Source organism: Polaribacter sargassicola (assembly GCF_021991835.1).
Taxonomy (GTDB): Bacteria; Bacteroidota; Bacteroidia; order Flavobacteriales; family Flavobacteriaceae; genus Polaribacter; species Polaribacter sargassicola.
The window spans coordinates 173014-230684 of the sequence record NZ_JAHDAU010000006.1; the positions used below are offsets into that span (position 1 = coordinate 173014).

General features: G+C 28.2%; 51 protein-coding genes (2 of these 51 only partly in view). 26 read left to right on the forward strand and 25 right to left on the reverse strand.

All coding sequences use genetic code 11. The features are described 5' to 3' along the window. A protein-coding gene (locus KI686_RS11290; protein WP_237589398.1) for a hypothetical protein crosses the window boundary here: on the reverse strand, positions 1-241 show its start. Its footprint begins 323 nt before the window's first position; 241 of the gene's 564 nt are visible here — the first part of the coding sequence; its start codon is at positions 239-241; its stop codon lies beyond the left edge, outside the window. Between the two features lie 244 nt (positions 242-485). Here KI686_RS11290 and KI686_RS11295 point away from each other — a divergent pair, with 244 nt between their 5' ends. The 3 genes from KI686_RS11295 to KI686_RS11305 all read left to right on the forward strand — a co-directional run bounded on the left by KI686_RS11295 (position 486) and on the right by KI686_RS11305 (position 4377). Continuing rightward, entirely contained in the window at positions 486-1298 is an 813-nt protein-coding gene (locus tag KI686_RS11295) for a helix-turn-helix domain-containing protein (protein WP_237589400.1), read from the forward strand. 223 nt (positions 1299-1521) lie between these two features. Further along, positions 1522-2322: a pentapeptide repeat-containing protein gene (locus KI686_RS11300; protein WP_237589402.1), complete on the forward strand. Its 801-nt coding sequence runs from the start codon at positions 1522-1524 to the stop codon at positions 2320-2322. A gap of 279 nt (positions 2323-2601) precedes the next feature. Then, a complete protein-coding gene (locus KI686_RS11305; RefSeq protein WP_237589403.1) occupies positions 2602-4377 on the forward strand; it encodes an AMP-dependent synthetase/ligase in 1776 nt (591 codons plus the stop codon). A gap of 137 nt (positions 4378-4514) precedes the next feature. On the opposite strand, the gene KI686_RS11310 is transcribed toward KI686_RS11305, so the two are convergent. Continuing rightward, a complete protein-coding gene (locus KI686_RS11310; protein ID WP_237589404.1) occupies positions 4515-7259 on the reverse strand; it encodes a T9SS type A sorting domain-containing protein in 2745 nt (914 codons plus the stop codon). A 176-nt stretch (positions 7260-7435) separates the two neighbouring features. Beyond that, positions 7436-7888 (reverse strand): thioredoxin-dependent thiol peroxidase, encoded by a 453-nt coding sequence (bcp, locus tag KI686_RS11315; RefSeq protein WP_237589405.1) that lies wholly within the window; start codon positions 7886-7888, stop codon positions 7436-7438. 125 nt (positions 7889-8013) lie between these two features. Between bcp and KI686_RS11320 the strand changes: the two genes are divergently transcribed. After that, positions 8014-8673: an endonuclease III domain-containing protein gene (locus tag KI686_RS11320; RefSeq protein WP_237589406.1), complete on the forward strand. Its 660-nt coding sequence runs from the start codon at positions 8014-8016 to the stop codon at positions 8671-8673. A gap of 66 nt (positions 8674-8739) precedes the next feature. Here the strand turns inward: KI686_RS11320 and KI686_RS11325 are convergent, their stop codons facing one another. The 3 genes from KI686_RS11325 to KI686_RS11335 all read right to left on the reverse strand — a co-directional run bounded on the left by KI686_RS11325 (position 8740) and on the right by KI686_RS11335 (position 13244). Further along, positions 8740-10965, reverse strand: a complete 2226-nt coding sequence (locus KI686_RS11325; protein WP_237589407.1) for an NADP-dependent isocitrate dehydrogenase — start codon at positions 10963-10965, stop codon at positions 8740-8742. A 346-nt stretch (positions 10966-11311) separates the two neighbouring features. Continuing rightward, positions 11312-13003 carry an energy-dependent translational throttle protein EttA gene (ettA, locus tag KI686_RS11330; RefSeq protein ID WP_237589408.1) on the reverse strand — a complete coding sequence of 564 codons (1692 nt, stop codon included), beginning with the start codon at positions 13001-13003 and terminating at the stop codon, positions 11312-11314. A 58-nt stretch (positions 13004-13061) separates the two neighbouring features. Continuing rightward, complete coding sequence (locus tag KI686_RS11335; protein WP_237589409.1) at positions 13062-13244, reverse strand: CAL67264 family membrane protein; 183 nt, start codon at positions 13242-13244, stop codon at positions 13062-13064. Between the two features lie 201 nt (positions 13245-13445). On the opposite strand from KI686_RS11335, the gene KI686_RS11340 reads away from it, so the two are divergent. Next, positions 13446-13748, forward strand: a complete 303-nt coding sequence (locus KI686_RS11340) for a hypothetical protein (RefSeq protein WP_237589410.1) — start codon at positions 13446-13448, stop codon at positions 13746-13748. On the opposite strand, the gene KI686_RS11345 is transcribed toward KI686_RS11340, so the two are convergent. The 13 genes from KI686_RS11345 to KI686_RS11405 form a co-directional block, all read right to left on the reverse strand. After that, entirely contained in the window at positions 13739-13894 is a 156-nt protein-coding gene (locus KI686_RS11345; RefSeq protein ID WP_237589411.1) for a hypothetical protein, read from the reverse strand. The genes KI686_RS11340 and KI686_RS11345 overlap by 10 nt on opposite strands. 30 nt (positions 13895-13924) lie before the next feature. Further along, positions 13925-14917, reverse strand: coding sequence for a UDP-3-O-(3-hydroxymyristoyl)glucosamine N-acyltransferase (gene lpxD / locus KI686_RS11350; protein ID WP_237589412.1), 993 nt, complete (start codon positions 14915-14917; stop codon positions 13925-13927). Positions 14918-14971: 54 nt separating this feature from the next. After that, positions 14972-15541 (reverse strand): hypothetical protein, encoded by a 570-nt coding sequence (locus KI686_RS11355; RefSeq protein WP_237589419.1) that lies wholly within the window; start codon positions 15539-15541, stop codon positions 14972-14974. Positions 15542-15614: 73 nt separating this feature from the next. Continuing rightward, positions 15615-17639: an NADPH-dependent 2,4-dienoyl-CoA reductase gene (locus tag KI686_RS11360; RefSeq protein WP_237589424.1), complete on the reverse strand. Its 2025-nt coding sequence runs from the start codon at positions 17637-17639 to the stop codon at positions 15615-15617. Between the two features lie 115 nt (positions 17640-17754). Beyond that, positions 17755-18462: a pirin family protein gene (locus KI686_RS11365; RefSeq protein WP_237589427.1), complete on the reverse strand. Its 708-nt coding sequence runs from the start codon at positions 18460-18462 to the stop codon at positions 17755-17757. 74 nt (positions 18463-18536) lie between these two features. Next, positions 18537-19406, reverse strand: a complete 870-nt coding sequence (locus KI686_RS11370; protein ID WP_237589431.1) for a pirin family protein — start codon at positions 19404-19406, stop codon at positions 18537-18539. Positions 19407-19447: 41 nt separating this feature from the next. Then, a complete protein-coding gene (locus KI686_RS11375) occupies positions 19448-19885 on the reverse strand; it encodes a MarR family winged helix-turn-helix transcriptional regulator (protein WP_237589432.1) in 438 nt (145 codons plus the stop codon). A gap of 2 nt (positions 19886-19887) precedes the next feature. Beyond that, positions 19888-20136 (reverse strand): glutaredoxin family protein, encoded by a 249-nt coding sequence (locus KI686_RS11380; protein ID WP_237589433.1) that lies wholly within the window; start codon positions 20134-20136, stop codon positions 19888-19890. Between the two features lie 3 nt (positions 20137-20139). Continuing rightward, a complete protein-coding gene (locus KI686_RS11385; protein WP_237589434.1) occupies positions 20140-20673 on the reverse strand; it encodes an NADPH-dependent FMN reductase in 534 nt (177 codons plus the stop codon). Between the two features lie 112 nt (positions 20674-20785). Then, positions 20786-21193 (reverse strand): OsmC family protein, encoded by a 408-nt coding sequence (locus KI686_RS11390; protein WP_237589435.1) that lies wholly within the window; start codon positions 21191-21193, stop codon positions 20786-20788. Next, entirely contained in the window at positions 21180-21545 is a 366-nt protein-coding gene (locus tag KI686_RS11395; protein ID WP_237589436.1) for a DoxX family protein, read from the reverse strand. Before KI686_RS11395 ends, KI686_RS11390 begins: the two co-directional genes overlap by 14 nt. Before the next feature lie 267 nt (positions 21546-21812). Next, positions 21813-23504, reverse strand: a complete 1692-nt coding sequence (locus KI686_RS11400; RefSeq protein WP_237589437.1) for a hypothetical protein — start codon at positions 23502-23504, stop codon at positions 21813-21815. A gap of 58 nt (positions 23505-23562) precedes the next feature. Further along, positions 23563-24153, reverse strand: coding sequence for an NUDIX domain-containing protein (locus KI686_RS11405; RefSeq protein ID WP_237589438.1), 591 nt, complete (start codon positions 24151-24153; stop codon positions 23563-23565). Positions 24154-24384: 231 nt separating this feature from the next. Between KI686_RS11405 and KI686_RS11410 the strand changes: the two genes are divergently transcribed. From KI686_RS11410 to KI686_RS11430, 5 genes are all read left to right on the forward strand, one after another. Continuing rightward, complete coding sequence (locus tag KI686_RS11410; RefSeq protein ID WP_237589439.1) at positions 24385-28992, forward strand: T9SS type B sorting domain-containing protein; 4608 nt, start codon at positions 24385-24387, stop codon at positions 28990-28992. A gap of 607 nt (positions 28993-29599) precedes the next feature. Continuing rightward, positions 29600-32314: an FIDD domain-containing protein gene (locus tag KI686_RS11415; RefSeq protein WP_237589440.1), complete on the forward strand. Its 2715-nt coding sequence runs from the start codon at positions 29600-29602 to the stop codon at positions 32312-32314. 29 nt (positions 32315-32343) lie between these two features. Continuing rightward, positions 32344-34332 carry an excinuclease ABC subunit UvrB gene (gene uvrB, locus KI686_RS11420; RefSeq protein ID WP_237589441.1) on the forward strand — a complete coding sequence of 663 codons (1989 nt, stop codon included), beginning with the start codon at positions 32344-32346 and terminating at the stop codon, positions 34330-34332. Between the two features lie 12 nt (positions 34333-34344). Then, the gene (locus KI686_RS11425; RefSeq protein WP_237589442.1) at positions 34345-35709 is read left to right on the forward strand and encodes a PQQ-binding-like beta-propeller repeat protein; all 1365 of its coding nucleotides are present in this window, start codon (positions 34345-34347) and stop codon (positions 35707-35709) included. Positions 35710-35725: 16 nt separating this feature from the next. Then, the gene (locus KI686_RS11430; protein ID WP_237589443.1) at positions 35726-36946 is read left to right on the forward strand and encodes an SGBP N-terminal domain-containing protein; all 1221 of its coding nucleotides are present in this window, start codon (positions 35726-35728) and stop codon (positions 36944-36946) included. A 62-nt stretch (positions 36947-37008) separates the two neighbouring features. On the opposite strand, the gene KI686_RS11435 is transcribed toward KI686_RS11430, so the two are convergent. Continuing rightward, positions 37009-38379, reverse strand: a complete 1371-nt coding sequence (locus KI686_RS11435) for a tetratricopeptide repeat protein (RefSeq protein WP_237589444.1) — start codon at positions 38377-38379, stop codon at positions 37009-37011. Between the two features lie 192 nt (positions 38380-38571). Here KI686_RS11435 and pyrR point away from each other — a divergent pair, with 192 nt between their 5' ends. From pyrR to KI686_RS11465, 6 genes are read left to right on the forward strand one after another with little or no spacing between them, the layout of a single operon-like run. Further along, a complete protein-coding gene (pyrR, locus tag KI686_RS11440) occupies positions 38572-39111 on the forward strand; it encodes a bifunctional pyr operon transcriptional regulator/uracil phosphoribosyltransferase PyrR (RefSeq protein WP_237589445.1) in 540 nt (179 codons plus the stop codon). 2 nt (positions 39112-39113) lie between these two features. Further along, positions 39114-40043 carry an aspartate carbamoyltransferase catalytic subunit gene (locus KI686_RS11445; protein ID WP_237589446.1) on the forward strand — a complete coding sequence of 310 codons (930 nt, stop codon included), beginning with the start codon at positions 39114-39116 and terminating at the stop codon, positions 40041-40043. A 4-nt stretch (positions 40044-40047) separates the two neighbouring features. Further along, complete coding sequence (locus KI686_RS11450) at positions 40048-40380, forward strand: hypothetical protein (protein WP_237589447.1); 333 nt, start codon at positions 40048-40050, stop codon at positions 40378-40380. 13 nt (positions 40381-40393) lie between these two features. Further along, positions 40394-40714 carry a T9SS type A sorting domain-containing protein gene (locus KI686_RS11455; RefSeq protein ID WP_237589448.1) on the forward strand — a complete coding sequence of 107 codons (321 nt, stop codon included), beginning with the start codon at positions 40394-40396 and terminating at the stop codon, positions 40712-40714. A gap of 2 nt (positions 40715-40716) precedes the next feature. Next, the gene (locus KI686_RS11460; RefSeq protein WP_237589449.1) at positions 40717-41631 is read left to right on the forward strand and encodes a ribonuclease Z; all 915 of its coding nucleotides are present in this window, start codon (positions 40717-40719) and stop codon (positions 41629-41631) included. 15 nt (positions 41632-41646) lie between these two features. Further along, on the forward strand, positions 41647-42417 hold the full coding sequence (locus KI686_RS11465; RefSeq protein WP_237589450.1) for a LuxR C-terminal-related transcriptional regulator: 771 nt from the start codon (positions 41647-41649) through the stop codon (positions 42415-42417). A gap of 173 nt (positions 42418-42590) precedes the next feature. Here KI686_RS11465 and KI686_RS11470 read toward each other — a convergent pair whose 3' ends face one another. The 3 genes from KI686_RS11470 to KI686_RS11480 all read right to left on the reverse strand — a co-directional run bounded on the left by KI686_RS11470 (position 42591) and on the right by KI686_RS11480 (position 45664). Next, positions 42591-42953, reverse strand: coding sequence for a CoA-binding protein (locus KI686_RS11470; RefSeq protein ID WP_237589451.1), 363 nt, complete (start codon positions 42951-42953; stop codon positions 42591-42593). A 142-nt stretch (positions 42954-43095) separates the two neighbouring features. After that, on the reverse strand, positions 43096-44103 hold the full coding sequence (locus KI686_RS11475) for a 3-oxoacyl-ACP synthase III family protein (RefSeq protein ID WP_237589452.1): 1008 nt from the start codon (positions 44101-44103) through the stop codon (positions 43096-43098). 136 nt (positions 44104-44239) lie between these two features. Next, positions 44240-45664 (reverse strand): aldehyde dehydrogenase family protein, encoded by a 1425-nt coding sequence (locus KI686_RS11480; protein WP_237589453.1) that lies wholly within the window; start codon positions 45662-45664, stop codon positions 44240-44242. Positions 45665-45835: 171 nt separating this feature from the next. Between KI686_RS11480 and htpG the strand changes: the two genes are divergently transcribed. The 5 genes from htpG (at position 45836) to ypfJ (ending at position 50659) form a co-directional block, all read left to right on the forward strand. After that, on the forward strand, positions 45836-47740 hold the full coding sequence (gene htpG / locus KI686_RS11485) for a molecular chaperone HtpG (RefSeq protein WP_237589454.1): 1905 nt from the start codon (positions 45836-45838) through the stop codon (positions 47738-47740). A gap of 113 nt (positions 47741-47853) precedes the next feature. Continuing rightward, positions 47854-48669, forward strand: coding sequence for a DUF6602 domain-containing protein (locus KI686_RS11490; RefSeq protein ID WP_237589455.1), 816 nt, complete (start codon positions 47854-47856; stop codon positions 48667-48669). A gap of 87 nt (positions 48670-48756) precedes the next feature. Continuing rightward, positions 48757-49098: a cupin domain-containing protein gene (locus KI686_RS11495; RefSeq protein ID WP_237589456.1), complete on the forward strand. Its 342-nt coding sequence runs from the start codon at positions 48757-48759 to the stop codon at positions 49096-49098. Positions 49099-49196: 98 nt separating this feature from the next. Continuing rightward, positions 49197-49706, forward strand: coding sequence for a DUF3124 domain-containing protein (locus tag KI686_RS11500; protein ID WP_237589457.1), 510 nt, complete (start codon positions 49197-49199; stop codon positions 49704-49706). Between the two features lie 59 nt (positions 49707-49765). Beyond that, positions 49766-50659, forward strand: a complete 894-nt coding sequence (ypfJ, locus tag KI686_RS11505) for a KPN_02809 family neutral zinc metallopeptidase (protein ID WP_237589458.1) — start codon at positions 49766-49768, stop codon at positions 50657-50659. A gap of 66 nt (positions 50660-50725) precedes the next feature. On the opposite strand, the gene KI686_RS11510 is transcribed toward ypfJ, so the two are convergent. Next, positions 50726-51133 (reverse strand): DUF2721 domain-containing protein, encoded by a 408-nt coding sequence (locus KI686_RS11510; RefSeq protein ID WP_237589459.1) that lies wholly within the window; start codon positions 51131-51133, stop codon positions 50726-50728. Between the two features lie 51 nt (positions 51134-51184). On the opposite strand from KI686_RS11510, the gene KI686_RS11515 reads away from it, so the two are divergent. The 5 genes from KI686_RS11515 to KI686_RS11535 all read left to right on the forward strand — a co-directional run bounded on the left by KI686_RS11515 (position 51185) and on the right by KI686_RS11535 (position 56301). Beyond that, positions 51185-51853: a M15 family metallopeptidase gene (locus KI686_RS11515; protein ID WP_237589460.1), complete on the forward strand. Its 669-nt coding sequence runs from the start codon at positions 51185-51187 to the stop codon at positions 51851-51853. A gap of 82 nt (positions 51854-51935) precedes the next feature. Then, complete coding sequence (locus KI686_RS11520) at positions 51936-52610, forward strand: hypothetical protein (RefSeq protein WP_237589461.1); 675 nt, start codon at positions 51936-51938, stop codon at positions 52608-52610. Positions 52611-52743: 133 nt separating this feature from the next. Continuing rightward, positions 52744-53733, forward strand: coding sequence for a pyruvate dehydrogenase (acetyl-transferring) E1 component subunit alpha (pdhA, locus tag KI686_RS11525; protein ID WP_237589462.1), 990 nt, complete (start codon positions 52744-52746; stop codon positions 53731-53733). A 3-nt stretch (positions 53734-53736) separates the two neighbouring features. Beyond that, positions 53737-55365: a dihydrolipoyl dehydrogenase family protein gene (locus KI686_RS11530; protein WP_237589463.1), complete on the forward strand. Its 1629-nt coding sequence runs from the start codon at positions 53737-53739 to the stop codon at positions 55363-55365. Between the two features lie 87 nt (positions 55366-55452). Further along, positions 55453-56301, forward strand: coding sequence for a GIN domain-containing protein (locus tag KI686_RS11535; protein WP_237589464.1), 849 nt, complete (start codon positions 55453-55455; stop codon positions 56299-56301). Between the two features lie 117 nt (positions 56302-56418). On the opposite strand, the gene guaB is transcribed toward KI686_RS11535, so the two are convergent. Further along, on the reverse strand, positions 56419-57671 hold the 3' portion of the coding sequence (gene guaB, locus KI686_RS11540) for an IMP dehydrogenase (protein ID WP_237589465.1). It continues 223 nt past the right edge of the window; 1253 of the gene's 1476 nt are visible here — the last part of the coding sequence; its start codon lies off the right edge, out of view — the gene reads right to left on this strand; the stop codon is at positions 56419-56421.

The following is a 57671-nucleotide window of genomic DNA, read 5'->3' on the forward strand; positions in this document are numbered from 1 at the left end:
AAACATAGGTTATAATTGCCCCAAAAAAAACAAAAGCAACCGTTAATACATGCTCTAAATCGTGATTTTCTGCCTTTAAAGATGTTTTTTTGTAAGTTACAATTAATAAAACAATTGCAATTAGAACAAAAATTGAAACAAAAAAATTATTCTGTTTTTCGAATAAAATAGCTGCTAAAAAACCAAGATGACTTAATATAATTAGAAAAAAAGAAAGTCGTTTTATATGCTTTTTTATCATAATATGTATTTAAATACCTAACAAAAGTACTATTTAGAGATACTCTTTAAAAGTATTTTCACCAAAATTTAAAATTAAGTTATACATGAATAATAAAAAAAACAATTTATTTGAAATAAGAAATGTATTAATATATGATAGATAAAAAAAACACATCTATTTTATTGATATTGTAAAAATAAATTCCAACTTCAAATATTACTTTTTTTGATGTAAATTTGAGCTGCTATTGAAAATTGTGAAAATGACTTTTAATTACCTTAATTCAAAAGATCATAGAAATCTTTTAAAAGATTTATTCTACTTAACGTCTTCTAAAGAAGATGTTCCTTTTGAATCTATAATTTTACCTTTGGGTTTACCTTCTTTAGTTTTTATAGGTAGCAATCAACAAAAAATTTTAATTAAAGATAAAAAAGAACCTGTAAAAAAAGGATTAACACTTTTTGGTCAATTTTATAGATCTTATAAATATTTTATTAATGATGATACTAAAAACTTTGGAGTTCATTTAAACCCTACATCATTATATAAAATTTTAGAAAAAGACATCTCTCAATTTACAAACAAACAAATTCCTTTTCAAGAAATTGACAAAAAACTGTCTCAAGAAATAGAAGAAATTATTACAAAAAACAGACAAGATGTATTTGAGTGCGAAAAGAAGATTATCAACTTAATAAACAATATTAAGTTAACTGATAACAAAGATGTTGTTCTTATAGAAAAAGCTATTGAATATATCTATAAAAAAGAAGGATTGGTTAAAGTTAATGAGCTGTTAGATATTTTACCATATTGTCAAAAATCTTTACAAACAAAATTTAAAAAGATTGTTGGCATAACACCTATTAAGTTTATTAAAATCATCCGTTTTAATCATATGCTTTTAAAGTATCAAATACAAAAAGAAGATATAAAAAAGCTTTTGTGTGAATATAATTACTATGATGTTTCTCATTTTAATAAAGATTTTAAATTAATGATGAATGAGAGCCCAAAATTATTTTTTGAACAGAAAAATCACTTTTTATTAGATCAATATTTAAATAAATAATTAAATTTTACGATTTTTTACTTAAATCTAAGTTTATAATAGCTTATTTTTGGGTTCGTATTAAAATATTTTGGGGGAAATGATTTTAATACAATTACAAAAATTTATTTTTGTTCCTAAAACCTTATTTAATTATAAGGTTTTTTTTATTTCTTTTATTTTTCTGTCACAAATTAAGATTTGATTTGTCATTAGTATGTAAAACAACTTAAAAAATAAATAAATGAAAAATAAAGTAACATTATTAACTTTCTACCTATTATTAGTAACAGCTTTTTCTTTTTCTCAACAAAAAATAGAAGCGTCAAAAATTATAAAAGATATTAAAGATGGTAAATCTATTGCCATAAAAAATGCTACAATTATTGGTGTTTTAGATTTTACATTTATGGACGAAGCCCTTAAAAACAATGTTAAAACAAAAAAAAGTAGTAGTTGGTTTAATTGGGGTAGCAATAACAACTCTTCTAATGAAGTTAAAAAATATATAGAAAATGAAATTTCATTTATTAATTGTACTTTTAAAAATGATGTTTTAGCTTACATCCCAGATGAAGACTCTGGTTACACATTTACAGCTAGCTTTAAAAATAATGCCATATTTAAAAACTGTACTTTTAATCAAAAAGCAATGTTTAAATATTCTAGATTCGAGAAAGATGCAGATTTTTCTGGTTCTTCATTTAATGATGATAGTACATTTAAATATGCAAAATTTGATAAAGACATCAGTTTTAACAACACTACTTTTGATGAAATTGCAACCTTTAAATACACAAAATTTAATAACAGTGTAAGTTTTTCTGATGCTGTTTTTCATGATACAGCGATCTTTAAATACACAAATTTTTCAAATGGTGTTTCTTTTAGAAATACTAATTTTAAAGAAGATTTAAATATAAAATATATGAAAGTTACTGGTAATTTTGATGTATCTAACATGAAAGTTGCTTATAATGTTGACTCTAAATACACTAAAATTAACGGAAATAGCTTTAGCAAGTATTTAATTAAAAACGACTAATTTATATTTTATACAATACACTTTATTCTATTTTTAAAAAAAGTAGATAAACAAAAATACCTTATAAAATTTTATAAGGTATTTTTGTTTATCTAATAAAATTGCAAAAGAATTCTATGTTTAAATAGACTATATAATTTTTTAACAAAATCTTAAGAAATTTAACAATAAAAAAATAATAATATTCAAAAATTATATTATCCTTAATTTAAAACTCTTTAAATAAGTATTTGCTAAATCAACGTAAAATTGTTAATTTGCATTTTGAAATAAAAATTTATGGCAATAACAGTTAAAAGGTTGTTCGATTTTCCTTACTACCAATTAGAAAATTACAACTTAGAAAAAGCTTTTTTATCAAAAAACAATGGAAATTGGGAAGCTACCAGCACTCAAGAATATATAGATAAAGCTAATAAAATAAGTAGAGCTTTAATAAAACTAGGTGTAAAACCAAATGATAAAATAGCTGTTATATCTTCTACTAATAGAACAGAGTGGAATATTTGTGATATTGGTGTTTTACAAACCGGAGCACAAAATGTACCTATCTACCCAACAATATCTAAAGATGATTATGCTTTTATTTTAAATCATTCAGAATCTATTTATTGTTTTGTATCCGATAAAGAAGTTTTAAAAAAAGTAAACAAAATTAAAGATAAGACCAACTTAAAGGCTGTTTTTACTTTTGATGAAATTGAAGGAGAACAAAATTGGAAAGAATTGTTAACATTAGGTGAAAGTATTGATAACCAAAACATTTTAGAAGATAGAAAAAACAATATTACAGAAAATGATTTAGCTACCTTAATTTATACATCTGGTACTACTGGTAGACCTAAAGGAGTAATGCTTTCTCATAAAAATATTGTTTCTAATGTTTTAAGTTCAGAAAAAAGAGTTCCGTTTGTTAAAGGGAAATCTAAAGGGTTAAGTTTCTTACCTATTTGTCATATTTTTGAACGCATGATATTATATTTATATCAATATTGTGGTGTTTCTATCTATTTTGCCGAATCTATAGAAAAACTTTCTGAAAATGCACAAGAAATTAAACCACAGGTAATGACCGCTGTACCTAGGTTATATGAAAAAATTTACGATAAAATTATTTTAAAAGGAGAAGCTTTAAAGGGTATAAAAAAAGTACTTTTCTTTTGGGCTGTTAACTTAGGTATTAAATATCAACCAAACGGAAAAAATGGTTGGTGGTACGAAACTCAACTAAAAATAGCCAGAAAATTAATTTTTTCTAAATGGCAAGCTGCATTAGGAGGCGAATTAAAAATAATGGTTTCTGGTAGTGCAGCACTACAACCAAGATTAACAAAAGTATTTGCTGCCGCAGGAATGCCAATTATGGAAGGATATGGTTTAACTGAAACATCACCAGTTATTGCTGTTAATGACGAAAGAAATAATGGTTTTAAAGTTGGTACAGTTGGTAAAATTATTGATAATGTAGAAGTTAAAATTGCAGAAAATGGTGAAATTTTAGTTAAAGGTCCAAATGTAATGTTAGGTTATTATAAAGAACCAGAAAGAACAGATAATGTAATTAAAGATGGTTATTTTTATTCTGGTGATAAAGGAGAAATTGATGATGAAGGATTCTTAAAAATAACTGGTAGAACAAAAGAAATGTTTAAAACTTCTGGTGGTAAATATGTGGTTCCACCATTATTAGAAGGACAATTAAAACAATCTTTATTTATAGAACAGGTGATGGTTATTGGAGAAGGAGAAAAAATGCCTGCTGCTCTAATACAACCTAATTTTGAATTTGTTGCAGATTGGATTCGTCATAAAAAACTAAATATTGGTACAACTCCTAAAGAAATAGCTAATTCTGATATTGTAATAGCTAGAATTCAAAAAGAAGTTAATAAGTATAATAAAAAGTTTGGGCAATGGGAACAAATAAAACGTTTTGAGTTAACCCCTGAAGTTTGGTCTTTAGAAAAAGGGCATTTAACCCCAACTATGAAAATGAAAAGAGATATTATTAAAGATATTTACAAAGATTTGTATAATAAAATCTACGATTTATAAACCAGATTCTAAAACCTTTCAGAAATGAAAGGGTTTTATTTAGTAATAAAAATTGTTTTTAAATAAAAAATATCGAGGATAATCATCCTCGATATTTTTTTGTCATTCTATTAAATAATATTAATACTTACTTTTTATTATTCTTTTATTATCTTTCTTGTTAATAATCCTTTATCTGTAGTTACTTTTATTAAGTAAACTCCTTTAGATAGCTTTTCTAATTTAATTAAATTATCATCAGAAATTAAAACCTTTTTACCTATTAGGTTGTAAATTTCTATATTTTTTAAAGCTACCCCATCTACCAAAGAAACTTCTATAAATGATGTTGCTGGGTTTGGATAAATTACAATATTATCTTTTAGATAATCATCTATAGCTAAAGTTCCGCTACAATCTGTACTATAATTAGCACTTGTATCTTTTAACCATTCTGTTTTAGAATTTGCAGCATCAACATCATCAACCTGTATACAAGTTAAATTTGGATTGGAAGTTACATCTAACTTATCTAAAACAGTATTATTACCGTTTTTTAAATTAAGACTTACAAGTTTATTATTAGATAAATATAATTCTGTGATATTTGTAATGCTAGAAATATCGACTGATTCCAATAAATTGTTAGAAACATTTAAAATTTTTACATTACTACTTGCTCTTTCTGCTGTTCTTTTTTCATTTGTTGATTTAGAATAAATTAATACTGTATTTCCACTTAAAAGAGAGCTTATGTCTGTAATATTATTATTAGAAAGATTAATACTTGCAGCATTTATAAATGCTTCTAATCCCGTAATATCTGTAATATCTTGTCCACTTAAATCTAAGTCTCCTGTATAAGACAATGCTTCTTCATAAGATATTAAATCATCGTTATTTGCATCAATACCTGTAATAACATTAATTGCATCTTCTAAATTACTGTCTACTGTATAAACTTCCCAATCAGAGTTACAATCAATTTTATAATTAGTAGCAGCATCAATATTTGTCCAATTAGTTGTTGAAAAATCTACATCATCTACAGCAATACACGATAAATTTGGATTATTAGTAATATTAAATTCTACAATAGCAGTATTATTTTCATTTTTTAAATATGCTCTTTCTAATAAATTATCATTTAAAAATAGTTTAGTTAAACTTAGATTATTGGTAATATCTATATTTACAATACTATTTTCATTTAAATACAATTCTTGTAATTCTATATTCTTAGAAATATCTATACTTGTTAAATTATTTTGCCCCAATAAAAGTTGAGTTAAATTTACGTTTTTAGAAACATCTACATCATTTACATTAGAGTTAGTTAAGTCTATTCTAATTAATGCTGTGTTATTAGAAAAATCATAAGTTGGTATTTGTGGATTATCTGTAGATCTAAAATCATATAATTTTGTGTTTTTAGTTATATCTATTGATGTTAAGTTGGTTTCTGAAACGTATAATCTTTCTAAATCTATTAGTTGTGTAATATCTATTTTAGAAATTGCTGTTTTCCATAAATGGATTCTGTTTAAATTTAAATTATTAGAAAAATCTATTTCTAACAAATCATAATTCCAATCTAATTCTAATTCCTCCAGAAAAGTATTTTTAGAAATGTCTAAAGAACTTAAATTATTTATATTTAACCATAACTTTTTTAATAATAAATTATTTGTAACATCAATTTCAGATAATTGATTATTTCCTGCATAAATAGTTTCTAAGTTTGTTAAAGATCTAATATCTAAACTAGTTAATTGATTATTATCTATACTTAAAAAAGAAATTTTATCATTATTGGATAAATTTACTGATGTTAAATTATTACCTCTAACAATTAAACCTGTAATATTTATAAAAGCTTCTATACCAGACAAATCATCAATATTAACTCCTTCTAATGTAATTGTACCCGTTACAGCTTCTGCCTCAGAAACCTGAATTTCAGTATCTTCATTACTATTAATAGAAGTATCTGCTACTAAAGCTGTTTTCATGTTATAATCAGGAATATAAACGATTGAAGAAATCCCACAATTTGTACTAAAACTAGCTATATCATCAACTAAACTCCAATTTGTTAAAGAAAAACTTGCATCATCAACTTGAATACAAGTTAAATCTGAATTATTGTTCGCGGAAAAGTAGGTAAAATTAACATTATTTCCATTTTTTACATTTAAGGTAGTTAATAAATTACCATTACAACTAAAACTACGTAAATTACTATTTGCAGAAACATCTAAATAAGTTAATTGATTATAAGCTATTCTAAAATCTTCTAAATCTGGTAACATACTTACATCTATACTTGTTAGTTGATTACCATAAATATCTATTCTTTTTAGTTTTGTGTTTTTTGATAAATTGATACTTGTTAATTGATTATTGGTAGCATATAACCAATTTAATTCTGTGTTATTTGTTATATCTAAGCTTGCAATTTGATTTTCATGTACAAACAAATCTACTAAATTAACTAGCATAGAAATATCTATACTTGCAATCTGATTTCTCATAACACCAAAACGTTCTAAAGCTAAATTTTTAGAAACATCAATATTTGTTAATTGATTATCATTTAAAAATAAGTTTTTCAAGTTTATATTCTTAGATAAATCAACCGAAGTTAACTCATTTCCTCCTGCTTCTAAAGAAACTAAATTAACCATTGCTTCTATACCTTCTAAAGTTTTAATTTTAGCAGTTACGTTTGGTAATAATGTATTATCTATAGGGTCTTGAATATCTAAACTATCTATTGCTTCTGCTTCAGACACAAGAATATTACCGTTTAAACCATTAGTATCCCAACCTAAATCTATTAGAGCTTGTTCAAAGTTAGAATCAGTTATCGTTATATTCTGAGAAGATAGATTAAAACTCAAAATAAAGAGTGTAATAAAAAAAAGTAGTTTTATTTTCATAATATATTAGTTAAAGTTAGAACATCAAATTAATAAAAAGGACCACTTAAATACAATACCTATATATGAGTAATTTAAATAAAAAAGAGCTGATAAAAATCAACTCTTTTAAATACTATAAATCTATTTTAACAAGGTTATTCTAATATTTGAACAGCATGTGCTTTTGTTTTTACTTTAGTAATTACATCTTCTATAAAACCTTTTTCATCAATAACAAAAGTAGTTCTATGAATTCCATCGTATTCTCTTCCCATAAACTTTTTTGGTCCCCAAACATTAAAAGCTTCTATTACTGCTTTATCTTCATCTGCCAAAAGCGGAAAAGGTAATTCGTTTTTATTAATAAAATTTTGCTGTCTTTTAGCAGAATCTGCACTTACACCTAAAACATCATAACCTTTTGCTAAAAAAGTTTGATAATTATCTCTTAAATCACAAGCTTCATTTGTACAACCAGGTGTACTTGCTTTAGGGTAGAAAAACAGTACTAACTTTTTACCCTCATAATCAGATAATTTTATTGTATTTCCGGCATTATCTTTTGCCTCAAACTGTGGAGCTTTATCTCCTATTTTTAGTGATGTCATATTTATCGTAATTTAAAAGTTTAAATGTACAAAGTTTATAAAATTCTTTCCAATTAAATTAAATAAATAATTATCACTTATTTTACTTTCAACTTTTTAACTTTACAACTTTATTACTTATTTATATGACCAAACAAGAAAAAGTACAATTTGTAATTGATACACTTAAAGAAAAATATCCAGAAATACCAATACCTTTAAACCATAAAGATCCTTACACGCTATTAGTTGCTGTTTTATTATCTGCACAATGTACAGACGTTCGTGTAAATCAAATTACACCATTGTTATTCGCAAAAGCAGACAATCCTTTTGATATGGTAAAAATGTCTGTTGATGAAATTAAAGAAATTATTCGTCCTTGTGGTTTATCTCCAATGAAAAGTAAGGGAATCTATGGGCTTTCTAAAATTTTGATTGAAAAATATAACGGAGAAGTTCCGCAAAGTTTTGAAGGTTTAGAAGAATTACCAGCTGTAGGACATAAAACAGCAAGCGTTGTAATGAGTCAAGCTTTTGGCGTACCTGCTTTTCCTGTAGATACACATATTTTAAGGTTGATGTTTCGTTGGAATTTAAGTAATGGAAAAAGTGTTGCTCAAACAGAAAAAGATGCAAAACGTTTGTTTCCAAAAGAATTATGGAACGATTTACATTTACAAATTATTTGGTACGGAAGAGAATATTCTCCTGCTCGTGGTTGGGATTTAAACAAAGATATTATCACCAAAACAATTGGTAGAAAATCGGTTTTAAATGAATATTATAAAAAGAATAACTCTTAATTTTTGTATAAATAAAAAAGGTCGATGTTAGTAACATCGACCTTTTTTTATGACTAATAAGTAATATTAGATAGATTCTAAAATAGAATTGAAAAGACTAATTGGTCTCATTGCTGCATCTGCTAAACTATCTGTAGGCATATAATAACCTCCAATAGTGTTTGCACTACCTTGAATTTCATTTAATTCAGTAACAATTTTATCTTCATTTGCTTTTAAGTCTGCTGCTACTTTAGTAAAAGAAGCTTTTAAATCTGCATCTTTATCTTGATTAGCTAAACCTTCTGCCCAGTACATTGCTAAGTAAAAATGACTTCCTCTATTATCTAACTCACCTACTTTTCTAGATGGTGATTTATCATTTTCTAAAAACTTTTCTGTTGCATCATCTAATGTTTCAGATAAAATTAATGCCTTAGCATTATCATTAGTTGTACCTAAATGTTCTAAAGAAACAGCTAATGCTAAAAACTCTCCTAAAGAATCCCAACGTAAATGGTTTTCTTCTAAAAACTGCTCTACATGTTTAGGAGCAGAACCACCTGCACCAGTTTCAAATAATCCTCCACCATTCATTAAAGGAACAATAGATAACATTTTTGCAGAAGTACCAACTTCTAAAATAGGAAATAAATCTGTTAAGTAATCACGTAAAACGTTACCAGAAACAGAAATAGTATCTTCTCCTTTTACAATTCTTTCTAAAGTAAATTCTGTTGCCTTAACAGGAGATAAAATTCTAATATCTAAACCTTCTGTATCATGAGTTGGTAAATATTTATTTACCTTTTTAATAATTTCTGCATCATGTGCTCTATTTTCATCTAACCAAAAAACTGCTGGTGTTTCTGATGCTCTTGCTCTTGTTACTGCTAATTTAACCCAATCTTGAATTGGTAAATCTTTAGTTTGGCACATTCTCCAGATATCTCCTTCTTCTACTGCGTGCTCTAAAAGAGTATCTCCAGAAGCATCTACAACAATTACCTTACCTGCAGTTGCAATTTGAAAAGTTTTATCATGAGAACCATATTCTTCTGCTTTTTGAGCCATTAAACCAACATTAGGTACAGTACCCATTGTTGTAGGATCAAAAGCACCATGTTTTTTACAAAAATCAATTGTTGCAGAATAAACACCTGCATAAGAACTATCTGGTATTACGGCTTTTGTATCTTGTAATTCTCCTTTTGCATTCCACATTCTTCCAGAAGTTCTAATCATTGCTGGCATAGAAGCATCAATAATTACATCAGAAGGTACGTGCAAGTTTGTAATTCCTTTATCAGAATTTACCATTGCTAAGTCAGCATTTTTAGCAAATGCAGCATCTATGTCTGCTAAAATTTCAGCTTTCTTTTCTTCAGAAACCTCATCTAAGCTACTTAATAAATTACCAAAACCATTATTTACATCAACTCCTATTTCATCAAAAATTGCTGCATGCTTTTCAAAAACATCTTTAAAATATGTTTTTACTGCTAAACCAAAAATAATAGGATCAGAAACCTTCATCATTGTTGCTTTCATATGTAATGAAAGTAAAACTTCTTGTTCTGCAGCATCTGTAAATTCTTTATCTAAGAAAGAAAGCAATGCTTTTTTACTCATTATTGTTGCATCAATAATTTCTCCTTCTAACAAATTAACCTCTGGCTTTAATATAGTTTTAGAACCATCGGCAGCAACATGTTGTATACTTATACTTGTTGCTTTTTCTATTGTTACAGATTTTTCATTATGAGCAAAATCTCCTTCGCTCATTGTTGCTACATGTGTTTTGGAATCAGATCCCCAAGCACCCATAGAATGTGGGTTTTTACGAGCATAATTCTTAATTGCTTTTGGTGCTCTTCTATCAGAATTACCTTCACGCAATACAGGATTAACTGCAGAACCTTTTACTTTATTATAAAGAGCTAAAACAGCTTTATCTTCATCTGTTTTTAATTCTTCTGGATAATTAGGTAATTTATATCCTAAAGTTTGTAATTCTGAAATTGCAACTTTTAATTGAGGTACAGAAGCACTAATATTTGGTAATTTAATAATATTGGCTTCTGGTTTTTTAGCTAAGTCTCCTAAAAAAGCTAAAGCGTCTTCTACTTTTTGATCTTCTGTTAAGTAGTCAGAAAAATTAGACAAAATTCTTGCTGCTAAAGAAATATCTTTAACTTCTAATTCAATACCTGAAGATTTAGTAAAAGCTTTTACTATTGGTAAAAAAGATCGTGTTGCTAAAGCAGGTGCTTCATCTGTCTTCGTATATACGATTTTAGCTATTTTGCTCATAAAAATGTATTATATAATTGTAGAATTTTTGATTATTACTACGTACGAAATCCTTTTCGTACATAGCGTAACAAATTTAACAATTAAAGATGAAAACTTTACTGCTAAAACACTATTAATTAAGACGATTTAATACCTAATTATCAATTAAAATAACTTTTTATTGAATTATTATTAAGCTTAATAAAATTAAACAACATTTAGTATATTTGTTATTCTAATTTTAACTATAAATCCATTATTTTATGCTTTTAATTCTTTTTTAGAATATTAATATATAAACATAAAAAAAAGCCTATTTTTATTAATAAAAATAGGCTTTTAATATTTATTATAAAAAAATGATTTATCTAATCAGTTTTTTATATTTAATACGTTTTGGCATTAAATCTCCACCTAAACGTTTCTTTTTATTTTCTTCGTAATCAGAAAAAGATCCTTCAAAGAAATATACTTGACTATCTCCTTCAAAAGCTAAAATATGCGTACATATTCTATCTAAAAACCATCTATCGTGACTAATTACAACTGCACAACCGGCAAAGTTTTCTAAACCTTCTTCTAATGCTCTTAATGTATTTACATCTAAATCATTGGTTGGCTCATCTAAAAGTAGAACGTTTCCTTCTTCTTTTAATGTCATTGCTAAATGTAACCTATTTCTTTCTCCACCAGAAAGTGTAGAAACTTTTTTGTTTTGTTCGCTACCAGAAAAATTAAAACGACTTAAATATGCACGAGAGTTTACTTGTTTTCCGCCCATCATTACTAAATCTTGACCATCAGAAAAGTTTTCCCAAATTGTTTTGTTTGGGTCGATGTCTGAGTGTGCCTGATCTACATAAGCTATTTTTGCAGTTTCACCTACTTTAAAACTTCCTCCGTCAGGATTTTCCTCTCCCATTATCATTTTAAAAATTGTTGTTTTACCAGCACCATTTGGACCAATAATACCAACAATTCCTGCTTGTGGAAGGTTAAAAGCTAAATCTTCATATAAAATTTTATCATCAAAAGCTTTAGAAACCCCTGTTGCTTCTATCACATTTGTTCCTAAACGTGGTCCGTTAGGAATATAAATTTCTAACTTTTCATCAACTTGCTTTTGGTCTTGACTCATTAATTTGTCATAATTTTTCAAACGTGCTTTTTGCTTTGTTTGACGACCTTTTGCTCCTTGACGAACCCACTCTAACTCTCGTTCTAGTGTTTTTTGACGTTTAGATGCTGTTTTACTTTCTTGTGCCATTCTGTTAGATTTTTGATCTAACCAAGAAGAATAGTTTCCTTTCCAAGGTATACCTTCTCCTCTATCTAACTCAAGAATCCAACCAGCAACATTGTCTAAGAAATATCTATCGTGCGTTACAGCAATTACGGTTCCTTTATATTGTGCTAAATGATGCTCTAACCAATGTACAGATTCTGCATCTAAGTGGTTGGTTGGCTCATCTAATAATAAAATTTCTGGTTCTTGTAATAATAATCTACATAAAGCAACTCTACGTTTTTCTCCACCAGAAAGTACACCAACTTTTTTATCAGAATCTGGTGTTCTTAACGCATCCATTGCAATTTCTAATTTGGTATCTAATTCCCAAGCATTGGCAGCATCAATCTTATCTTGTAATTCTGCTTGTTGGTTCATTAGTTTTTCCATCTTATCGGCATCAGAATACACTTCTTCTAAACCAAACATGTCGTTAATCTTATTGTATTCATCAAGAATAGCAACAGTTTCTGCAACACCTTCTTTAACAATTTCTAAAACTGTTTTTTCTGGATCTAATTGTGGTTCTTGTTCTAAATAACCAACTTTATAACCAGGAGAAAAAGTAACATCACCTTGAAAATTCTTTTCTACACCAGCAATAATTTTTAATAAAGTTGATTTACCTGATCCGTTTAAACCAAGAATACCAATTTTTGCTCCGTAGAAAAAACTTAAATAAATATCTTTTAAAACTTGTTTTCCTGTTGATTGATAGGTTTTAGAAACCTTATTCATCGAAAAGATTACTTTCTTATCGTCACTCATTATAATCTATTTTTATAATTTAATATGAAAAAAACTGCTACTAGAAAATTAGTAGACTTTAAACCCTTCCTTTTAAGGCATTAAAAACCCAGGCAATACAAAAGAAACCAATACCAACTGTAGCAAAACCCCAACCTGCAACATCTTTATATCTGTAAGCTCCTAATAAAATTAAAATAACTCCCATCATTAACATTAACATAGTTGCCCAACCTAAGACAGTGTTTTTGTTCATACCCATATTTCTTAATTAATTATTCAGACGCAAATATCGTTAATTATTTTTTTTATCAAACCATCAAATCTTTAATTTATTAATCAGTTCTAAATAACTGTTTAATTTCTTATCACTTTTGTCTGCTGCTCATAACGTAAAACTCTTTTTACTGCAATTTTTGGTTGATTTTCTTCCTTTAAATAATTTTGATATTTCATCCATTTTTTGAACTCTTTTTCAGATAAGAAAGTATTAAAATTATCATTTAATTCTTTTTCTAAAATATCAACTTCATTTTTAATTGGTTCTATAAAAACATTTACTTTTTTTAAAACTCCAACTTTAACTTTATTGTCTTTTATTGTAGCTGTAGATTTAATAATAACATCAATATCAGAAAGTTCTTTAGCATTAGAATTAGATAATTCTTCAATACTTTTATTATACTCTTTTATTCCGCTAATTATTAAAGACTTTTTATCCTCATCTTTCGCTTTTATTTTTTTTATTACTTTCTCTTATTCATAATAAAAAATACCAGCCATAGAGCTCGCATTAGCATGAAGAACAACCTGACCTACTTCTTTTTGTGGCAAGCTTTTTATATCACTATAATTCTGAGAACTTGTAGAAATTGAATATAAAATTGTTAATGTAAAAATTATTTTTTTCATAACTTTTTTTCTTTATGAAAGGTGATTTTATTAATTTCTAGCAATTTTACGCAATGCAACCCATTGTTTCATTTTTTCTCTAGAATCGCAAGCCGGATAACCAAGTACTGTTTTACCAGCTGCAACATCTGCTATAACGCCAGAACCTGCACCTACCTTAGCACCAGAATTAATTGTAACATGATCTTTAATAGAAGCACTTCCGCCTATTATAACTCCGTCTCCTAAAGTAACAGAGCCTGCTAAACCACTACTTCCGGCCATTATACAACATTTTCCTAATACACAATTATGACCAATTTGTACTAAATTATCAATCTTACAACCATCTCCTAAAATAGTAGAACTAAATTTACCTCTATCAACACAAGAATTTGCACCAATCTCTACAGCATTTCCTATAACAACATTACCAATATGTATAATTTTAACCAAACCTCTACCATCGTCACTTGGTCTGTAACCAAAACCATCTGCACCAATACTAACGTTGTTATGAAAAATACAATAACTACCTATTACACTTCTTTCTCTTATAACTGTACCAGACCAAATTGTAGTATTATTACCGATAACAGTATCGTCAAAAATAGATACATTAGAATATATGGTTACATTATCTGCTAAAACTACATTTTTGCCAAGATATGTGTTAGCTCCAATTTTACAACCTTTGCCTAACTTTACTGTTTTATCTATAACAGCAGTTGGATGAACATCTGTTTCAAAATAAGGAGATTCAGGCTCAAAAGCTTCTAAAAGAATAGCCATTGCCAAATCTGGGTTTTTAACTTTTATAAAAGCTTTTCCTTCTTCTGGTAAAATTTTTATTGATTCAAATACAATTGCTGCACTTGCATTTGATTTTTGCCATAAACGTGTATATTTAGAATTGCCTATAAAAGTTATTTGCCCTTTATCAGCTTTTTCTATTTGTTCTGGAGCAAATATTTTTTCTGTACAAGTACCAATAAGCTCGCCATTTACTAAAGAAGATATTTCTTCAACAGAGAAGGATTTCATAGTTTTTATTTATTTTTTGCTAAATGTAGTCTTTTAATATTGATTTTAAACATTTTACTGTCTTCTACCTCCATTACCTCTACCAGATCTAGCTCCTTCTTCATTATTTTGAGAAATTCTTGGCTGTAAACTACTTTTCTTATTACTCTGATATTTTAACCATTTTTTCAATTGCTTTTCTGATAAAATGCTTTCTATATTTTTATTTAATTCTTCTTCATGTAAACTAACTTCTTCTCTAACAGGTTTAATTATCTCTTCAACTTTTTTTCTCATTTTCATTGCTGTTTCTCTATTACCAGAACTCATTGCAGCCTTTACAACAACATTTAATTCTGTAAATGTTTCTGAATTTAAAAATGAAATTTCTTTAATTTTTGAATTATAGTTTTGAAGTTCTTTACTCATTAAAAGCTTTTTATCCTCTTCTTTTATTTTTAGTTTTTTTATAACCTCTTTTTCATTATAATAAATAATACCTGCAACATCACTTGCTTTAAATTCTCTAACTTCTCTGTTAGTACCTTGTAGATTCTGTCCAGATCCTCCTCTTCCTCCTCCTGGAGGTTGTGCATAAAATTGAACACTTACTAACAACATTGCAATAAATAACATGTTTTTCATAAATAATATTTAATAAATTTTATAATTTAGATGCAAATATTAAAAAAAACTTGTTTTTTAATGTTTTTACTTACTATATTTCTGCTGCCAATCTTGCTCCTTGATTTATAGCTCTTTTTGCATCTAACTCACTTGCAAAATCTGCACCACCAATTACATGTACTTTTTTATTTAAATCTAATAAAGGTTGGTATAATTCTTTAAAAGGAACCTGACCTGCACATACAACCACATTATCAACATCTAAAACTTTTGCTTCTTGATTTTGTATATAATGCAAACCTTTATCATCTATTTTGGTATAAGAAACCTCACCTATAAATTGTACTTTTTTCTTTTTTAAATTAGCTCTATGAATCCAAGCAGTTGTTTTACCTAAATTCCCTCCAAATTTACCTTTACTTCTTTTAAACATAAAGACCTCTCTTGGTGAAGCTTCAAATTTTGGATTTACATTTTCTATTCCGGCTCTTGCTTCTAAGGATTTATCTATTCCCCATTCTTTTAACCAAGCATCTATATTTTGTGATGTAGACTCTCCTGTATGTGTTAAATATTCTGAAACATCAAAACCAATACCACCCGCACCTATTACAGCAACACGTTTTCCTACTGGTTTTTTATATTTTAAAACATCAATATAACTTAGTACTTTTGGATGATTGATACCTTCTATTTTAAGTTCTCTTGGTTTAATTCCGGTAGCAATTATAATTTCATCAAAATCTGAATCTTTTAAATCTTCAGTAGAAACTTTTGTATTCAGTTTTAAATTTACTTGATGAATTTCTATTTGTTTTTTAAAATAACGCAAGGTTTCATAAAACTCTTCTTTACCAGGAATTTGTTTTGCAATATTAAATTGCCCACCAATTTCATTACTTGCATCAAATAAAGTAACAAAATGACCTCTTTTTGCTGCATTTGTAGCAGCAGATAAGCCTGCAGGTCCTGCTCCTACAACTGCAATTTTCTTTTTATTTTTTGTTGGATAATAATTTAATTCAGTTTCATGGCAAGCTCTTGGGTTTACCAAACAACTTGCCACTTTTTGCTGAAAAACATGATCTAAACAAGCCTGATTACATGCAATACACGTATTTATTTCATCTTCTTTTTCTTCTTTCGCTTTGTTTACCCATTCTGGATCTGCCAAAAAAGGACGCGCCATAGAAATCATATCTGCATCTCCTTCTGATAAAATTTTCTCTGCAGTTTCTGGCATATTTATTCTATTAGAAGTTATCAACGGAATTGATAATTCTTCTTTCATTTTCTTTGTTACCCAAGTAAAAGCTGCTCTTGGAACCGAAGTTGCAATTGTAGGAATTCTAGATTCATGCCAACCAATGCCGGTATTTATAATCGTTGCTCCTGCCTTTTCTATTTCTTTACCTAACTGTACAACTTCTTGCCAAGAACTACCATTTTCTACCAAATCTAACATTGATAATCTATAAATAATAATAAAATTAGTACCAACAGATGCTCTTATTTGTTTTACAATTTCTACAGCTAAACGGATTCTATTTTCATATTCTCCTCCAAAATTATCTGTTCTTTTATTAGTTCTTTTTACAATAAATTGATTGATTAAGTAACCTTCAGAGCCCATTATTTCTATGCCATCATAACCCGCCATTTTAGACAATTCAGCAGAATTTACAAAGTCATTTATAGTTCTTTTAATCCCTCTTTTGGTTAATTTAAAAGGTTTAAAAGGTGTTATTGGCGATTTTATTTTTGATGGTGCAACGTTAAAAGGATGATAACCATAACGACCTGCATGTAAAATTTGCATGCATATTTTTCCGCCTTCTTTGTGTACTGCTGCTGTTATTTTTTGATGATGTAAAGCGTGTTTTTCTGTAGACATTCTTGCAGAAAATGGTGCTGTCCAACCTTGTATATTTGGTGATATTCCTCCTGTAACAATTAAACCTACTCCTCCTTTTGCTCTTTCTGCATAATAAGTAGCTATTCTTTCTAAGCCATTTTTTTCTTCTTCTAATCCCGTATGCATAGACCCCATTAAAATTCTATTTTTTAAAATGGTAAAACCTAAGTCTAAGGGTTCAAAAATGTACTTGTATTTCATATTTCTAAAAATCAAATTTACTATGCATGCATAATACTTTGCAAGATAAACTTATTTTTTTAAACAAAAAAAGCCAAAGAAATATATTCTTTGGCTTAAAATAATATAGTAATTTTTAATTCATTGGCACATCAATTACTAACAACTTACTAGCTTTTGATGCTTTAAGCATTACTTTATCAGCATTTTCTATACCAATTGCATCTCTACTTTGTAGCTTTTCATCAGCAATTTCTACTTCACCATCAATTAAGAAAAAATAAGCTCCGTTTTTAGGATCATACTCTGTATAATAATTCTCTTCCATATCTATTAAATAAATATATGCTTGCTGATTTATTGGCAAAGAACCTTTAATTTGCTTGTCTTTTGGTGATACTAAAATCTGAAACCTGTTTTTACGCTCTGTAATATCAAAATGTTTTTGATTGTAATAAGGTTCAACTTCTTGATGTTCTGGAATTATCCAAAGTTGTAAAAAATTAACCTCATCAGTTTTACTATCGTTAAATTCTGAATGGGTTAAACCACTACCAGCACTCATTACTTGTACTTCTCCTACTTCTATAGAACGTTGATTACCCATACTATCTTTGTGAGAAAGTGCACCAGAAATTGGAATAGATATAATTTCCATATTTCTATGAGGATGTGTACCAAAACCCATTTTAGGCTGAACTACATCATCATTCAAAACACGTAACATTCCAAAATTCATTCTTTCTAGATTTTGATAATTGGCAAAACTAAAAGTGTGATACGATTTTAACCAACCATGGTTTGCATATCCTCTTGAATTGGCTTCGTGAATTGTTTTTTTCATTATTTTTAAAATTATTTTGTTGGTTTAGGTTGATGATTATATTTTAGTAACCTACTAAAATTTTACTAATCTAATTAATACAAATACCCCATTTTACCTGCTTGATAATCTCTCATAGCTTCTAAAATTTCTGTTTGAGAGTTCATTACATAAGGGCCATATTGTGCAATTTTTTCTTCAATAGGTATTCCAGATAAAATTAAAACAGTACTTAACTTAGTTGCTTTTAATAAAAATGTAGTTCCGTCTTGATTAAAGGTAATCATTTGTATTTTTCCTTTTGATACAATAGTGTCATTATTTACCAAAACCTCTCCATCTAATAAATAAACTAAAGATTTATGGTTTTGCGGAATTTCTATTTCTATTTCTCCTTCTTCATCAATATTTGCAGTAAAAACATTTACTTCTGTTTGGGTTTTTATCAAACCTAATACATCTTTTTGTTGACCAGCAATAATATTTAATTGTACTTTTTTATCTTCAGAAAAAACCTTTGGAATTCTATTTTCTTCTAAATGCTGATAATTTGGAGCTATCATTTTATCTTTTTTAGGCAAATTCAACCATAATTGAATCCCTTCTAATTCACCTCCTTTTTTTACAAACTCATTGGTTGGCCCTTCTGCATGAATAATACCTCGTCCGGCAGTTGTCCATTGTACATCACCAGCTTTTACAACCATTTCATTACCCAAAGAGTCTCTATGCAACTGTTCTCCTTTAAAAAGTAAAGTTATAGGTTCAAAACCTCTGTGTGGATGTGGTCCTAAATCAAAAGAGTTATTAAATTCTGAAATTGCATAAGGACCATAATGATGTAGTAACAAAAAAGGATCTACATTTTCTATTCCGTTTGTTGGTAATGGTTGACGCAATTTAATTGGCCCCATATTTACTAACGGACTTGCTACTTTATGTTCTATTGATTTTAATGTCTTCATAATTTTAATAAATTCTTTTGCGCAATAAATACAGCTAATTTTTACCTTAACTTGTCTAGTAAATCACTTAAAACAATAGCTTCTTCTTCAGATATTTTTTCTAGAAAAGGTGTTTTTTGAACTTCATCAATCTCTGATAATAAAGTTAAACCTTGAGAAGTAATTTTAACATATACAACTCTTCTATCATGTTCGCATCGCTCTCTTTCAATCAAATTTTTATCACACAACTTGTCCATTAAACGTGTTGCATTTGGTGCTCTTTCTATCATTCTATCTTTTACAATTTGCACCTTAATTTTATCTTTTGCACCACGTAAAATTCTTAGAATATTAAACTGTTGCGGCGATATTCCGTAAGGTTTAAAAAATTCTGTTTCTTTACTACTTAACCAATTTGCGGTATATTTTATATTGATTAAAGCTTTTACTTTGTTGCTAATAAACTTAGAGTTAATATCTTTAGAAATATCTCCCATAACTATGCTCTTAACTTAATATCTTGCATTATTTTATTAAATTCTTCTGTTGTAGGTGTTAAATACACTTGATCATCTACAAATAAAGTTGGATATTTTGCAACACCATCATACAGTTCTTTACTGTGTTCTCTTGCTGCTACATCTTTAGAAATATCTTTATAAACATAAGGCACATCTGTTGAGTTTAAAAAATTTTTAAATGCAACTGTATATGCATGCCCCGCTCTTCCATATAAAATTATTTTCATTTTTTATTGATTTACTAAAGCTTCAAACTTGTTTACTTGTACTTTTAATAAATCTAATAATTGTTGATCTACAATTTTGCCTTCTTTAAAATTATCATAGAAACTAGGTAACGAATAAGTTAATAATTCTTTGGCTCCTTGTCTTGTAAAACGTTGTTCTCCTGCTGCTAAAACAAATTGCCCACCCATTTCTCCTGGTGATGTTGCCATTAATAATAAAGGTTTATCTCTAAAAACTTTTACTTCTAATATAGAAGCCCAATCAAAAATATTTTTAAAAGCTGCTGTATACGTTCCGTTATGTTCTGCTAAAGACAATATAAAACCATCGTAATTATCTAATAGAGCAGAAAATTTTTTGGCATCTTCTGGAAAACCTTTTTTACCTTCATCTTCACTATAAATAGGTAGATTAAAATCTCTTAAATCAATCACATCAAAAGACGTGTTTTCTAAATTTTCTGCAGCAAATGTTGCTAATTTTTTGTTTATTGATGTAGAACTTGTACTTCCTGCAAAGGCTAATATTTTTTTCATTTCTTTACTTTTTAATTTGTTTTGTTTAAAATTTTCTTTTTCATAAAAATTAATCTATCTGACGATTTTTAATTTATATCTGAAAAATTTAATCTTAAAACTTTTTAAAAAATTATTTTATACTACTTATTATTTCGGTTTCTCCTTTTACCATTTTTGCTACCGGGCATTTACCTGCAATAACTAATAATCTTTTTCTTTGATCTTCTGATATTTCTTTTTCAAAAGAAATTTCTTCTTCTAACCGTTTTTTTAATCCTTCTGATGTTTGTTTTTGTTTCTGATAAAGGTTTACAGTTATTTTACCAACATCCCAACCTTTTCTTTCTGCATACATTCTTAACGTCATAGAAACACAACCCCCTACTGCAGTTAACAAATATTCTACAGGTGTTGGTCCGTTATTATCACCTCCTGCAGCAACAGGCTCATCTAATGTTAAAAAATGATCTCTTGCTTGTGCCTCTGCTAAATAGTTTTTATTTGTTAAAACTACAGATACTTTTTTAGCGTTGCTCATTTATAATTTTTTTATGTGTAAAATAAGATACTAATAACAAAACAATTGCTACTAATGCAGATAAATGTCCTCCATCTTTTACCATAAAGTGTGCTGCAAAAGCCAAAACAAAATCAAAGAAAAAACCTGCGTATGCCCATTCTTTTAAAGATTTACTTTTTATAAACCAAATTGCAATTAATCCTAGAATTTTAGCTATCGCTAACGGATAAATTATGTAGGTTGGATAGCCTAAGTCTATAAAAAAACCAGAAACCATTTCATTGTTAAAAAGATACATACCTGCAGAAAAAAGCATGATTATAGATAATAGCCCCGTAGATAAGTAATAAATTATTTTAGTAGTTTTCATATTATGATTTTAAATTCTTTACAAAATTACAAATAAATATTTTATTTACCAAGGAAAATAAATCCAAGGAAATAATTAACTCGATTTAATGCAATAAATTAATTGATAGGTTTAGCCCTGATTGAATGGCATGTTTGAGCTCTTTTTTTTGCTAAAATTTACTAGACATATATTTCAATAATGTATCTACATTAATAAAATATAAATAGTTAAGATTAATTACACATAAAAAAAGCGAGTAATAAAAGCAGGAAATAGCTTCTAAAGCTACTGATTAAGTTTAATAGAATCTATTTTACTTTGCAGCCTTTCTATTGCCATAGCGTCTAAATTTTGTTTAGAAAGTAATTTTATAGAATCTAATATTTGTTGATTTTTTTCGACAATTGTTTTTTCTTTTTCAAAGTATAAATTTTCTCCTTCACTGGTACGCCAAGCTTCGTTTAATTGATTATAAACATCCTCATTCCAAGTACTTGGTTTTTTAGCATTAATCCAAACAGCATCTCTATACTCACTATCTACCAATACCAAATCTGGTGTTGCAGCGCCATCAAATTGTGTAGGATTATTGTTATTAATTGTAGAAACTGTACCCAAGAAAAACATGCGTTTTCTACCTGCAATATTTTTAATATATGGTCTAAATTCTACTGGCGTATTAGAGCTCCAATCATATTCTTTTTTAGATTCTTTTACCTTTAAAGGCATTGCAGAAACCCCTGCATAACCTTGTTTTTTTGAGGCATGATCGTAAAAATAAAGCTCATTTGTACCATCTGCCGGTATAAAAACACTAAAAGACAAGCTAGTTCTTTCTTGGCTAACAGGCTCTAAACCAAACCAATGATACAAACCGTTTTGTGCACCAATTTTTGTGTCAGAAAAATTAAAATCTGTTACAAATGGCTGTTGATTTTGACCGTTTGGTAAATTAGGAATCTTAACTGCCGTTTCCTTATTCCAAGGTAAAGGATCTGAAAAACCTGCCAAAAACTTTAAACTTTCTGCTTGTAAACGAGATACTTTTTGTGCTAATATATTTTGCTTAACTAAATATTTATGGTTTTTAATTTCTTTTGGTGATATATAGGTTCCTTTACCAATAATCATACGCTCTAAATAATCTTTAAAATCGTGTTTTCCATTTTCAATAACCATTACTCCACCAAATGTTGGATAAGGAAAAAAGAAACCTTTCCATTTAATTAAACTAACAACTTCAACCCAAGAGCCTTGATCGTTTTTCATGTAAAAAGTTTCGCCTGGCTCATAATTAAACAACATCCAAGGGTTAAAACGTTGCACAACTGCGTTATAAGTATTTCTACTAAATTTTAAAGATTCTCCTATTGAAAATGTAACCGGAATTCTGTTTTCTGATGAAAAACGCGGGAAAGGTGTTGTACTAGATACAGAAAAAACCTCTTCTGTATTGTCTTTTATACCTTGCCAAACATATTTTTCTGTTGGTTGAATAGCCATAGTCCATTTATTTTGACCATCAACTCTTACTAATTTTGGCATAGAAACATCTTTTGTTTCTCCTACAGACTCGTTTGCCATTGAAAATATATTTCTTAAAGGCTGAATTCTTTCGTTTTGTGTTAAAGGAAGTTCTACAATCTCTATACGATTTAAGTCATTAAAAACGCTATAGAGTTTCATATAATCGTACATTTTGTATGGAAAACCAATAAAATAAATTGCACCAAAAAAAACAATCATTATTAAGAAACTTACTACTTTTTTTAAAAACCCTGTAGATTTTATAAGGCCTCTAAAACCAAAGAAAAAAACTGTAAAACATAGTAGAAAAATAAAAATGTATTTTCTAAAAAATAATAATGCTGGTTGATAATCGTCTCTAAAAAAGAACAATAAAATTAATAGAATGAAAGAAAAAATGATTACTCTTTTCTTTTGTTTTGCCCCTTTATTCCAGTAATTTTTTATCATGATAAATCATATTTAAATTCTCTAAAAAGAGAAATTTGTATTTTAATAACTATATATTTTATTCTAATAGTTTATTTATTTGTAAATATTGTAATAGCATAATGGTTCTGGCATCAATAATTTCATCATTTTCTATCAATTTTAAAGCTTCTACAAAAGAAATTTCTAAAACTTCTATTTCTTCGTTTTCAGAAGCCAAACCACCACCTTTATCTAACTTATCTTCATCTTTATAAGCCGCTATAAATAAATGAACTTGCTCTTTCATTAAACCAGGAGATAAAAAAGTTGTACATACTTTTTGTACATTAGAAATATGATAACCAACCTCTTCTTTAGTTTCTCTTATTACTGTTGTTTCAGGTAATTCTCCTTTATCAATTGCACCACCACACACTTCTATTGAAAAACCATTATTAACCCCTGCAACAAAAATTGGCATTCTAAACTGTTTAGATAATATAACTTTTTTTGATTTAGAATTGTACAACAAAACTGCTACACCATCATTTTTACCATAAACCTCATGCGTTAATCTTTCTGTTTTTCCGTTTTTAAAAGTAAAATCGAAACTTACTTGTTCTAATTTAGCCCAAATATTAGACACTACTTTAGTAGTTACGTTACTTATTTTTTCTTTAATTTCCATTTTATTCTTTATTGCTAAATAGTAAGCTTACTTCTATTATTTTTTTGTTTTAAATTAAAAATTTAAACAAGCAATTTCGTTATTTTTTCTCGATTAAAAAATCAATATTATTTTAATTTTAACATAAAATTAAACCTTTTTCTCTACCAATAGTCTAATTATTTAATAACAATATTATTTTCTATCGCTTTTATTATTATTTTTAACCGTTGTACCCTTTTTTAACCCCTTATGTTAAACTCTAAATTATCTATATTTTTTACTTTACTACTATTAATATGTGTAAAAAATTTAGAAGCTCAGTTAAGTAAAAAACACTTTATACCACCATTGACTTATGCTGAAAATGGTAATGCAAATCCAGAAAATCAATATTTTTATATTTCTACACCTAGTAATCAAAATGTGACTTATACCATAACACAAATTGGTTCTAGTAATAATATTACTGGGGTTGTTACAAATACCTCTCCCAAAGAAATATATATTGGCATAGGAAATAGTCAACTTTTTGTAGATTCTAACACCACAAGTTCTGTTTATAACAATAAAGGGTATATAATAGAAGCTAGCGATGTTATCTATGTTTCTATACGTGTTTTGGGCGGTTCTAATGCGCAAGCTGGTGCTTTGGTTAGCAAAGGTGCTTCTGCTTTAGGCACTTCTTTTAGAGCAGGTATGTTTACAAACGAAGCCCCACAAGACAATTACCTAAGTTTTATTTCTGTAATGGCTACAGAAAATAATACTTCAATAGAATTTTCTGATTTACCTACAGGTATTTCAATAAAGAATTACTCTGGTACTTTACCTATTTCTGTTAACTTAAACGAAGGAGAAAGTTATGTTGTTGCTGTAAATTCTGATGAAAGCACTATAAATAGAGATGCCTTAATAGGTACTTTAATAAAATCTGACAAACCAATTGTTACCAACATTGGTTCTGCAAACGGTAGTTTTCATAACGGAAACGGTAGAGATTATGGAATTGATCAAATTGTTGGTGAAGATAAAATTGGTACCGAATACATTTTTGTTAAAGGTGATGGTTCTAATAATTGGGAAAACGTATTAATTGTTGCTAACGAAGATAACACCGAAATATTTATTAATGAAAATACTACAGCAACTACAACATTAAACGCAGGCGATTATTATTTAATTGAAGGTAATATTTACAATTCTAATGGAAATATGTATGTACAAACTTCTAGACCAACTTTTGCTTACCAAGGTGTTGGTGCAAATAATAACGAAGCAAATCAGGGTTTATTTTTTGTACCTCCTTTAAGTTGCGAAAACAGAGGAAAAGTAGATAATATACCTAATATTGAAGATATTGGTTCCACAATTTTTACAGGTGGAGTGTCTATTGTAACTAATACAGGTTCTGAAGTTAAAATAAACGGTGCTTTAATTAATACTTACAGTGGTGTTTCTGGCCCTTTTACTATTAATACTGCTAATTCCGGTACTTATGACACTTATAAGGTAACTAATTTATCTGGTAATATTTCCATAGAAAGTAGCGGAGAATTGTATTGTGCGTATTTTAATCAAAATAATTCTGCTTCTTCTGGTGCTTTTTATTCTGGTTTTCCTTCTGCTCCAGAAATTAATTTTAATACAGTTATTAGCACTTTGGGTAATTGTATACCTAACATAACCTTAGAAGCTGCAAATACCGAGTTATTTGATGGAGGTATAAAATGGGAATACTACAACGAAACTACTTCAACTTGGGATGAAAAAAGTACAGATAATAGCTACAAACCGTTAGAAACAGAACCTGGTAGATATAGGCTTGTTGGTAAAATAGTTTGTACAAATACAGAGTTTATATCTGTAGAAATACCTATTAGTATTTGCCCTGATGATTATGATAGCGATGGAATTATCGATAATATTGATGTTGATATTGATAATGATGGAATTTTAAACTGTGATGAATCTATTGGAAATGCTAATTTAGATATAACAGACTTTAACAATCCAAATATTATTTTTAGTGATAATTCTACTAACAATAATATTTCTGTAATTTTTGATGCTTCTTCTACATCTAACACATTTACAGGAGATAGTAACGGAAACTTTACATCAATTATTAACCCTACAACAGATTCTTATCTAGAATACGAATTAAGTTTTACCGATAAAATAAACTTTAAATTTACTCAAAACTCAACTTTAGATCATGTAATTACTAACGAAGAATATTTTATACTAAAAGTAGATTTAGACAAAAACGTTACTTTATTAGATCCTGATGATCAATTATTAATCTATAATCTTTCTACAGAAGAATATGAATCTGGTATTACTTATATTTCTGCATCAGAAATACAATTTAAATACAAATCTAATACCACAGCTACCGCAAGTACTTTTCAATTTTTAGCAAATCAAATTACTCAATTAGATTTTAAACATCAATCTACAGGTATTACAACATCATCAACATTTGATGGAAACATACAAATTACTTGTTATTCTAGAGATTCTGATGGAGACGGAATTGAAGATATGTTTGATCTTGATTCTGATAATGATGGAATTCCTGATTTTTATGAATCTACCGCTCAAGATGTTTCTTTAACAAATACAGATACTAATTTAGATGGTTTAGATGATCTTTTTAACACAATAACAGCAAATCAAGATACAGATGAAGACGGAATTCCTAATTACTTAGATGTAGATTCTGATAACGATGGTATTTATGATATAATAGAAACTGATAACGGGAATTTAGACAGTGATAATGATGGAATTATTGATACTGCAAACTCAGCAAATGTTGGTGTAAATGGATTGTTAAACACATTAGAAACATATACTGATTCTGGCATTTTAAAAACATCAATAAAAAATTCTGATACCTCATCTATTGTAGAAGCTAATAGAGATAATTTATTTGATTTTGTTGATTTAGATTCTGATGGTGATAATTGTTTTGATGTTATTGAAGCCGGTTTTACTGGTAATGGCTTTGGTAAATTAGATCCAAATCCTTTAGATGTTGATGATAACGGAAAGGTTAAAAACTCTAATGGCTATACAACACCTAATACTAATTATTTAAATTCTGCTCCAATTATAATTACTAATTTTAGTGATGCTACTTTTTGCGAAAACGACACAAATCAACTAGAAATAGATAGTAATGCCGATGAATTTCAATGGCAAATATCTACAGATAACGGTTTAAATTTTACAGATATTTTAGAAAACACAATTATAGATGGTACAACTATTAGTAATGTAACTTCATCTAAACTATTAATTAGTAATACATCTACAACGTTAGATAATTATCAATTTAAAGTTCTTCTAAAAAAAGAAGGAAATTCTTGTAATTTAATAACACCAGATGCAATTATACTAACCGTTAATTCAACACCAGAAATTATAAATAGTTTAGTAGTATTACAACAATGTACAGACAATCCTAATGAAAATACTATTGTAAACCTTACCGAAGCAGAAGTAAACATTTCTACAGATTCTAATATTACTTTCGAGTATTATGAAACCGAAACAGATGCTATTAATGGTGATGTTTCTAAAATAATATCAGAAATAGAAAACTATCCTGTAACCAGTGGTTATGCAGAAGCAGGTGTTAGAGTAATTTCTGAACAAGGTTGTTATTCTATTGCTAAAATAGTTGTTACAGCTTCTTATGTTAATGATGTTATTTACGATAAAACATTTGAAGAATGTGATGATTTTTTAGATGTAAATGGGAATGATTCTATAAATAACTCTGAAACAGACGGAATTACTTTTTTTGATTTTAGTATAGCAAGTCAAGAAATTATAAATACTTTTCCTACAGACATCCAAAGTGATATCGAAGTCTTTTTTTATGAAACTTCAACCGATCGAGATGCTGCTATAAATGAAATAGTAGACATATCTCATCACAGAAATAATAAAGACATTTCTTATGCTTTTAATCAAACTATTTACATCAAAATAAAAAATAAAAACAATAATAATTGCGAAGGAATTGGTCAATTATATCTAAAAACAAACGAGATTCCTTCTTTTTCTGTTGAAGGAGAAGCTCCAAACGAACCTATTATCATTTGTGCTCAAAACATACCTTATATATTAAAAGCAACTACTTTAAATGACTATGATTACACATGGACTAAAGATGGAGTTTCTTTAAATGAAAACACAAATGAAATACAAATTACAGAAGGCGGAAACTATACAGTTACTGCATACAGCAAAACAGGAACATTTTGTTCTAAAGAAAGAACAATTACCGTTTTAAAATCCGATTTTGAAATTTTAGAAGAAAGTTATGTAACTATTTATGATGACATTTCTAGTATTAGTGCTAACTTAAGTATTCTAATAAACATACCAACAAACCCAACTATTAACGAGGAATTTCAATACGCTTTAAAAAATGAAAATGGTGTTATAATCAGAAACTACCAAGACAGTAATATCTTTGAAGATATTGAAGGAGGTATCTATACCATTTTAGTTGAAAACAAAAATGGTTGTGGCTCTTCAGAATTAGTAGTTTCTGTAATTCAATTCCCTAAATTCTTTACTCCAAATGGAGATGGTAAAAATGATACGTGGCATATTAAAGGGCTTACAAGTAATTTGTATTTAACCAGCGATATTAATATTTTTAACAGATACGGAAAGTTAATATCAAAAATACCGGTTGACAGTAATGGCTGGGACGGAACTTACAATGGCAAAATACTCCCTTCTGATGATTATTGGTTTACAGTAACATTAACTTCTATAGATGACACAAAAAAAATAATTAATAAAAAAGGACATTTTTCACTCTTAAGAAAATAAGTTATTATCTTAAAAAAACTCTTCTGATATTGTTTTTAAATGGTCTGTTTTTATTTTTTAACAAATTTTACCAACTAAGTTTTAAAAAAACTTTATTAATGAAACAGGAGAAATAAGTAATTCTAAATTTGCAAATAGAATTCATAGTATAGGTACGTTATCAAAAACATACAAACCAAATGTTTATGAATTTTAATTTTCTTTAGACAATAATAATTTCTGTGGTAACAGTACATCTTACACATTTTCTAAAGTAAACCCTGGTTTACATACTGTACATTAAAGATATTAATAATTGTGAGCAACCGGCACAAACAAATATTACTGTTATTGGTTTTAATTTTTTTTTACTCCAAATGGTGATGGTAAAAACGATTATTGAAATGCAGAAAGCCTAAAATAGTTTACAGTTTAAATCTATAAATATTACTATATTTGATCGATATCGAAAAGTTTTACATTTAATTACAGATTTTTCTTCTCTTGGTTGAGTAGATACTTCTAATGGAAAACTCTCTAGCTTAAATTCTTATTGTTTTTAAGCAAAAATTATTAATGATAAAATTATACAAGAAAGTGGCACTTTCTCCCTCATAAGAAAATAAATATGAAAAATTATTTCTTTTTAACGCTATTTATATCTTTTTCTTTTTTATTAAATGCTCAAAAACAAACAAACAATTGGTATTTCGGTAATAAAGCTGCACTAAATTTTAATTTAGGAGATATTACTATTCTATCAGATAGTAACATGAATGCCTCTAATGGATCAACCAGTATATCTGATGAGAATGGTAATTTATTATTTTATTCTGATGGAAACACTGTATGGAACAACAAGCATTTAATCATGGAAAATGGTAATGATATAGTTGGAGAAAAAACGAATTCACAATCATCTTTAATTGTTCCTAAACCAAATAGCAACACTAACTTTTATCTATTTACAACTAGAAAAGAAGACCTTACTTCACCTTTTTACACTTCTGGTTTATATTATTCTGAGATTGAAATTTCTAGTTCTTATCCTTCAGGAAAAGTAATAGATAAAAATCATCGATTAATTAGTTCTACATCAGAAAAAATTACTGCAACTTTTCATAAAAATGGTAAAGATGTATGGGTAGTAACAAATGGTAACCCAACATATGACAAAGAAGATAATAGTACAATGTATGCATTTAAGGTAACAGATAATGGGGTTCAAGTGCCTGTAGTAACAACAGGATTAAATGATGAAGTTTATAGTAGAATTTCAACTCCAATTGGCCAAATGAAATTTTCTCCAGATGGTAGTAAAATTGCATTTACAAATGGTTCTTTTATTTTTACATATAATTTTGATAACGAAACTGGAGTTTTAACAAAAGATAAATTTATAAACACTCAAGTTAACTTTACTTCTGGTTATCTACCTTATGGTGTAGAATTTTCTCAAGATTCTAAAATACTCTATTATTCTAGTTTATTTTACTCTTCTTCTAGTTCTAACTATACTATTTTACAATTAGACCTAAGTCTTCCTAGTCAAGATTTTTTAGGAACACCAATATTTACTTCTCCTTTTTATAATGCTGGAAGTTTACAAATAGGTTCTGATGGAAAAATTTACGCAACATTACAAGATAAAGGTACTAACGTAGCTTCTAAAACAATAGGTGTTATTAACTTTCCAGAAAAACTAGGAATAGAATGTGAGTTTACAGAAAATCTAACCATAAATCACGGAGAATTATCCCTAGGCTTACCTAATTTTATTCAAAGTTATTTTGTTTCAAGAATTCTTACCAACAACCAATGTTATGTAGATAATTTCTCTTTTACAGCAACATCCTACATAGATATAAAAGATATAAAATGGGATTTTGGAGATGGTATAACTGCATTTGATCTTAACCCAACTCACAAATATGACGCTCCTGGTGAGTATAAAGTTATTGCTGATTTAACATTAAGTGACAATACTATAATTAAGGTTTTTGAAATAGTTACTGCATACGAACTACCCAACTTAAAACCTAATCAAGAACTTTTTGAATGTGATAATGATACAGATGGTTTGGCAACATTTAATCTAAATTTTATTGCAGAAAAGATTACAGATACATCTTTAGATGAAGAACTTATTTTTTATTTAAGCCAAGATGATATGGATATGGATAATAATATATCTAATCCAGAAATGTTTAACAACACAGTACCTAATCAACAAATTTTTGTAAAAGCCATCAACAAAAATGGTTGTTTTAACTTTACAACATTTAACGTAACTGCAAATTTTATTCCTGTTGGTAATGTTTCTGATTATTATACTTGTAAAACTGACATTGATGAAAATGGTAATCATTTAGGAACATTTAATTTAACCGAATTAGAAATTAAAGTTAGAGACCAACTACAAATTCCATCTGTTAATACTGTAAAATTTTATCCTTCATATGTTGATGCACAAACAAATTTAAATCAACTTGAAAACCAAATTAACTATCAATCTTCCACTATCTATGTTAAAATTCAAGACCCTAATTTGGGCTGCAGTGGTATAGTTCCTATAAATTTAATTGTAAATCCAGAACCTATAATAGATTTAGAAAATTCTTACACAATTTGCTTTAACCCAACGGTAAACCCAATTACATTAACTGCAGATATTAGTAATGATTCTTATGAGTGGAGAGATAGTTTAAATAACATTATTAGTACAAATAAAGATTTTACTTTAAATAAAGTTGGTCAATTTTCACTAACTGTATATAAGACAGAAAATGGAATTACCTGTTCTAACACCAAAGAATTTTCAGTTATAAACCCAGACCCTCCAACTTTTTATTCAGTTATTGCTAATACAGAAGATAAAAACAACAACACTATAGAAGTTAATATTGATGGTAATAGCAGTTATGAATTTTCTTTAGACAATAATAATTTCTCTGGTAACAGTACATCTTACACATTTACTCAAGTAAATCCAGGTTTACACACCGTATATATTAGAGATATTAATAATTGTGAGCAACCGGCACAAACTAATATTACTGTTATTGGTTTTAAAAATTTTTTCACTCCAAATGGTGATGGTAAAAACGATTATTGGAATGTAGATGGTTTAACTGATGCGCAGTTTAAATCTGTAAAAATTATAATTTTTGACAGATATGGAAAAGTTCTATATTCAATTACAGATTTTTCTTCTCTCGGTTGGGATGGAACATCAAACGGAAAACTAATGTCTTCTAATAATTATTGGTTTATCGCAGAAATTATAGACATAAATGATAACCTTATTAAAGAAACTGGAAATTTTAGCTTAATTAGAAATTAAATTTATATTTCAATCCGTATTTTTACATTATGGAATTTAAGTTAGTCTCAGAATTCTCTCCAACAGGAGATCAGCCACAAGCAATAAAAGAACTTTCGCAAAGCATTAATGCTGGCGAAAAATTTCAAACTTTATTAGGTGTAACAGGTTCAGGAAAAACATTTACTGTTGCCAATGTTATTAAAGAAGTAAAAAAACCAACGTTAATTTTAGCGCATAATAAAACATTAGCTGCACAATTATACTCAGAATTTAAACAGTTTTTCCCTGAAAATGCTGTAGAATATTTTGTTTCTTACTATGATTATTATCAACCTGAAGCATACATACCTGTAACAGGTACATACATAGAAAAAGATTTATCTATTAATGATGATATAGAACGCTTACGTTTAAGCACAACCTCTTCCCTACTTTCTGGTCGTAGAGATGTTTTAGTTGTTGCCTCAGTTTCTTGTTTATATGGTATTGGAAATCCTACGGAATTTAAGAAAAATGTAATTCCTATCCATGTAGATCAGCAAATTTCAAGAACAAAGTTTCTACATCAATTAGTTACTAGTTTATATTCTAGAACAGAAGTAGAGATTAAAAGTGGAACCTTTAAAGTTAAAGGTGATGTTGTAACTATTTATCCATCTTATGGAGATAACGGTTATAGAGTTCATTTTTTTGGTGATGAAATTGAAGAAATAGAATCTTTTGATTTAGAAAGTAATACCGTTTTAGAAAGTTTTAATGAGTTAACTATTTATCCTGCAAACCTCTTTGTTACATCTCCTGATGTTTTACAAAATGCCATTCATCAAATACAAGAAGACATGGTAAAACAAGTCGATTATTTTAATGAAATTGGCAAACATTTAGAAGCAAAACGATTAAAAGAGCGTACAGAATTCGATTTAGAAATGATTCGTGAGTTGGGATATTGTTCTGGAATTGAAAATTATTCTCGTTATTTAGACGGAAGAAATCCAGGAACAAGACCTTTCTGCTTAATTGATTATTTTCCGGATGATTATTTAATGGTGATTGATGAAAGTCATGTTACAATTCCACAAACACACGCAATGTACGGCGGCGATAGAAGTAGAAAAGAAAATTTGGTAGAATACGGATTCCGATTACCTGCAGCTATGGACAATCGACCTTTAAAATTTGAAGAGTTTGAAGCCATACAAAATCAAATTATTTATGTTTCTGCAACACCTGCAGATTATGAACTAGAAAAAACAGAAGGTGTTTTTGTAGAACAAGTAATTCGTCCTACAGGTTTATTAGACCCTGTAATTGAGATTCGCCCAAGTTTAAATCAGATTGATGATTTAATTGAAGAAATACAACAAAGAGTAGAAAAAGACGAACGTACTTTGGTAACCACTTTAACCAAAAGAATGGCAGAAGAATTAACCAAATATTTAACGAGAGTAGATATCCGTTGTCGTTATATACATTCTGATGTTGATACTTTAGAACGTGTAGAAATTATGCAAGATTTGCGTAAAGGTTTGTTTGATGTTTTAATTGGTGTAAACCTTTTAAGAGAAGGTTTAGATTTACCCGAAGTTTCTTTAGTGGCTATTTTAGATGCCGATAAAGAAGGTTTTTTACGTTCGCACAGATCTATTACACAAACAGTTGGTAGAGCAGCAAGAAATGTAAATGGTTTGGCAATTTTATATGCTGATAAAATGACAAACAGCATGCAAAAAACTATTGACGAAACAGAACGTAGACGAGAAAAACAAATAGCATACAACACAAAAAATAATATTATCCCTACTCAAATCAACAAAAAAATTGATGATACGTTGTCTAAATCTGCAGTTTCTAGTTATCACTATGACAATGCTGTACAAAAAGCAGCAGAACAAGATTTACAATATTTACCAAAAGGAGAAATAGAAAAAAGAGTTAGAGAAAAACGTAAACAAATGGAAGCCGCTGCAAAAAACTTAGATTTTATAGTAGCAGCACAATTGCGTGATGAAATTGCCGCTTTAAAAGAAAATTTATAAATTAAAAAAACTATGAAGAAAATAATACTTTATTTTATAATGTTAATTATATGTTCTTGCTCAAAAAATGATGATGATATTTCCCTTGTAAATTCTAATCCTGGAGAATTAAAATTAGAAGAAATTAGTTTTCAAGGTAATGTCGTTACTTTAAATTGGAATGATGTTATAGATCTTGATGAAGATATAATATATTATAGTTTATACATCAACTCTATATTAATAGAAAAAACAACCCTATCAACAAGTACATTACCATTAGAATATAATAATAAATATGATGGTAAGATTATTGCAACTGACAAAAATGGTGGAGTTTCTGAATTAGATTTTTCTATTGAAAGCCCCAAAAGCAAAATACTTTTCTTTTCTGACGTTTCTGGGAAATTAATAGCACATGACTTAATAACAAATAAAACCTTATGGGAATCTGACACCTATATAAGAGAAGCACACACAACATACAAAAACATGATTTTTTCTGGTGTAGATGGACTTAATGGTATAAATATACTTACAGGAGAACTTGAATGGACAAGCAGCCCTAGCAATAATTACAACTATTATAAGAATATTATTACAGATAATATTAATGTATATGCTTTTAATGATGTTAGTGATTTACAATGTGTGAATATTGAAACAGGAGAAAAATTATGGGATCGTAGTTTCCTCGATTATAATGCTACATTATCTATAGATGAAACAAGAATATTTGTAAGTAGTCGAAATGATGATCATTTGTTTGCTATTAATAAGGTTACAGGAGGTACAGATTGGAGTTTAAGTTTGGATGCAAGTAATAAATTTTATACTAACCCCTTAATTAATAATGATAATATATACATTGGGGATTCATATGGTGTTTTTTATGCCATTAATAGAAATAACGGAAACAAAATTTGGACTATAGATTTAGGAAGATATAATACGTTTATAGTTTCTCCTACAATATTTGAAAATACAATAATAACCGGAACATACAATACACTTTATTCTTTACACGAAAATAATGGAAGTATCAAATGGACATATAGCCCAGAAGGAACAATACAAACCTCTCCTTTTATATATAACAACAGTATTTATATTGGTTATTCTAATAACGGAACTGCTGAATTAATTTGTTTAAACGCTGAAAATGGTAACCTTAAATGGAAATATGATTTAAGTTCTAATACAACTACCTCTCCAATTGTTTATGAAGACACTGTTTATATGGGTGACTGGGGCAATAATTTCTATGCAATTAATTCAAATACAGGTGAATTAGAATGGAAAATACAAAGAGCAAATTCTATCATAAGTTCACCAACAATAGTTATTGGAAATAGTGATACTGTAATATATCCTAGTTCTCATGGATTAAAAAATTAAACTTAAATACATAAAAATGATAAAAAAAATTACAACAATAGTTTATACCTTATTTATTCTAATTGGATGCTCTAAAGAAGATGAACCAGATTTACCAATTGTTTTAAGTCAATTAAATAATATTAATTCGTTCTCTCTTAGTATTGACGGAGAAAACATAAATGGCACTATAGACCAAACAAGTAAAACAATAACATTTAATCTTGTTGCAGCTGAACTTTCTTCAATAAAACCAACAATAGAATATTCTGAAAATGCCACCATATCTCCTTCTGAAGATGAACCACAAAACTTTAATAATGAAGTAGCTTATACGGTATATGCAGAAAATGGAGAAACAAATATCTATAGAGTCATAGTTAATAATAGACCTCATAATACTGAGAGTAAAATACTTTCATTTTCTGTTCTAGTTGAAAATGAAACTATTGATGCTGAAATTAATCAAGATACAAAAGTTATTAATTTTAATATGGGTGAGTTAGATAAAAGCTCTCTTTTACCAGCAATATCTATTTCTGAAAACGCTACAATTTCTCCAGATATTTCAATTCCTCAAAACTTTGAAAACCCTATTAATTATATCGTTACTGCAGAAAATGGAGACACAACAGAATATACTGTAATTGTTAATATGCCTAAATTTAATAATTATAGTTCAACAACTCCTCTATACTATATTAGAGCTAATATGCGTATTACAGGACAATTTTTAAATATGGATCAACCTGGTGCTGAAATTTATTTATTTGACGGTACTAATAAATATGAAATAAACATTTTAAGCCATGATAGTTATTCTACTCAAGAAAGAATTACTCAATATAATATAAATACAATGATTCCAGAAAATATACCTACCTATAATAATTATAAAATAATATATGAAACAAATACATTAAAAATAGAATCTGGTTATTCTATAGATATAAGCGCAGAAAATGCTCCTAAATTTATCTCATTAAACCAAGACTCTTATTCTTATAATGATATTTTAATAATTACTGGAGAAAATATTACAGAGACAATTGCAATACCATCAAATGGATCTATTTTTCTAATACAAAATTCTTCAAACTATGATTATACCGTTAATGTAGATAAAACTCAAGCTACATTAACTCTTGATTATTACTATCTATTTCCTGCATATTTTGGAAACTCACCAGGAGATAAAACAATTACCTTTTGGGGATCAGAAGGAAGAATAGGAGAATCATTTACAACTATATTCTAAAACGTCTTAATTAACAAAAATGCCTCAATGTTATTGAGGCTTTTTTTAATTTTTTATTAGTCTTATTTATTTGTACTTTTAAAATCATTTAAAAGATTTTGCACTTTTTTATTTTCGTAAAAAACAGGAAACAAATCATTTAAAACAATACTGTATTCGTAATCAATTTTCATAGCAGCTATTAAATGATTCATCGAATATTTTTCTTTACTAAATGTAAAAAACAAACCTGCTAATCTGTACTCTATTTCTGCTGCTTTTTCATGTATTTTTTTTGCTTTAATCAACACTCTTAAAGATCGCTCAAATTCTCCTATAAAAAATAGAACATCCGATAAACCTATATAAATCTCTAGAGAATCATCTTTTAATTCTAAACAATTTTCGAAACCAGTAATAGCTTCTTCAAAAAAATTTAATTTTAAGTTAATTTGAGCATAACTTCTCCAATACAAAAAATTATCTTCATCAATTTTTAAAGCTTTAGATAAATAATAAGCTGCTTTTTCATATTTTTTTTGCAAATAGTATAAATTGGTTAACAAAACCCAACCTTTATCTAACAATGGATCTTCATGTACAGCTTTTTTGTAAAAAGAAATAGCGTTATTATATTTTTCTAATTTTTCATAACACTCCCCTATTCTTATGTAAACAAAAGCAGTTGCATCATCTAACTCTAGTGTAATTAAATAATTATCTATCGCTTCTTGGTAACGCTCTAATTGTTCTAATGTTTTTGCTTTTTCTAAATATCCACCAACAAAAGATTCATCAATTATAACAGCGTAATCAAAAGAAGATAAAGCTTCATCAAATTTGTTTAAAACATAATATTGTCTTCCTAATTGATGCCAAGCTATTTCGCAATAAGGATTGTTATCTATATAGTTTAACAAATACTCTACTGCTTCTTCATGTTCTTCATCCATATCAAAACAATAAATAACATTATAAAGAGCTGGATAGTCTTCAGAATCTACATTTACACATTTAGCAAACGTTAATCGTGCATTTTTAAAATCATCTAAATACAAATATTCCATCCCTAAAAGAGACCAAACATCTACCTTATCATCTGTAAATTTTAAGGCTGTTTTAAATAACTCTATAGCTTCTTTATGTTTTCCTCTTTTAGAAAATATAGTTGCTCTTTGTATAAAAATTTCATCGTTATTTGGTTCTAAACGCTCAATAATATTCAGCAAAACAAACGCCTTATCCAACTCATCTTCAAATATATAAATTTCTACTTGTAATAGTTTTAACTCTACAGATGTAGGATGTTGTTGTAATCCTAATTTTACTGCTTTTTTAGCCAAAGCATGTTTACCAGCATCTAAATAGTGTATAATTATTTCTTCAAACTCAACCAAATCAAAAAAATAAACTGCATTGGTTTTAAGCATGGATTCAAATTTTAATAGAGACATAAACTATGTATTTGAATTAGTATAATAAAGGTAATATATCTATAATAATACCATCTGTGTATTAAAATTTCTTTTTAACAATTTAGTTAACATTAAATCTAAACGTATTTAATCATTATAAATTTTGCATATACATTTATTTGCAGTAATTTTGATTTTCAATAACTATCAAACTAAATTGATAGCTTTCTTATGAGCAAAAAAACCTTACTTAACTCAAAAGATATTGAAATAATTTTACATCGATTGGCATGCCAGTTAATCGAAAATCATAACGATTTTTCTAATACCGTTTTAATAGGTTTACAGCCAAGAGGTAGCTTTTTAGCTAATAGATTGGCAGATTTATTAAAAAATGAATATCAAATAAAAGACCTACAATTAGGGCTTTTAGATATTACTTTTTTTAGAGACGATTTTAGAAGAAGAGATGAGCCTTTAGCGGCAACTGCATCTAAAATGGATTTTTTAGTTGAAGGAAAAAATGTAGTAATTATTGACGATGTTTTGTATTCTGGAAGAAGTGTAAGAGCAGCATTAACTGCAATGCAATCTTACGGAAGACCCGAAAATATAGAATTATTAGTATTAATTGACAGACGTTTTAGCAGACATTTACCTATACAACCTAATTACAGAGGAAGACAAGTAGATGCTATTAATGATGAAAAAGTTTTAGTAACTTGGACAGAAACACAGAAAAAAGACGCAGTTTATATAGAACCTAAGTAATTATGTCAAAATTAAGTGTAGAACATTTATTGGGAATAAAATATCTAAAAGAAACTGATATTGACCTTATTTTTAAAACTGCAGACCATTTTAAAGAGGTAATTAACAGACCTATTAAAAAAGTACCTTCTCTAAGAGATATAACAATTGCTAACTTGTTTTTTGAAAACAGTACGCGAACAAAACTTAGTTTTGAATTAGCAGAAAAAAGACTATCTGCTGATGTTATTAACTTTTCTGCAGGACAATCTTCTGTAAAAAAAGGAGAAACTTTAATAGATACCGTTAACAACATTTTAGCTATGAAAGTAGATATTGTTGTAATGAGACACGCAAGTGTTGGTGCTGGAGTTTTTTTATCTAAACATGTAGATGCAAAAATTATAAATGCTGGTGATGGAACACATGAGCACCCAACACAAGCTCTTTTAGATTCTTATTCTATTAGAGAAAAATTAGGATCTGTAAAAGGTAAAAAAATTGTTATTGTAGGTGATGTTTTACACTCTAGAGTTGCATTATCTAATATATTTGCATTACAACTACAAGGTGCTAAAGTTAAAGTTTGTGGGCCAACAACTTTAATACCAAAATACATTTCTAGTTTAGGCGTAGAAGTTGAAACAAACCTAAAAAAAGCACTAGAATGGTGTGATGTAGCCAATGTTTTACGTGTACAACACGAAAGAATGGATATTAAATATTTTCCTTCTACTAGAGAATACACACAACTTTTTGGTATCAATCAAGAAATTTTAGACAACCTTGATAAAAAAATTGTAATCATGCATCCAGGACCAATAAACCGTGGTGTAGAAATTACAAGTGATGTAGCAGATTCTGATCAATCAATAATACTAAACCAAGTAGAAAATGGAGTTGCTGTTAGAATGGCTGCTATCTATTTACTAGCACAACAAATTAAAAGGTAATAGTATGCAAATAGATAAAAAAGAAACATATACACTAATTAATAGTGATGAAAACTCTTTTTCTGATTTTTATAATTCTTTCTTAATAGAAGAAAAAAAATTAACTAAAGAACACTTAATAATTCACATTTCTAATAATATTAACATTTCTAATGAAGAATTTTTATTATTTTTGAATATAGCTGAAGAAAAAAAACAAAACGGCACGTCTTTTGTTGTTATATATAATAATATTAACATAGACGATTTTCCTGAAAACTTTAATATTACACCAACATTACAAGAAGCTATAGATATTATAGATATGGAAAATATGGAGAGGGAATTAGGATTTTAAAACAGCCAATTATATGGTAAAAAAATTACTTTTTATTTTATTCTTAACGATTGCACAAATAGGTTTTTCTCAAGAAAAATCTATTAATGTTTTATCTGCAAGTCCAAATCCTTTTACCAATTCAACTAAAATAACCTATACCTCTACAACAACAGGCGAAGTTTTTTTTACAGTAAAAAATGTTTTAGGTAAAACTGTTTTTAAAAAAAATATTAAAACCTTAAAGGGGAAAAATAGTATTTCTTTTTACAAAGATAATTTGCCATCTGGTATGTATATTTATAGCATTCAAGATAAAAAAAAGGTAATTTCTAAAAGGTTAGTTATTAAATAAACATGAGCATTCAACTAACAATTTTAGGTTGTCATTCTGCAACACCGCGTGCAAATGCCTTTCCTACTTCTCAATATTTACAAATTAATAACAATCATTTTTTAATTGATTGCGGAGAAGGCACACAACGTCAAATGAGAAAATATAAAGTAGGTTTTTCTAAAATAAACCACATTTTTATTTCTCATTTACATGGTGATCATTTTTATGGTTTGGTTGGATTGTTATCTACTTACGGAATTTTAAATAGAGAAAAAGAGCTCCATATTTATGGTCCTAAAGGCATTAAAGAAGTAACTTTATTACAATTAAAAATTTCTCAATCTCATGCAAAATATCAAATAATTTTTCATGAATTATCTTCTAAAGAAAGTGAACTTATTTTTGAAGACGATAAAGTTTCTGTAAGAACAATACCTCTAGAGCATAGAGTTTACACAAACGGTTATCTATTTAAAGAAAAAGAAAAATCCAAAAAACTAAACATGTTAAATCTTAGTGGTTATCCAGAAATTGATAAAGCTGATTATTTAAACATAAAAGCTGGTAAAGATATTACTTTGCCTTCTGGTGAAGTAGTTGCAAATACAGAACTTACTTTACCGCCCAAAAAGCCGTTGAGTTTTGCTTTTTGTAGTGACACGTGTTATAAACCAGATATTGTATCTATAATAAAAGATACTGATTTACTATACCATGAAGCTACTTTTTTAGCAGATAGAGAAGATCTTGCAAAAAAAACTAAACACTCTACTACGGTAGAAGCAGCTAAAATTGCAAAAGCAGCAAATGTAAATCAATTAATTATTGGTCATTATTCGGGTAGATATAAAGATATAAATATCTTTAAAGAAGAAGCACAAGAAGTTTTTAAAAATACAGACTTAGCAGAACCAGGAAAAATTTTTAATGTATAATTAACCTTTTTTAATTTGGAGCCAATAAACATCAACGCTATTTATAATGAAATTTTTAATACATACCCAGAGGTAGAGATTAAAGAACATATTAGAAAATTAATTGAACTTGATTTTTATTATCCCTACAATACTACTTTCTTTTGTATTACCAATACTGCTTCTCAAAGGTTTGAATACATCAGTAAAAACTTTACCGCATGTACAGGCATACCTAAAGAAAATTTAAATAATGGTGGTATGGACTATTTTTGGTCTCTTTTTCATCCTGATGATTTACAACCTTGGCTAACTTGCTTAAAAAGTCTTATGACTTTTACAATGAATGAACTAGATGATGTAATGCGTAAGAAAATGAGTTATACTTGGAACTATAGAATAAAAAACCACGCAGGAGAATACATTACAATTATTCAAAATACAACTCCTTTACAATTTGATGCACAAGAAAAACCCATTATAGGTTTAGCACATTACACTGTTTTAGATGGTAATTTAAATATGGATATTTGTGCTACAGCAAAGTATTTAAATTCTAAAAATGAATATGAAACCTTATTTTATAAAAACATTTCTAGTGAAGGTCTTTTAAATGCTATTAGCAACAGAGAAAGAGATATTATTCGCTTACTACTTGCTAATCAAACGAGTAACAGTATTGCTAAAAGCTTAAATATTAGCAAACACACTGTAGACACACACAGAAGAAATATTTTAAAGAAATTAGGTTTAAGTTCTACCTACGAACTACTTAATTATTTTAAAAATAATTTAAGTTTAATTTAAAAAAATTTACCAATAAATACTCATTAATGAGTATTGTATAGTATTCTTTCTTAAAGTATTTTTGCCTTACTAGTAAATTGAATTGGCATTTTCTAATAAACAAAAGTGATTTTATTAGAATTTACAATATTTTGAAAAAGAAAATTAACATCCGCTAATTCAATTTACTTCTTTTAATATTCATTTGTACTCAATAACACCAAGGTACAAGCAACTTCTACAGGTATTTTACTTACTCTTAATAATTCTATAAACTCAGCATTTTCAGCTCCTGGATTAAAAATTACTCTCTTAGGATTTAAAGAAATTATATATTTATAATATTCTATTTGATTTTTAGGACTTAAATATATGGTAACAGTATCTATATTTTTATAATCTTTCTTTTCATTTTCAATAACAACATTAAAAACTTTTCCTTTTCTTTTTCCTAAAGCAACCACAGCAATTTCTTTTTCTATTAATCTTCTAATTGCTATGTTAGAATATCTATTTGGATTTTTAGATGCTCCAACAACTAATGTTAATTTTTTCATTTATTTTTATTTTTTAATCTAATTATTACAAATATAAAAATTTATTAACTTTTAATTAACATTTTAACCTTAAAATAACTCATAAAAAAAATACTACAAATTGTAGTATTTTTATATCAAATTAAATAATTAATAAAATTTATTACCAACGTATAATTACAGATCCCCAAGTAAATCCACTACCAAAAGCAGCTAAAACTACTAAATCATTATCTTTAATTTTACCTTCCTCAAAAGCTTCTGTTAAAGCAATAATTACAGAAGCAGCAGTTGTGTTTCCATATTTTTGAATATTGTTAAAAACTTTATCATCAGATAATTGAAACTTTTTCTGAATAAACTGTGCAATACGTAAATTTGCTTGATGTGGTATTAACATACTAATATCTTCTTTTTGTAAATTATTAGCCGCCAAACCTTCTATAATTGCTTCAGAGAAACGAGTAACTGCATGCTTAAATACAAACTGACCATTCATATAAGGAAAATACGAAACATCATCCGGATCATTTTTTTCTAAAATTTCTGGAACCCATTTACCGGTTGATGGCCCCAATAAAGCTAATTCTTTAGCATGTTTTCCTTCAGAATGTAAATGAGAAGATAAAATTCCTTTTCCTTCTTCTTCACTTCTAGACAAAACTGCTGCTCCTGCACCATCACCAAAAATAACTGAAACATTTCTACCTCTTGTAGATTTATCTAATCCTCCAGAATGATTTTCAGAACCAATTACCAAAACATTTTTATACATTCCTGTTTTTATAAATTGATCTGCTACAGACATTGCATAAATAAAACCAGAACATTGGTTACGTATATCTAGAGCTCCAATTGTTGGCATATCTAACATTTCTTGCACTTGTACTCCTCCTCCAGGAAAATACATATCTGGACTTAAAGTTGCAAAAACAATAAAATCTATATCATCTTTTGTTAATCCTGCTTTTTCTATGGCAATTCTAGCAGCTTTTACTCCCATAACTGCGGTAGTATCTTCTGTCTTTGGGTCAATCCATCTTCTTTCTTTAATTCCTGTTCTTTCTTGAATCCATTCATCAGAAGTATCCATAAACTCCTTTAAATCATTATTAGTAACCACATTTTCAGGAACATAATGACCAAGACCGGTTATTTTAGAATTGTACATATTGTAATTTTTATCTTTTTTATTAAGTTTAGAATAGCTAAAATAGCAATAATTTAACTTGCCAACAAAATCTATTATTTTATTAAAATAACAAAATAGATTCTTTTAAAAACTATTATTTAATTCAATTAATAATTTACAACCACTTAATTGTAAAATTGATAATTTTTTCTTTAAGATTAGTGTACGGAGGTGCTAATAAATCCAAAGCTCCTGGCATAAATTGTTTTAAAACACCTCTAGCATTAGAAAACTCTTGAAAACCAAAAAAACCATGAGACTTACCTATTCCGCTATTGTTAGACCCTCCAAAAGGTAAATTATTATTATAGAAATGAATTGCGTTGTTATTAATACAAGAACCTCCTGCCCTTGTATTGTTTAAAATGTATTTTATATTTTTTTTCTTACTGCTATACACATATAAAGCTAATGGTTTTTCTTTTTGGTTGATAGTATCGATTACCTCATCAATTTCTGTAAACGTAATAATTGGTAAAATGGGTCCAAAAATTTCCTCTTGCATTACCTTAGAACCCATATTTACATTTGTTAAAATAGTTGGTTCTATAACATTTGTTTCATCATTAATTTTCCCTCCATAAGAAATACTTGCTCCATGTTCTATTGCATCTTTAATAATCCCCGAAAGTCTATTTTTATGATTTTTATTTACAATACAAGAATAACTATCAGATTCATTAGCATCATTTTCATAAAATGCTTTAAGCACCTTTTTAAATTCCTCTATTAATTCTTTTTCTTTGGATTTGTGTACGTATATATAATCTGGCGCAATACAAATTTGCCCTGCATTTGTAAACTTACCAACAGCAATTCTTTTTGCTGTGGTTTTTATGTTTGCAGTTTCATCTACAATTGTTGGTGATTTCCCTCCCAACTCTAAAGTTACCGATGTTAAATGTTTTGCTGCGGCAGACATTACTACTTTTCCTATTGCTGGAGATCCTGTAAAAAAGATATGATTAAAAGGTAGCGACAACAAATCTGTAGATGTTTGCACTGCTCCTTCAATTAAAACAACTTCGTTTTCTTTAAAAATTGAACTCACTATTGTTTTCATCACCTTAGAAATATGAGGCGTCATTTCCGAAGGTTTTAAAATAACCGTATTACCAGCAGCTATTGCACTTATTAAAGGTGCAAAAGTTAGGTTTACAGGAAAATTCCATGGAGAAATTATTAAACAAACTCCCTTAGGTTCATATTTTATGTAAGAAGTAGTACCAAAAAAAGCAAAAGGCGTACTAACTTTATCATTATCGGTCCAAGAATTTAAGTGTTTTATAGTGTGTTTAATCTCACTTGTTATTGGGTATATTTCTGTTAAATCTACTTCTGCTTTTGGTTTGCGCATATCTTTATAAAGCGCTTCTGCAATTGCTTTTCTATAAGTAATTGCTACCGCTTTTTTTAATGCTATTAATTTCTTTTTTCTTTCTTTTATAGGTTGATTTGCTACTGCAAATTGATTTTCTTTTTGAGCATTAAAAATAGCTGTAATCGCTTCTAAATTTAATGTATCTTTAAGTTGTTCCATTAATTTAAACTTCTTTTAAAGAATTTATATATCACTATTAATATAGATATTCTATTATAAATATAGTCTTTTTATGTCACTAAAAATGTCATCTTGTCACAAAAAAATGTTTGGTATTTTTTTTGACTAATAAATAATCAGTTATAATAAATAAACAAAACATATATAAAAATGGCAAAAGGAAACATTAATGTATCGGTAGAAAATATTTTTCCACTGATTAAAAAATTCTTGTATTCTGATCACGAAATCTTTTTACGTGAGTTAATTTCTAACGGAACAGATGCTACCTCTAAATTAAAACATTTAATCTCTATTGGTGAAGCTAAAACTGAACTAGGAGACGTTAAAATTGAAGTTAGTATTGATAAAGATGCTAAAACAATTACAATAAAAGATCAAGGTTTAGGAATGACAGCCGATGAGGTTGAAAAGTACATCAACCAAATTGCTTTTTCTGGAGCTGAAGAATTTTTAGACAAATATAAAGACAACGAAGCAGGAATTATTGGGCATTTTGGTCTTGGTTTTTACTCTGCTTTTATGGTGGCTGATAAAGTAGAAATTATTACAAAGTCTTTTAAAGATGAACCTGCTGCACATTGGACTTGTGATGGTTCTCCTGAATATACTTTAGTAGAACATGATAAATCTGACAGAGGAACTGAAATTATTTTACACGTTGCAGAAGATTCTTTAGAATTTTTAGAAGATAGTAAAATTGAAGGTTTATTAACAAAATACAATCGTTTTAACCAAGTGCCAATTAAATTTGGAACAAAAGAAATTAACGATCCAGAGTTTACACCAGCAACTACTAAAGATGCAGATGGTAAAGAAACTACAGAACCTCATAAACAAATTACAGTTGATAACATCATCAACAACACAGATCCTGCTTGGACAAAAGCGCCTGCAGATTTAAATGATGAAGATTATAAAAACTTCTACAGAGAATTGTATCCAATGCAATTTGAAGAGTCTTTATTTCACATCCATTTAAATGTAGATTATCCTTTTAACTTAACAGGTATTTTATTCTTCCCTAAATTATCTCAAAACATGGATATGCAAAAGGATAAAATCCAATTGTATCAAAACCAAGTTTTTGTAACAGATAATGTAGAAGGAATTGTACCAGACTTTTTACAAATGTTAAAAGGTGTTATCGATTCTCCAGACATTCCATTAAACGTTTCTCGTTCTTACTTACAAGCAGACGGAGCTGTTAAAAAAATATCTGGTTACATCACTAAAAAAGTAGCAGATAAATTATCTTCTTTATTTAAAAAAGACAGAGCAGATTTTGAGCAAAAATGGAACGACATCAAAGTAATTATCGAATACGGAATGTTGTCTGAAGATAAATTCTTCGATAAAGCTAAAAAGTTTGCTTTATACCCAACAGTTGCAGATACTTTTTTCACTTTTGATGAATTAATTGAAAAAACAAAAGATTCTCAGACAGATAAAGATGGTAATCATGTTATTTTATACACAGCTAGCAAAGAAGCGCAACATAGTTATATACAAGATGCTACTGCAAAAGGTTACGAAGTATTGTTGTTAGACTCTCCTATTATTTCGCATTTAATGCAAAAATTAGAAAGTGGAGATGCTAAAGTGAAGTTTACAAGAGTAGATGCTGATTTTATTGATAATTTAATTAAGAAAGACGATAACGTAATTTCTAAATTATCTGATGAAGAAAAAGAAACTTTAAAGCCAATTATAGAAAGTGCTGTAAACTCTAAATCTTATACAGTGCAATTAGAAGCTATGGATTCTGATGCCTCGCCTTTCTTAATTACTGTACCAGAATTTATGCGTAGAATGAAAGAAATGCAAGCTTCTGGTGGTGGCGGAATGATGGGAATGGGTAATTTCCCAGACATGTACAATTTAGTTGTAAATACAAACAGCCCGTTAGTTTCAGAAATTTTAAATACAAAAGACGCTGAAGCTCAAAAAGGATTAATTTCTCAGGCTTTTGATTTAGCGAAGTTATCTCAAAACCTTTTACATGGTGAAGATTTAACAAACTTTATTAAACGTTCTTACCAATTGATAAAATAGTGGTAAAACCACAAATAAATACAAAACCTCTTTGTGAAAACAGAGAGGTTTTTTTTATTTTAAGACTAAAAAACAATTAACTTGTAAATCCAAATACTCATAACATAAATACAATGGCAAACAGAATATTTAAAAATCTATTAAATGCAGAAATTGAAAATTTTAAATCTTCTTTTTCAAATACTTCTCATGAACTATTTTATGATAATGAGAAAAAAAAATTAATCCACCCTGGTGAATTTGGAACTTACAGAGAAAGAACATTACTACCTTTCTTAAAAATGATTATGCCTCAAAGATTAACCATAAATACCGGTTTTTTAATTACACCTAAAGATAATATAAGTTCTCAGTGCGATTTAGTCATTTACGATTCTAAATCAACTCCTTTGATTAAAGATAACCAAAATCAAACTTTTTTTCCAATAGAAACAGTCGTAGGAGTTGGAGAAGTAAAGTCTAATCTATCTAAAACAGAATTTAAGAAAGCATTAAATAAATTAGCAAGAAATAAAAAACTAAGAAATGATATTTCAGAAAATAACCCATCATTTATAAAAAGAGACATGAACTTAATAGGTTCAATTGATTTGAAAAGAAATATTTATGATAATATTTTTAGCTTTTTAATTTGTGAAAAATTAAATTTTGATCTTTCTGAAATAAATTTTGATAAAGTCTATGACGATGATATTGAACAAGAGTATAAACATAATCTAATTTTAAGTGTTAAGGATGGTATTTTTCTTTATAAAAAAGATAAAATGTGGGGATTTCCACATTTAGCTCATAGAGCTTTAAAAGACCATTTTTTAAAACCTGAAGAACAATCTCCAAACGAGCATTTTTATGCCTTTACAAACTTTTTCTTTTTAGCTATGGAAAGCGGAACAATCTTTTATCCTGAGATTGCTTATTATTTACATTAAAAATAAGTAAACCTCAATTTTTAATATAAAAAAATTTCGCTTCAAGACTTTAATATTTTCGTACATTAGAGTTTAGAAAAAAATATAATGAAACTAGTTCACACAAGTCAATTACCCGAAATTGGTACAAGTCATGATGAATCCATAAAAAAAAAGGTGTTTATCAAAAAAGGTGAAGTTCCACAATTAATGATGTTTGGTTCTGCAACTTTTACACCCGGACAAGAAGTAGAAACGCATAAACACGATACCATGTACGAAGTTTTTTACATACAAACTGGCAAAGCAGAATTTATTATTAATGATAAAAAAATGATTGTAGTTGCTGGTGATTGTATTACTATTGAGCAAGGCGAATATCATTCTATGAGTAATCCTTTTTCTGATAATGTAACTTGGACATACTTTGGTATAGCAACTGATAAATAAACGTAAAATTTTAGCTTAGTTTTGATTTTAAAGATAAAAACAAGTAAATTCGTTGAAACTAATCAAACTTTATATTTATTACATTTTATAAACCAAAGATGAAAAAATATATACTACTTTTTGTATTCAGTATTTTAATATTTGCTTGTAATAAAGACAAAGAAGTTAGCTCTACAGATTTTAAAACTTGGTCTAAAAGACATTTAACCACACAATTAAAAGATTCTTTAGAATACGGTAAATCTTACCTTTCTATTTACTCTCAAATCTACAGCGTATCCGAGCACAAAACACATAGTTTAACCGCAATGGTTAGTATGAGAAATACAAGTGACACAGATACAATTTACCTTTTAAAAGCAGAATATTTTGATACTAAAGGAAAATCTGTTCGTACTTATTTTAATAAAACTATTTTTTTAGCTCCTTTAGAAACTACAGAAATTATTATTGATGAAGTTGATAAAGAAGGCGGAACAGGTTCTAATTTTATCTTCGAGTGGAAAATCCCAAAAGATTCTCCAGAACCATTATTTGAAGGAATTATGAATTCTACTAAAGGACAACAAGGCTTATCCTTTTCTACACAATCTAAAAGAATTAAATAAAATTGTAATTTAATTCTATCAGAAAAAAAAGATAATTTTACTTTTTAAATATATTAATAATGAAATGGAAAGGAAATAGAAAAAGTAGCAATATAGAAGACAGAAGAGGCGCATCTTCTAGCGGTAGTAGTTCTGGTGGCGGCTTAAACCCAATGCTTATTGGACTTTTATTAAAGCTAGTAACTTCTAAAAAAGGATTAATTATAGTTGGTATTGTATTAGCGGTAATGTATTTTACAGGTAACAATCCACTAAATTTTATTACTGGTAACAACCAAATTCAATCTACATCAACTTATAAAGGAACAGCTTCAGAAAATGAATTGGCAGATTTTAGTGCTACCGTTTTAGCAAATACAGAAGATGTTTGGAAACAAATAATACCTAATTACAGAGAACCTACTTTAGTTCTTTTTTCTGGATCTGTAACTTCTGCTTGTGGCGGTGCTACAAGTGCAACAGGACCTTTTTATTGTCCCGGTGATGAAAAACTTTATATTGATTTAAGTTTTTTTGAAGAAATGGGAAGAAAATTAAATGCTCCAGGAGATTTTGCTCAAGCTTATGTAATTGCACATGAAGTTGGCCATCACATACAAACAATTACAGGCATTAATAAAAAAGTACAATCTTTACGTGGGCAAATTAGCCAAACAGAATACAACAAATATTCTGTAATGTTAGAGTTACAAGCCGATTTTTATGCTGGCGTTTGGGCACATCATTTTCAAAAAGTAAACAAATCTATGCAAATGGAAGATGGAGATTTAGAAGAAGCTCTAAATGCCGCTCATGCAACTGGAGATGATCTTTTACAAGAAAAATACAGCGGAAGAGTTGTACCAGATTCTTTTACTCATGGCACTTCTGCACAAAGAATGCGTTGGTTTAAAAAAGGTTTTGATACCGGAGATGTTAACCAAGGTGATACTTTTAATGCAAGTTCGTTGTAAATAAAAAAAGTTATACAATAAAAAAAGCATCAGAAATATCTGATGCTTTTTTTATTTATATTTAAATTATTTCTTTTTTAAATGTTCTTCTATATCTGCAATATGATGTTGTAAAGCTTCTGTTGAAATCTGAATTTCTTTAATTAATAACCCTAAAGAAATAATTAATAAAATTAAAGCTAAACCAAATACCCAAATGGCAATCGTAAAAAAGTTTACATAAATTAAAAACATGGTTACAACGCAAAACAACAAGCTAGAAATACCAAAAACTTGCATCCATCTTGTTAATTGCAAACGCATTTTTAAGTTCTTAATTTGTCTTAAAATAGAAGTATCTTTCTTTTCTAAATAAATATCATGCAAATTTCTAATTACACTTGCATACGCTAAAAAACGGTTTGTATAAGCTAACATTATCAATGAAATTGCAGAAAATAAAAGAGTTGGTGTAGTAAGTGAAAGTTCTTCCATGATTAAAATCTAAGATTAATTATTAACATTTAATTTATGTATTTTTGAAGTATGAAAAAAACAATCATACTTTTATTTATATTATTCAGTACATTTTCTTATTCTCAAAAGCTAGAAAATGGCTTTGTTTATTTATCAGATATTGATAAATCTATTCAACTAGAATTACGATATTTAAGTCATCATAATTTTATTGGTAAGCCAATTAATGGTTATTACAAAAGTAAGATTATTGTTACCAAAGAAACAGCACAGGCTCTAAAAAATATTCAACAAATTTTATTAAAAAAAGAACTTAGTCTTAAAATATTTGATGCGTACAGACCACAACAAGCTGTAGATCATTTTGTCGTTTGGGCTAAAGATCTAAAAGACACATTAATGAAAAATGAATTTTACCCTGATACACCTAAGAACGAACTTTTTAAAAAAGGTTATATAGCAACAAAATCTGGGCACACAAGAGGTAGCACAGTAGATTTAACTATTATAAATCTAAAAACCGGAAAAGAATTAAATATGGGAAGTCCTTATGATTTCTTTGGAGAAAAATCTCATACATTTTATAAAAATTTAAAAAAAGAAGAAAAAGAAAATAGATTATTTTTAAGACAAATAATGATAGAAAATGGATTTAAACCCTATAATTATGAATGGTGGCATTTTACATTAAAAGAAGAACCTTTTCCTAAAAAATATTTTAATTTTCCTATAAAATAAAATAAGTTTTAACAAAACCGCAACATCTTCCCTAAAAATCGGCATTATATTTGTTACATTATTACTTAAAAATCATTTATAAATGAAAATAAAAACAAAACTTCTTATTATTCCTTTTATTTTTTTTTCAATTATTAAAATAAATGCACAATTAGATACTAATACGGGTAATAATGATAAAAAAGGAACCGTTAAAACAACTATTTTAAGCAGTGCCAAAGAAGTAAAGAAGCCAAACTCTATAGAAATAAATGGTACAGATGGTTTTAAAAATGCTTTTGATAAAGAAAATGAAAAATTAAAACAACAGCAAAAAGAAGAAAACTTAAATAATAAAGGAATTATAAGTCAAGCTAAATTAAGAGAAGAAAAATTTTTAAAATCTTTTAAAAAAATAAATGGTCAATATATTTATCCAAAAATAGATCAAGATTTAGGTAGTATAAGAACTTCTGCCAAAAGCATACATATAATCTGTAGAGACTTCCAATACCCTGATGGTGATAGAGTTACCATTTTAGTAAATGACATACCTGTTGTTGTAAATATTGTTCTCAAACAAAATTATCAGAAATTTACAATTCCATTAGAAGTTGGTATTAATAAAATTGCCTTTAAAGCATTAAACCAAGGAACCTCTGGACCAAACACTGCTGCCTTTAAAGTTTATAATGATAGTGGTACACTAATTTCTTCTAACGAGTGGAATTTAGCAACAGATGCCAAGGCTACATTAATTGTTGCAAAAGATAAATAATAACTACTTAATATTTTAAAGCTTAAAATTTTTTAATCCCTTACTTTTTTATTCTATATAAAACAGCTATTTTTGTATTACGATTATTTTATTATCTTTATTAATAATCATTAAACAAACAATAATTAATAGAATGAAAAAAATCACCAAACAAACCTATTTAGATTGGTACAAAGACATGCTTTTTTGGCGTAAGTTCGAAGACAAACTTGCTTCTGTTTACATTCAACAAAAAGTTAGAGGTTTCTTACATTTATATAATGGACAAGAGGCAATTTTAGCAGGTGCATTGCATGCAATGGATTTAACTAAGGATAAAATGATTACTGCTTATAGGAATCATGTTCAACCAATTGGTATGGGAGAAGATCCAAAACGTGTTATGGCTGAATTATACGGAAAAGCTACCGGAACATCTAAAGGTATGGGTGGTTCTATGCATATTTTTTCTAAAGAATTTGGTTTTTACGGAGGACATGGTATTGTTGGTGGTCAAATTCCATTAGGTGCAGGTATTGCTTTTGGTGATAAATATAATAATACAGGAGGTGTTACCTTAACTTGTTTTGGTGATGGTGCTGCAAGACAAGGTTCTTTACACGAAGCTTTTAACTTAGCTATGTTATGGAAATTACCAGTAATCTTTATTTGTGAAAATAACGGATATGCAATGGGAACTTCTGTAGAAAGAACAGCAAACCATACAGATATTTGGAAACTTGGTTTAGGTTATGAAATGCCTTGTGGACCTGTAGATGCTATGAATCCTATAAAAGTTGCAGAAGCTATTGATGAAGCTTTAGACAGAGCTAGACGTGGTGATGGACCAACTTTCTTAGAAATGAAAACTTATAGATATAGAGGTCACTCAATGTCTGATGCTCAACACTACAGAACTAAAGATGAAGTAGAAGAGTATAAAAAAATAGATCCTATTACTCAAGTTCTAGATATTATTAAAGAAAAAGAGTACGCTACTGCAGAAGAAATTGCTGCTATAGATAAAGAAGTTAAGGCTATGGTAAAAGAGTGCGAACAATTTGCAGAAGACTCTCCGTATCCAGAAACTCAGCAAATGTACGATATGGTTTATGAACAAGAAGATTATCCTTTTATAAAGTAAAATATGGCTACAATTATAAATATGCCGAGACTAAGCGACACTATGGAAGAAGGTGTTGTGGCAAAATGGTTAAAAAATGTTGGAGATAAAGTTGAAGAAGGTGATATTTTAGCAGAAATTGAAACTGATAAAGCTACAATGGAATTTGAGTCTTTCTATGAAGGAACTTTATTACATATTGGTATTCAAGAAGGTGAAACTTCTCCTGTAGATGTATTATTAGCTGTTATTGGTGAAGAAGGTGAAGATATTTCTGATATCTTAAACGGATCTTCATCTGAAGAAACTCCAAAAACCGAAGAAACAAAAGAAGTAAAAGAAGAAACAACTTCTGAAGAATCTTCTTCAGTGGCTATTCCTGATGGAGTACATGTTATTACTATGCCTCGTTTAAGTGATACAATGACTGATGGTACTGTAGCAACATGGTTAAAGAAAGTTGGAGATTCTGTTGAAGAAGGTGAAATGCTTGCTGAAATTGAAACAGACAAAGCTACAATGGAATTTGAATGTTTCTATGAAGGTACTATTTTATATATAGGTGTACAAGAAGGTGAAACTGCTCCTGTTGATAGTTTATTAACTATTATAGGACCTGCTGGAACTGATGTTTCTGCAATTGTTGCAAATGGTGGAGCTGCTTCTACATCTGATGAAGCACCTGCTAAAGCAACTCCAGAAAAGAAAGAAACAAAGCCTGCTGCTGCTGCTGCTAAAAAAGAAGAAGCTAAACCAGCTGCTGCTGCAAGTACTTCTACTAACACAGGAGGACGTGTATTTGCTTCTCCACTTGCTAAAAAAATCGCTTCTGATAAAGGATTTAATTTAGCAGACATTACTGGTTCTGGTGAAAACGGAAGAATCATTAAAAAAGATGTAGAAAACTATACACCTGCTGCTAAAGTTGAAGCAACTGCATCAACTGCAAGTAGTGTTTCTACCGGTAACGTAGAAAGCTCAGAAGAAGTTAAAAACTCTCAAATGCGTAAAGCAATTGCTAAATCTTTAGGTAACTCTAAATTTACTGCTCCAGACTTCAGTTTAAATATTGAAGTAGATATGGATAACGCAATGGCTTCTAGAAAAACTATAAATGCAATTCCAGATACTAAAGTATCTTTTAATGATATGGTAGTTAAAGCTTGTGCAATGGCTTTAAAGAAGCATCCACAAGTAAATACATCTTGGTCTGATGCTAACACAATTTATCACAGTCATATTCATGTAGGTGTTGCTGTTGCTGTAGAAGATGGTTTATTAGTACCAGTAATTAAACATACAGATTCATTAAGTTTAACTCAAATTGGTGCTGGTGTTAGAGATTTAGCTGGTAAAGCTAGAAACAAAAAATTAAGTCCTGCTGAAATGCAAGGAAGTACTTTTACTGTTTCTAATTTGGGTATGTTTGGTATTCAAAACTTTAACTCTATTATTAACCAACCAAATTCTGCAATTTTATCTGTAGGTGCAATTGTACAAAAACCAGTTGTTAAAGACGGACAAATTGTTGTTGGAAATACTATGAATTTAACTTTAACTTGTGATCACAGAACTGTTGACGGTGCTGTTGGTGCTCAATTTTTACAAACTTTAAAAACATTTATAGAAAATCCTGTTACTATGTTAGCATAATTTTTCTAATAAATATAAAAGTAAAGAGAACCATTTCATATTTTTTGTTGAAATGGTTTTTCTTTTTTTAAATAAAAAAACAACCACATGAAAAATAAAATTATTTTACCACTTATTTTATTTTCTATTATTAATCTGGTTCAAAGTCAAGAAAAAATAAAAGGAAATAAAAATATTACTACTGAAAAAACAGAACTAGATTCCTTTAATAAAATATATATAAAAAATAGTTTTAAAGTTGTTTTACAAAAGGGAGAAACATCTTCTGTAGAAATTGAAACAGATGAAAATATACATGATGTTATAGATTTTACTGTAATTAATAAAACACTTACAATTTCTACCACTAAGAAAATTAGAGAAAGTAAAAAATTATTAATTACTATTTTTCATAAAAATCCTATAACTGAAATAGAACTAATTGATGACGCAGAAATAGAGACACTAAATTCTCTAGAAACTTCAGATATTTTAGTTAAAATAAATGATTATGCTAAAGCAGATATAACTTTAAAATCTGATAATTTTACTTTTGTTAATAATAATAAGTCTAGAATTCAATTACTTTCTAAATCTAAACTTAACATAGAAAGTAATAAAGTTAATTTAACTTTAAATGAATCTAGTAATTCTGATATTTTAATAAAAACCGATACTTTAAACGTTGTTATGAAAGGCAGTGCTAAAGTTGATATTAAAGGAAATGCACAATATTTAGAATCTATTTTAACAGAATCAAGTAATTTAGATGCAAAAGATTTGAACTTAAAAAACATCTTTTCTACAACAAAAGACAATAGTGATATTTCTGTACAAGCTTCAGAAATTATTAAGATTCAAGCTTCTGATAAAAGTAAAATAAGTATTTACGGAAATGCTCAAATTATTTTAGATAAGTTTGATGGAACTTCTAGGTTATATAAAAAAGAATTATAAAACCTAAAAAGTATACCTAAGAATACAATTCAAATACTTTTAATAAGAACAAAAAAAATATCGAGAATTATAATCCTCGATATTTTAAATTTTATAAAAATACAGTATGTAATAAACTTATCTTCTACTGTAATTAGGAGATTCTTTTGTAATAGCAACATCGTGTGGATGACTTTCATTAATTCCACTTGCTGTAATTCTTACAAATCTTCCTGTTTCTTTTAAAGTTTCTACATCTTTAGCACCACAATATCCCATACCAGCACGTAAACCACCAATAAATTGATGGATACTTTCTGCTAAATCTCCTTTATAAGGTACACGACCTACAATTCCTTCTGGTACTAATTTTTTAATATCATCTTCTACATCTTGAAAATATCTATCTTTAGAACCTTTTTTCATAGCTTCTACAGATCCCATACCTCTATAAGATTTAAATTTTCTTCCTTCAAAGATAATTGTTTCACCAGGAGATTCTTTTGTTCCTGCTAATAAAGATCCTAACATAACAGAGTCTGCACCTGCAGCAATTGCTTTTGGTATATCTCCAGTATAACGTATTCCTCCATCAGCAATAACAGGAACTCCACTTCCTTTTATAGCTGCAGCAACTTCTAAAACTGCAGAAAATTGAGGAAAACCAACACCTGCAACAACTCTAGTTGTACAAATAGAACCTGGACCAATACCAACTTTTACAGCATCAGCACCTGCCTCTACTAAATATTTAGCAGCTTCGCCTGTTGCAATATTACCTACAACTACATCTAATTCTGGAAATTTAGATTTTACTTCTTTTAAAACATTTACCACACCTTTGGTATGTCCATGAGCAGTATCTATAATAACTGCATCCACTCCTGCATTAACCAAAGCTTCTGCTCTATCAACAGCATCTCCTGTAACCCCTAAAGCTGCAGCAACTCTTAACCTACCAAAAGAATCTTTATTTGCTATTGGTTTTTGAGTTACTTTAGTAATATCTCTAAAAGTAATTAATCCTTTTAATTTATAATCTTCATCAACAATTAAAAGCTTTTCTATTTTATAATTCTGAAGAATTTTTTCTGCGTCATTTAAAGAAGTACCAACACCAGCAGTAACTAAGTTTTCACTTGTCATTACCTCAACAATAGGTCTAGCATTATCGTGTTCAAATCGTAAATCTCTATTAGTAACAATACCTTTTAAAGTACCATCTACATCTACAATTGGTATACCTCCAATACTATGCTCTTTCATATATGCTTTAGCATCTAAAACCACAGCTGTTAAAGGCAAAGTTACCGGATCTAAAATCATTCCGCTTTCTGCTCGTTTTACTTTTCTAACTTCTTGAGCTTGTTGCTCAATCGTCATATTTTTAT

Bases quoted from the DNA above. Each gene is read 5' to 3' on its own strand.
- KI686_RS11295 (WP_237589400.1), top strand. From the start codon at position 486: ATGACTTTTAATTACCTTAATTCAAAAGATCATAGAAATCTTTTAAAA.
- KI686_RS11300 (WP_237589402.1), top strand. From the start codon at position 1,522: ATGAAAAATAAAGTAACATTATTAACTTTCTACCTATTATTAGTAACA.
- KI686_RS11305 (WP_237589403.1), top strand. From the start codon at position 2,602: ATGGCAATAACAGTTAAAAGGTTGTTCGATTTTCCTTACTACCAATTA.
- bcp (WP_237589405.1), bottom strand. From the start codon at position 7,888: ATGACATCACTAAAAATAGGAGATAAAGCTCCACAGTTTGAGGCAAAA.
- KI686_RS11320 (WP_237589406.1), top strand. From the start codon at position 8,014: ATGACCAAACAAGAAAAAGTACAATTTGTAATTGATACACTTAAAGAA.
- KI686_RS11325 (WP_237589407.1), bottom strand. From the start codon at position 10,965: ATGAGCAAAATAGCTAAAATCGTATATACGAAGACAGATGAAGCACCT.
- ettA (WP_237589408.1), bottom strand. From the start codon at position 13,003: ATGAGTGACGATAAGAAAGTAATCTTTTCGATGAATAAGGTTTCTAAA.
- KI686_RS11335 (WP_237589409.1), bottom strand. From the start codon at position 13,244: ATGGGTATGAACAAAAACACTGTCTTAGGTTGGGCAACTATGTTAATG.
- KI686_RS11345 (WP_237589411.1), bottom strand. From the start codon at position 13,894: ATGAAAAAAATAATTTTTACATTAACAATTTTATATTCAATTTCTACA.
- lpxD (WP_237589412.1), bottom strand. From the start codon at position 14,917: ATGAAATCCTTCTCTGTTGAAGAAATATCTTCTTTAGTAAATGGCGAG.
- KI686_RS11355 (WP_237589419.1), bottom strand. From the start codon at position 15,541: ATGAAAAACATGTTATTTATTGCAATGTTGTTAGTAAGTGTTCAATTT.
- KI686_RS11360 (WP_237589424.1), bottom strand. From the start codon at position 17,639: ATGAAATACAAGTACATTTTTGAACCCTTAGACTTAGGTTTTACCATT.
- KI686_RS11365 (WP_237589427.1), bottom strand. From the start codon at position 18,462: ATGAAAAAAACAATTCACGAAGCCAATTCAAGAGGATATGCAAACCAT.
- KI686_RS11370 (WP_237589431.1), bottom strand. From the start codon at position 19,406: ATGAAGACATTAAAATCAATAGAACATAAAGTAGCAAGTCCGTTAGTA.
- KI686_RS11375 (WP_237589432.1), bottom strand. From the start codon at position 19,885: ATGGGAGATATTTCTAAAGATATTAACTCTAAGTTTATTAGCAACAAA.
- KI686_RS11380 (WP_237589433.1), bottom strand. From the start codon at position 20,136: ATGAAAATAATTTTATATGGAAGAGCGGGGCATGCATATACAGTTGCA.
- KI686_RS11385 (WP_237589434.1), bottom strand. From the start codon at position 20,673: ATGAAAAAAATATTAGCCTTTGCAGGAAGTACAAGTTCTACATCAATA.
- KI686_RS11390 (WP_237589435.1), bottom strand. From the start codon at position 21,193: ATGAGCAACGCTAAAAAAGTATCTGTAGTTTTAACAAATAAAAACTAT.
- KI686_RS11395 (WP_237589436.1), bottom strand. From the start codon at position 21,545: ATGAAAACTACTAAAATAATTTATTACTTATCTACGGGGCTATTATCT.
- KI686_RS11400 (WP_237589437.1), bottom strand. From the start codon at position 23,504: ATGATAAAAAATTACTGGAATAAAGGGGCAAAACAAAAGAAAAGAGTA.
- KI686_RS11405 (WP_237589438.1), bottom strand. From the start codon at position 24,153: ATGGAAATTAAAGAAAAAATAAGTAACGTAACTACTAAAGTAGTGTCT.
- KI686_RS11410 (WP_237589439.1), top strand. From the start codon at position 24,385: ATGTTAAACTCTAAATTATCTATATTTTTTACTTTACTACTATTAATA.
- KI686_RS11415 (WP_237589440.1), top strand. From the start codon at position 29,600: ATGAAAAATTATTTCTTTTTAACGCTATTTATATCTTTTTCTTTTTTA.
- uvrB (WP_237589441.1), top strand. From the start codon at position 32,344: ATGGAATTTAAGTTAGTCTCAGAATTCTCTCCAACAGGAGATCAGCCA.
- KI686_RS11425 (WP_237589442.1), top strand. From the start codon at position 34,345: ATGAAGAAAATAATACTTTATTTTATAATGTTAATTATATGTTCTTGC.
- KI686_RS11430 (WP_237589443.1), top strand. From the start codon at position 35,726: ATGATAAAAAAAATTACAACAATAGTTTATACCTTATTTATTCTAATT.
- KI686_RS11435 (WP_237589444.1), bottom strand. From the start codon at position 38,379: ATGTCTCTATTAAAATTTGAATCCATGCTTAAAACCAATGCAGTTTAT.
- pyrR (WP_237589445.1), top strand. From the start codon at position 38,572: ATGAGCAAAAAAACCTTACTTAACTCAAAAGATATTGAAATAATTTTA.
- KI686_RS11445 (WP_237589446.1), top strand. From the start codon at position 39,114: ATGTCAAAATTAAGTGTAGAACATTTATTGGGAATAAAATATCTAAAA.
- KI686_RS11450 (WP_237589447.1), top strand. From the start codon at position 40,048: ATGCAAATAGATAAAAAAGAAACATATACACTAATTAATAGTGATGAA.
- KI686_RS11455 (WP_237589448.1), top strand. From the start codon at position 40,394: ATGGTAAAAAAATTACTTTTTATTTTATTCTTAACGATTGCACAAATA.
- KI686_RS11460 (WP_237589449.1), top strand. From the start codon at position 40,717: ATGAGCATTCAACTAACAATTTTAGGTTGTCATTCTGCAACACCGCGT.
- KI686_RS11470 (WP_237589451.1), bottom strand. From the start codon at position 42,953: ATGAAAAAATTAACATTAGTTGTTGGAGCATCTAAAAATCCAAATAGA.
- KI686_RS11475 (WP_237589452.1), bottom strand. From the start codon at position 44,103: ATGTACAATTCTAAAATAACCGGTCTTGGTCATTATGTTCCTGAAAAT.
- KI686_RS11480 (WP_237589453.1), bottom strand. From the start codon at position 45,664: ATGGAACAACTTAAAGATACATTAAATTTAGAAGCGATTACAGCTATT.
- htpG (WP_237589454.1), top strand. From the start codon at position 45,836: ATGGCAAAAGGAAACATTAATGTATCGGTAGAAAATATTTTTCCACTG.
- KI686_RS11490 (WP_237589455.1), top strand. From the start codon at position 47,854: ATGGCAAACAGAATATTTAAAAATCTATTAAATGCAGAAATTGAAAAT.
- KI686_RS11495 (WP_237589456.1), top strand. From the start codon at position 48,757: ATGAAACTAGTTCACACAAGTCAATTACCCGAAATTGGTACAAGTCAT.
- KI686_RS11500 (WP_237589457.1), top strand. From the start codon at position 49,197: ATGAAAAAATATATACTACTTTTTGTATTCAGTATTTTAATATTTGCT.
- ypfJ (WP_237589458.1), top strand. From the start codon at position 49,766: ATGAAATGGAAAGGAAATAGAAAAAGTAGCAATATAGAAGACAGAAGA.
- KI686_RS11510 (WP_237589459.1), bottom strand. From the start codon at position 51,133: ATGGAAGAACTTTCACTTACTACACCAACTCTTTTATTTTCTGCAATT.
- KI686_RS11515 (WP_237589460.1), top strand. From the start codon at position 51,185: ATGAAAAAAACAATCATACTTTTATTTATATTATTCAGTACATTTTCT.
- KI686_RS11520 (WP_237589461.1), top strand. From the start codon at position 51,936: ATGAAAATAAAAACAAAACTTCTTATTATTCCTTTTATTTTTTTTTCA.
- pdhA (WP_237589462.1), top strand. From the start codon at position 52,744: ATGAAAAAAATCACCAAACAAACCTATTTAGATTGGTACAAAGACATG.
- KI686_RS11530 (WP_237589463.1), top strand. From the start codon at position 53,737: ATGGCTACAATTATAAATATGCCGAGACTAAGCGACACTATGGAAGAA.
- KI686_RS11535 (WP_237589464.1), top strand. From the start codon at position 55,453: ATGAAAAATAAAATTATTTTACCACTTATTTTATTTTCTATTATTAAT.